Raw genomic sequence first — 57671 nt, 5'->3', positions numbered from 1 at the left:
GCCACAGGTCACCTCATTGCAGCAACACTGGCCGGAAACACTGCAGCGGACCACGATGATTCAGGGTGTGCCGTTCTATCCGCAGAGCGATTATCAGTGCGGACCGGCAGCCCTTGCCATGGCGGCCGGTGCCGCGGGCGTAGCCGTGAGCCCGGAACAGCTTGTCGATCAGGTCTACCTGCCCGGCAGGCAGGGAACGCTGCAGCTGGAGATGCTCGCCGCCACCAGACGCATGGGACTGGTAGCGCATCAAATCAGTCCTGACATGTCGGCTTTGCTGAAAGAAGTGGGGGCCGGCAATCCTGTCATCGTCCTGCAAAACCTGTCATTCGAATTTGCGCCGGTGTGGCACTATGCCGTGGTGATTGGTTTCGATCGTGAGCGAAATACCATCGTATTGCATTCGGGCCGTACCGAGCGGATGGAAATGTCGCTCTACACCTTTGAGAGGACCTGGGGTCGCGCGGACCGATGGGCTATGCTCGCGATGCGTCCGGATCGCTTGCCGGCAACGGCAAGCGCCACCACGTATGCGGCATCCATTGCGGTCCTCGAACGCAGTTCAGCGAAAGCTGCCCGCACAGCGTATATGACCGCGCTCAAGCAATGGCCTACGGAGCCGATACTTCAGCTCGGCGCAGGCAATACGGCTTACATAATGAAAGACCTGAACGGTGCCACCAGTGCTTACCGAAACCTGGTGAAGACTCATCCCGATAACGCGGATGGGTGGAATAATCTTGCCCAAGTGTTGCTTGATCAAGGCCGGCATCGCGATGCATGGACTGCGATTAATCGCGCGGTCTCGCTGGGTGGTCCGCGTCTTTCGAGTTACCAGAAGCTGCGGCAGGAGATACAGTCAAAGTTGTAGTGACACCGGCATCGTGAGCGTAAGCCGGCAGAATGAATGACTGAATTAACGTCAGATGTAAGACTAATTCCACGCTGTAACGTGACAAATGAGATTGATGGATTCTTTTGACTGCCAAGGCGCAGGAGGAGTCAATAGCGAGCTATTGACGACGAGTGCAACGCAGGCAGACGGCTCGGCGCCCCCGGAAAAAGACGCGATCTCATGTTGCGTTATGGTCGGGATTGGCACAAGTCGTTCAACACACCGATCCACGTCTATACGGTTCAGACCGGATACTTACGGTAGCCGAACGAACCGTGCCATAAGACTCTCGACCACCGTATCAATCTGCCGGCTGAATCCTGAATGAACCGGTGATACCTGCAAAACAGCGCTTCTTGTCGCAACGAGAAAGTCGAACACATTCCTAAGGGATCGGCTATTGCTGTTATCACCTTTTACGCAGGCTGACCGGAACGCATTCAGGGAGTTGTCCAGCATATCCATGTCCAGTTGCGGATCCAGTGCCCGCAACCGATCGCGGTTGTATTCGAAGGAACATGCAAGGAAATTTGCCGGCCCGCACAATACGATCACACCGACGTTCATAAACTCGCCGCGTTCGACGCGCGGCACCACCCGAACGATCGCGTAGTCGTAGCGCAATGAAGATTCAGGCAAGGCGGTCATAGGCTTCTACGGCTTCCAGGACAAAAGGACGGGGGAATGGTAAGCGATCACAAAAATAACGGATGTACTCGTCCCGCAATCGCTTCGCTTCCTCTGGTAGTTCGCTTAGCCAACTTTCCGGTATGTCGGCGACCGTGTTTTCAATAAATTGCCTGTCGATACGTTCACTTAGCTTCGTATCGATGTCCGACAAGGCACTCGCATTGGCAAGAAGTACATGGTCTTTAATCTGCGGAAAACGGTCCCGGGCCCGGGATGGAATCGGGGATGACGCATGATGAAAATACAGCGCCGCTCCATGGTCGATCAGGTAGAGCTTGCGATGCCACATCAGCAGATTAGTATTACGCCGCGTACGATCCATGTTGCACACGAGTGCGTCAAACCAGACGATCTCCGAGGCGAGTGTGCTATCGACAGAAAAGGCAGCCGGGTCGAATGCAAAGGACCCCGGTAAATAATCCAGCGCCAGATTGATTCCTGCGCTGGCACGGATGAGATCCTGTATTTCAGGATCCGGCTCGGTATCGGCCAGCGCCGGATCCAGCTCCATCAATACAATGTCCGGAATCGGCAAGCCAAGCTTGCGCGCAATTTCGCCGGCGATCAATTCAGCAATCAGTGCTTTCGTGCCCTGCCCTGCGCCCCGAAATTTCAGCACATACATGCCGTCGTCACTGCCTTCCACAATCGCGGGCATCGAGCCGCCTTCGCGAAGCGGCGTGATATACCGGGTGACCTGCACTGTTTTCATGGATTTTGCCGACGAGTGATGGACGATGATTCCGCAGACTCTACACCCTCACCCGACGTGATGGTCAAGACGCACACGCTACAACATCAAGTTGTTATTACATTGTTGTCACGCGATTCAACGGAGCGTTCTCCGGAGCGCATCGAAAAACAAAGTGGATTGCAGGCGCTCACCTTGTACTTGCTCCGCCACGCGGGACGATATCGCATCATCGACGGGCATCAGCTTGCTGCCGGTAGAATGCGCAATTACCTGCGCCGCACAGGCGCGCTCAAGGTAGTAGAGATCGTCATACGCGTAGTCGATGCGGTCACCGCAAACAATAACGCCATGGTTAGCCAGAAATACGATATCACCACCGTTCATCGCATGCGCGATACGTTCGCCTTCGGAGGCATCCAGTGCAAGGCCGTTGTAGTGGGCATCGATCGCAACCCGTCCATAAAACCGCATCGCGTTTTGCGATAGCCTGGTATCCAGACCACGCTGCTCTGTCAGCGTCAGCGCGGTCGCGTACGGCATATGCGTGTGCAGCACGCAGTTTTTACGTGCAATACGATGAATCGCCGCATGAATGAACATGGCGGTAGGCTCCACCTCGTGGCGACCGGCCAGCTTGTTGCCGGTGTCGTCAATCAGAATGATGTCGTCCGCCTGGACTTCGCTCCAGAGAAGTCCGCGCGGATTCAGCAGGAAATGCGAGTCGCTGCCCGGCAGCGCAACGCTGAAATGATTGCACACCCCCTCGGCCAGTCCATGTTGTGCAGCTGCCCGCAAGGCCAGTGCGAGATCGGCGCGCAACCCCGCAACCGCCGGTGAGTAAAAAATTTCTTGCGCAGAAAAATTTGTGGTCATCACTGTTCCATTGGTCTGGCATCGAGCCGGACGTTGTTTCTTAACGAAATCGAGGGCAAAACGGTCAAAACGGTCAAACCATCAGACCAGACGCAACCCGGGCCGTGACAGGTTCCAATCTACCTTATCTTTCAAAAACCATCCAATTGCCGCGTAAGTCTGAAATGCGTCGCGATCGGACACGGTGTCAAGCATCGTAATGGAAGTCGCGCGCCGGTGCCGCTCGTTCAGCCAAACCGTTTCGGATTCAATCAGTTCCGTTGCCAATGCCAGCCAGTCATCGCTGAAGCGAAACGCCGATTTCCAGTTAGCCTGGTGAAGGTAACCGTTTTCCACGCCAGCGGTGAATGCATCCAGAAACAAGCGCCACAACGGTATGAACAAAAACCGTTTGTCGTCGTAGTCGAATTTGTTCAAGGCCTGGTAATTACGGACGGCTTCGAACACCTTCGTCTCTACGTTCCAGCCCCCATTGTCAGGCGGCGTCATCTGCTCATCTTCAGTACGCGAACCGATATAGGCCCGCTCATGGGTCAGGGGCGTCACTTGCGGCGTGTAGCCTTTTCCAATGCGGTCCATAACGGCGGTCGGCAGTGCGGGTTTCAATTGTCATGTCTTGCGTGCAGGTGCTGCACTTCGCACGCGGAACATAAAATCTCACGACGGCGGTACGCCATCAAAGAAATCAACGATACCGGATTCAAGTGAATATTCCGCGCCAACGACCGCCAGTTTATTTTGCTGTATCAGGCGTTCAAGGATTTCCGATCCATGCCGCAGGTGGCTGGCCGCGATGCGCACGTTTGCACGAACCGCTTGTTTTGCCAGTTCTTCGGGGTGGTGCCTGAGGTCGGTGGCCAGCAGCGGCTCTACTGCAGGAAGGATGCGCTCGACGATCGAATGCAAATGCTTGGATTGAAGGCCCACAGGCCGGATCGCTTCCTGCAGCGTGGCGGCAACGGCGCCGCACTGAGAATGGCCGAGCACCACGACGAGTGGCGTGCCAAATTGTTCGGCGGCAAATTCAACGCTGCCGATCTGGGATGGTGCGACGATGTTACCGGCAATCCGGATAACAAATAAATCGCCGAGTCCCTGATCAAATACGATTTCTGCCGGGACCCGCGAATCGGAGCAGCCGAGGATGATCGCAAAAGGCTTTTGTCCCTTTAGCAGTTCGCTGCGACGATCTCTATCGGTGGGAGTCTGTCGGTTTCCCATATCGAGAACAAAGCGCCGGTTCCCCTCGCGCAGGCGCTCCAGCGCTTCTAATGCTGTAGTCATGCATCATCCTTTTTTATTGCAGGACCTCCATTATCGCTTCTATGGTCGCGTCGTGTCGGCATCCGGCGTGAGTTATTGCGAAAGCTCCGGGGCCGGTGGCAGTCCGGTCACGTCAAGGATTTCCTGCTCATCCAGGGTTTCCCTTGCGAGGAGCGCGCCCACCAGCGCATCAAGTTCTTTGCGGTGTGCCTGTAGCAAGCGCGTGGCTTCCGCATGGCTGTCGTGAATGATCTGCTGCACTTCCAGATCGATGAGCCGCGCGGTTTCCTCACTGAATGGCTTTTCTCCGCCGAAGCCTGCGGAACTGCCGAGGAAGGCATTCTGGTGCGGCGCAAGCGCCACCATACCGAGTTTGTCGCTCATGCCCCAGCGGGTCACCATGTTGCGGGCAAGGTTGGTCGCCTGTTCGATATCGTTCTCTGCACCGGTTGTTCTGGTTCCGTAAATAACCTCCTCCGCTACGCGCCCGCCAAGCATGCCGATGATCCTGGCGCGCAGATAGGCTTCCGGATAATTGTAGCGATCGGTTTGCGGGCGCTGATATGTCACGCCAAGCGCCTGCCCTCGCGGAACGATCGTGACGCGATGTACCGGATCGGCGCCGGGCACCAGCAAGCCGAGAATCGCGTGGCCGCTCTCGTGGTAGGCAATGCGTTCGCGGTCTGCCTGGCTCAGGAGGATCGGGCGTTCCGGACCGAGCACGATTTTTTCCAGCGCATCCAGAAAATCTTTATGGCGCACATCGCTCTGATCGCGTCGCGCAGCCAGCAGCGCCGCTTCGTTGACCAGGTTCTTCAGATCTGCCCCGGATAACCCGGGCGTGGCGCCGGCCATTTCCGTCAAGTTGACATCCTTGGCCAGTGGCACCTTGCGTGTATGTACCTTCAGAATCGCCTCACGTCCGGTCCGGTCCGGAAGATTGACGACAACCCTGCGGTCAAACCGGCCTGGCCTGAGCAGCGCCTTGTCCAGGACGTCCGGCTGATTGGTCGCGGCGAGCACGATGATCCCCTCGCGACTGGAAAATCCATCCATTTCCGTGAGAATCTGGTTGAGTGTCTGTTCCTGTTCGCTTGAACCTCCAATCACAGTCTGACCGCGCGCACGGCCGATTGAGTCGAGTTCGTCGATAAAGATGATTGCGGGGGCATGTTCGCGCGCCTGCTTGAACAGATCGCGGACCCGTGCCGCGCCAACGCCGACGATCATTTCCACGAACTCGGCCGCGCTCATCGAAAAGAATGGCACGCCCGCCTCGCCTGCAACCGCCCTCGCAAGCAGCGTCTTGCCGGTTCCTGGCGAGCCGATGAGCAATACCCCCTTTGGGGCCGCGCCGCCAAGACGAGTGTACTTTTCGGGATCCTTCAGAAAATCCACGACTTCAATCAGTTCGTTCTCCGCTTCGTCAATACCGGCCACATCATTAAAAGTCACGCGATTGTCCTGCTCCTGGTCATAGCGGCGCGCCTTGCTTTTGCCTATGCCGAACATCGACCCGCCTATGCCACCACCTTGCTGCGCGGCACGGCGATAAAGCCATACATAAAATCCAATCAACAGCAGTGCAGGTCCGAACCCATAGAGCAAGGTCGCCAGCGCACTGCCGCTATTGATGGGAACCGCGCTGATTTCGACCTTGTTTTGTATCAGGAATTGTTCCAGTCCTTCGTCGACGAAGGCCGGCAAGGTCGTCGTAAAGGTTGAGGAAGTGCGGCTCGGAACTTCCGGCAGCAACCTCGGACGCTCCTTCGACTCCTTGGCATCCGTGGTGCCTTTGTCGTCCTTATTGTCGGGCGGCCAGGTCACCGGCGCACCAAAGCGTCCTTCGATGCTGGCACCCTGGCTGTAAATGGACTTCACGTTGCCGTTGGCCACTTGCTGCTTGAAGACCGTGTACGGGACGGTTACCGGAGCGTCGGCATCCGAGAAGAACGTTTTCGTCACCAGATAATTGGCGAAAAGGATAATGAGGAATAACAGCCACGCCTTGCGGGGCGGCATCCTTGGTTTTCCCCCGAGCGTGGGATCTTTCTGCCCTTTATTGACAGGCGGAACAGGCTGCTTTCTCAGACCAGGATTATCATCGCGTTTCATATAACGATTCGGCCAGAACAACGAGGCGTAAGTTTCTCAAGCTTCCATAATCAGCGTTGTTTTACCTCAAGCTACCATGCAACTGATGCCTGCGAACCGGCATTTATCTTGACATCCTCCTTCTACCCCCAGACGTTTGCAATCTGTAATCTTTTAGACATTTTGCTGCACCGCAGAACAATGCGTGCTATGTCGCGGTGCCAACTTACAACAATTTTATGCAGTACGAATTGCACAACGCCAGATTTTCAATTAATTGTTGCAAGGAAATGTCAAAATACAGTAATGCCGCGGTAGACAGGTCGCAGCGGTCACAAACTGTCGTTTCCTGAGGCTCAACATATCCTGACAGCTTCTTACCCAATCACTATGCTCAAAAATTTCACCATCAAAACCCGGCTTATTGCCGTGATCGCCTTCCTGTCCATACAGTTGATCGTTGGCGGCGTTATCGGCATCGTCAGCCTTAGCCAGGCAAATGGATCCATGCAGACCATCTACGACGATCGGCTCGTGACCCTTGGCCAGCTCGATCGGATTATCCGCATGATCAATGAGAATGAGATCGTGATTTCCAAGGCGCTCACCGGTGAGCAGAACGCCGTCGAAGAATCCCTGAAACACGTGAATGAGCGTTCGCAACTGGTTGACAAGGAGTGGGCTGCCTACATGGCGACTTACCTGACGCCGGAAGAGAAAAAGCTTGCCGCAGAATTTACCGAGGTACGCAAAAAATATCTGGCAGAGGGATTGAAGCCGGCTGTTGAAGCGCTGAAAGTGCTCGATACCCAATCCGGTATCGCAGCCGTCCATGGGCCGATGACCATGTTATTCAAGCCGGTGCGAGAAAAGCTCGATGCCCTGATCCAGTTGCAGCTGGACGTTGCAAAGGCTGAATTCACAAAATCCCAGACGGTGTATATGTGGGTCCGAAACGCATGTACGGCAGGCATCCTGTTCGGCGTGATCCTTGCAGCGGTAGTCGGCGCATGGCTGGTGCAGGCAATCACCAGGCCGCTGAACGCGGCGGTCAAAGTCGCGACCGCTGTTGCGGCAGGTGACCTGACGCAACAGATTCGGGTGATGTCAAACGATGAAACCGGTCAGCTGATGAAAGCGCTGAAGAATATGAACGACAGCCTTCTGCAGATTGTCAGCCAGGTTCGGACCAGCACCGATACCATTGCCACCGGTTCGACCCAGATAGCGACGGGCAACCAGGACCTGTCGTCGCGCACTGAACAGCAGGCAAGCTCGCTGGAAGAAACAGCATCCTCGCTGGAAGAACTGACCTCGACAGTCAAGCAGAATGCCGACAATGCACGTCAGGCCAATCAGCTGGCACAGTCGGCGGCGAGTGTCGCGCATCAGGGTGGCGCGGTCGTCTCGGAAGTGGTTGAGACGATGAACGCCATCAATGAATCTTCCAGGAAGATCTCGGACATCATCAGTGTCATCGACGGCATCGCATTCCAGACCAATATCCTTGCGCTGAACGCGGCTGTGGAAGCAGCTCGTGCCGGCGAACAAGGGCGTGGTTTTGCCGTGGTGGCTTCCGAGGTACGCACCCTGGCGCAACGTTCCGCGGCAGCGGCCAAGGAAATCAAAGGTCTGATCAACGAGTCGGTGGAAAAAGTCGGAGCAGGTACCAAGCTTGTCGACAATGCCGGCGCAACGATGCAGCAGATCGTAGAAAGCATCCAGCGTGTCACGGATGTGATGGGAGAAATTACGTCCGCCAGCGAGGAACAGACCGCAGGCATCGAGCAGATCAACCAGGCGGTCAGCCATATGGACCAGGCAACCCAGCAAAACGCCGCACTGGTTGAAGAAGCTGCAGCCGCGGCAGACGCGATGCGCGACCAGGCCGGGGCGCTTTCGCAGGCGGTGGGCGTATTTAAAATCGCCTGAACATGGAAGAGGCGCCGCACAAAGCTTGCGCTGCTACCTGGGGATCGAGGGATATCCGAGCAGCAAGAGAACCACGAGCATCAAAATGAACGATACGCCTTTCCAGAAAACGACAGGATTACGTTCGATGAGTGGCGGACGAGTCTTGTTGAGGAAGGCCTTGTTAGGATGATGCAGATCGAACATAAACTCGGATAAGTCATCGTAACGTTTATGCGGTTTCGGATGCACTGCTTTGCGGACTGCTTCATCCACCCAGAGTGGAATGTCGCGGCGATGTTCGAGCACGGATTGATAGACCAGTTTGTTTTGCGATGAATGGGTTCTGGCCTTTGCCACCTGCGTCCCATAAGGCAAGCCTCCCGTCAGCATGTGATAAGCAATCACCCCCAATGAAAACTGGTCCGAACGCGATGAGCCGTCTTCCTCCAGAAAATATTCCGGCGCGGTATAGGGCGCCGTTCCGAGCAACTCAGGCGGCCCGGAACTGGCAGTCATTTCCGTTATTCCTGCCACCTTGGTCGAACCAAAATCAATAATTTTGACTGTGCCGGTCGTATCGATCATGATATTGGCAGGCCGCAAATCCTGGTGCAGCATTTCCAGCCGATGAAAGGCACGCAATCCTTTAGCAATCTGCTCAATAATGCGGCGCACCGTATCGAGGTCAGGCTTTGGGTTATCAATCATCCACTGGGACAGCGTCTGGCCGTTAATGAATTCCGTCACAACGTACAGGTAATTGCGCTTACGATTGGGTAAGCATGGCTTCAGCACATGGGCGCTATTGATGCGTCGCGCAATCCACTCTTCCATCAGGAATCGTTCCAGATATGCCGGATCGCCGCTCAGATCGACCGATGGCGTCTTGATACTGACTTCAGTACCGGTCTCATCGTCGATGGCCAGGTATACATGGCTGCGGCTGCTGGCATGCATTTCCCGGACGATTCTAAAACCATCGAACGCCATCCTCGGCTCCAGCAGTGGAGGCAAAGGCAATTCAGCTAGCTGCTGATACATCTCGTAGGCGTCAGGCGCTGGTAAGGCATCAATCCTGGCAATCTGGATGGTCAGATTGTCCTTGCTGCCGCGTCGGTATGCTTCCTGGACGATCACCTTTGCGGCCTGGTCCAGGTTATCCCGATTGTCATTGACCGTTGCCATGATAAAGCCGGCGTCAACATGTTCATAGACGCCGTCTGTCGCGAGCAGAAAAAGATCGTCTTGTTCAACCTGCAGCGTGCGGTAATCGATTTCGATTTGTTGATGAACGCCCAGTGCACGACCAAGATAACTTTGCTCTGCTGACATCCATATCCGGTGATCGTTCGTCAACAAGTCCGTCGCATTGCCACGCACATGGTAGATCCGCGAATCGCCGATATGGAAGATATGGGCCGTCGTCGACTTGATAACCAGCGCGCTCAGGGTGCACACATAGCCTCGGTCCTTATCGTACCGGTACTGACTTTGCTGGGTCTGTGCATGAAGCCAGGAATTCGTCGCAACCAGTACGCGTTCTATCGACGTCTTGACCGACCAGGCATCGGAGGTGCAGTAGTAATCCTCAAGAAAGCCGGTGACGGCCGACTGGCTGGCGACCTGGCTCACATCGCTGCTGCTGATACCGTCAGCGATAGCCAGCGCCACCCCCTTGGTCATCAACAGCGGTTCGTTGGGGACATACGCACCGTGGAAATCCTGGTTGATTTCCTTTCGCCCCTTATCGGAATGCTGTCCGATCGATATGTTTAATTGACTGATCATGTATATGAAAGCGCCTCAGGGCCTGGTGGCACTGAGGCGCTTCTCTCACAGTTTTCCCTGCGGATTAACGAAAGGAACGCTTGGGAGCGGTTTTCACGTGAGTTGTGTACAGAGTCAGACCGGTGAATGCCAGTCCTCCCACCAGGTTGCCCAGTACGGTTGGGATTTCATTCCAGATCAGATAGTCCATGAGCGAGAAATTACCTCCCATGAGCAGACCAGACGGAAACAGGAACATGTTGACCACCGAATGCTCGAAGGCCATGCCGAAGAACAGCATAATCGGCATCCACATTGCAATGACTTTCCCGCCCACCGTCGTCGAGATCATTGCACCGACCACCCCGAGGGAGACCATCCAGTTACAGAGCATGCCTCTGACAAACAAAGTCAGCATTCCGGCAGCGCCATATTGTGCGTAGCCCAGTGTGCGTGATTCGCCAATGACACCGATGGCATGACCCACCTTGCTGGGCTCGGTCGAGAAGCCATTCGTGAAGACGATGGCCATCAAGACGGCAACCGTGAAGGCGCCCAAAAAGTTACCTACAAAGACGATACCCCAGTGCTTCAGAACGGCACCGATCGTGACACCCGGACGCTTGTCGATCAGCGCAAGCGGCGTCAATACAAATACGCCGGTCAACAGATCGAAGCCGAGAAGATAGAGCATGCAAAAGCCGACCGGAAACAAGATTGCTCCGATGATTGGATATCCGGTCTGTACCGAGACAGTGACCGCGAATACGGCTGACAGCGCGAGGATCGCTCCGGCCATGTAAGCCCGGATCAATGCATCCCTGGTGGCCATGTAAATCTTTGATTCGCCGGCGTCGACCATTTTTGTGACGAATTCCGAGGGCGCTAAATAGGCCATGATGTTTCCTTTTAAGTCGCAAGAATGAGGGTTGATAAACGAAAATCTTGTGCGTCAGACCGCGACCCAGACCGTGCGGTTTTCAATTCGAACCGGATAAGTACTTACTGAGTTCTGGGGAGCTTCAATACATTCGCCATTGCGAAGATCGAAGTGATGCTTATAAATCGGGGACGCCACCACCACCCGCTCGCCGAGATTACCGATCAGGCCGCGCGACAGCACGCTGGCATGTGCATTCGGGTCGTAGTTGTCGATTGCAAACAGACGTTCGGTATCGTCCTTGACATGAAATACCGCCACATGCCTGTCCTTGACCAGCGCGCAGATACCGGTATTGGGAACGATGTCGTCCACCGAACATACTGCACTCCAGGTTGTCATTTCAGCTTCTTTATTCATGATGGTTAACCTCAGGCTGCTTTTGCGATGATGGGAATGGTGACTTTGCGTTCATCCGGCGTGGCAGGACGAATCTGACCGCGCTCTTCCACGAACACGACGTTCTGGTCCGGCTGGTCACTGTTGACGAACTGGCGGAAACGCTTGCGGGTTTCCGGATCGGTGACAGCGTTCTTCCATTCACACTCGTAGGTGTCGACCACATGCTGCATGTGCGCCTCAAGTTCGGCCGCCATGCCGAGCTTGTCCTGGATTACGACTTCCTTCAGATAATCGAGGCCGCCTTCCAGGTTGTCGCGCCAGACGCTGGTGCGCTGCAGGCGGTCCGCGGTACGGATATAGAACATCAAGAAGCGGTCAATGTAGCGGACGAGGTCTTCCTTCGACAGGTCCGATGCCAGCAATTCGGCATGGCGCGGCTTCATGCCGCCATTGCCGCAGACATAGAGGTTCCAGCCCTTTTCGGTTGCGATCACGCCGACATCCTTGCCCTGTGCCTCGGCGCATTCGCGTGTGCAGCCGGACACGCCGAACTTGATCTTGTGCGGCGCGCGCAATCCCTTGTAGCGGTTCTCGAGTTCGATCGCGAGACCGACGCTGTCGTCGACACCATAGCGGCACCAGGTCGATCCCACGCAGGATTTGACCGTACGCAGCGATTTGCCGTAAGCGTGGCCGGATTCGAAGCCGGCATCGATCAACTCTTCCCAGATGGCCGGTAATTGGTCGACACGGGCGCCGAACAGGTCGACCCGCTGTCCGCCAGTGATCTTGGTGTACAAGCCGTATTTCTTGGCGACCTGTCCTACTGCAATCAATCCGTCGGGCGTTACTTCGCCACCCTGCATCCGCGGCACAACGGAATAGGTGCCGTCCTTTTGAATATTTCCGAGGAAATAATCATTCGAATCCTGCAAACTGGCATGCTCTTTCTTGAGGACGAAATCATTCCAGCAAGATGCAAAGATGCTTGCCACAACGGGCTTGCAAATATCGCAACCCAAGCCTTTGCCATGTGTTTCCAGTAGCGTATCGAAAGTCTTGATTTCGCCGACGCGAATCAGATGGAACAACTCCTGGCGCGAGTACGCAAAGTGTTCACATAAGTGATTGTTTACCGCAAGGCCCTGCTTTTTCATTTCCGCTTTCATGACCTGCGTCACCAGCGGAACGCATCCGCCGCAGGCGGTACCGGCTTTGGTGCAGGACTTGAGTTCGCCAATCGTCGTGATCCCGCCCGCAACCGCTTCGCACAACTGCCCCTTCGACACATTGTTGCAGGAGCAGATCTGCGCGGAAGCCGGTAGCGCGTCCACACCCAGGCCGGGTTTAGCCTTGCCATCGCTTTGCGGCAGAATCAGGAACTCGGGATCAGTTGGCAGTTCAATCCGGTTCAGCATCATCTGTTGCAGCGTGCCGTATTCGGTGGCGTCGCCAATCAGCACTGCGCCGAGGAGATGCTTGCCGCAATCGGACACGACAATTTTCTTGTAGACCTGCTTGCGTTCGTCGGCAAACTGATATGCACGGCTGCCGGCACTGGTGCCCATGGCGTCGCCGATACTGGCGACATCAACGCCCATCAGCTTGAGCTTGGTACTCATGTCGGCACCGGCAAACTCAGCCGCCTCGCCGGCGAGATGTTTGGCCGCGACACGCGCCATGTCGTAGCCTGGTGCAACCAGGCCAAAGATCTGGCCGTTCCACAATGCGCATTCGCCGATCGCATAGACATCCGGATCGGACGTACGACAAAAGTTATCGATGACAATGCCTCCACGTGGTCCGACGGAGAGAGCGCTTTCGCGTGCCAGTTCGTCACGCGGGCGAATGCCGGCGGAAAAGACGATCATGTCTGTCTCAAGGTGCGTACCGTCGGCAAACACCATGCGATGCCGTGCGCTTTCGCCATCCACGATCTCGACGGTATTCTTCTGGATATGTACCTGCACACCGAGGTCTTCGATTTTCTTGCGCAGCATGCGACCGCCGGCGTCATCCACCTGAACTGCCATCAGGCGCGGCGAAAATTCGACAACGTGGGTGAGCAGATTCATGTCACGCAGTGCCTTCGCGCATTCGAGGCCAAGCAAGCCGCCGCCGATAACAACGCCGCTTGTTGAACGACTGCCGCATTCGAGCATGGCTTCGAGGTCTTCAATCGTGCGGTAGACAAAGCAGTCCTGACGGTCCTTGCCGGGAACAGGCGGCACAAAGGGATACGATCCGGTGGCAATGATCAGTTTGTCGTAAGACAGGGTTTCGCCCGTGCTTACCGTGACTGTCTTGTTGTGACGGTCAATGGCGGTGGCACGTGTGTTCAGTTTGAGCAGCAGGTTGTCACGATTGAAGAAGTCCGCGGATACGAGCGACAGATCGGCTGCCGATTTTCCCGCAAAGAATTCGGACAGATGAACCCGGTCGTAGGCGGCGCGCGGCTCTTCGCAGAGTACGGTCACTTCCGCATCACGGATGTTGGCTTCGTCCAGACTTTCCAGAAATTTGTGACCTACCATGCCGTGGCCAATGACGAGGACTTTCATAGCGTTTCCTTGGACGTGAATATTGGTGACGTCAGCAGAGCTGCATCATTTTTGAACTTTGGGCGAGGGGCGAATTGGGCCGGCGGCAGAAAACATGCCCGGCAGGTGTAGCGGCGGATATACCAGCCACCGTGTCGGTGGAGGTATCAATGATCCTGCTGAGGAGACGGGACGAAAACAGGTTCCAAACAATGTGAGTGGCTTGCATCAAAGCCGCCAATACGCGGAAGCTGCCTATGCAATTCGCTTTAATTAACATCCGTTATCCATAGCTGTACGCGCATCCTGGCACCAGCCGGCAGGCTGCTGCTTCAATGCACGGGACACCCTTGTCCAATGCTCGCCCGACGTTGGGCGTAGTACTACTAAGCGCTATTGCTTTGAACTGACTTTAGCAATCGGCATGCCATACCACTTGTGCCGGTTTTCAGCATGGAATGACGGATTTTTTGCATCACCTTGGGGTGTTGTGCCTCAACACAGCGCATGACGATGGCGTCTTCGCACTGCGACAGTGCGAACGGCGCACGTACTTGCACCACCATCTCCATTGGTCCACATGCCGGCGATTCTTTGTTTTTGCTCAGCCTGCCGTTTGATGTTTTCGATATCAGATTTTGCAGCACGGCCTAATCTGACGGTATGGCGTATTCCCTTGTAGTAGTCCGGGGTTGTGCCTGATGCAGCATGAAATAATTCAGAAGGAACCCTATGCAAAACGATTTTGACAAAGCGCGCCGTGAGATGACGGGCAACATGCCAACCGGTGAATACCGTATGGACAAGATGAAATTTCGCGTGACACGCCGTTCGCCAGAGGATGAATCGGCGACGGAAGACCGGAAAAACTGGAAGCGGGAACCCGATAACGAAGCGGACTATACGTGGTTCCTGATTTAAGCAAGCAGCGTAATAAAAACGCGCCTGAATGTAAGGAGCATGTCAAAAATGTAAGCAGACGTATCCGGATTGACGCAAGCCAAGACATCTCTCGAAACCGGGTTTAATCTATAGATGCATTAAGAATCCCTGTAATGAAGCATTTTCAGCCCGCTACCTGAATTGGCCAGCGGGCTTTTTTTATGCGTCCGGCTCGGTCCGTCCCGAAAGGTCTTTATTGACCAATCAAGGTAAGCAGCGATGATATCGCGGGCACTTTCTGTTCCGCGCTGAAAAGGCGTGCATGAAGAAACCCCGCAATCCGCTGCTGTGTGTCGGCAAGATAGGGAATATTGAAGTGATCCGATCCTGGCACGGTCTGGTCGACCTGCACGCTGGCGAGCTTCGATACCAGCAGATCCGTGTGCGAGCGCGGTATGACGCTGTCATTCTCGGCGCGCAGGACCAGGACCGGCCCTACGACCTGCGACGCGTGCTTGATCGACTCAAACCGATGCCTGAGCACCAGCGAAACCGGGATCGTCTTGAAGCGACGCTTGGCAATCGCCAGGATAGAGTCGTAGGGCGTAATCAGCACAGCGGCAGCGGCAGGACGCTGCGCCGCCACCTGCAAAGCGACGCCTGAACCGAGGCTGCGACCAATGACAGCAATTCTCCCGGGATCAACACGCCTGTGTTCGGCCAGCCAGTCGAACAGCATCTGCCCATCTTCGACCAGGTGCCGCTCGGCCGGAATGCCATCGGAATCGCCATAGCCCCGATAGTTCATCACCAGAACCGTCATGTCCGGGCACATGGTTCCAGCGTCTCGCGCCACCCAGGAGACCTCTTCCGAGCGTCCGCCAAAATAGATCGCCGCTGGATGCGGGCCTGGTGCCTTCGGCGTCAAAAGCCAGCCACATAGCCTTGTCCCATCCTTGCTGCGCAAGACAATCGAGCGAGTACGATGACTGGCACTTCTTGGACGCTCGACTTCTTTGACACGAATTGGGTTGAATATCAATCTATGTTGTCTGGCGGAGAGCGTCGCAAACAGACCCAGCCATACCGTGCCTGCCATTCCGGCCATTCCGGCCAAGCCGGAGAGAATGTGTTTGCTTCTTTGCTTCATGCGGCGCCTCACATTGATGTCCCTTACTCTCAGCTTAGTTGCCGTCTGGACGAATGTTTTGCGATCCCGCAGAGATGACGGGAACATGGTGCGGTGCTGACCTGTTTGCAACACCACCTCATTGATTTGCACACGCCAGCGTCCCATGACAACAGCACAAGGCCAGGCATGAATCAATGCGCCAATGTGCCAACCTGCGGTGGCTGGTTTATCATCGCTCTGAATTATTGCCGGGTTCAGGTATGTGCTTGAGGGACGCGTCGAAACGCGTTATGGAGAGGGTCTTGCAGAGTCCGTCATCAGCGAGCCAGGAGACTTTCTTTTCATACCGCCGTCAGTACCGCATGAAGCGATCAACCTGAGCGCGACTGAAGCCGTGCGCGCAATTGTCGCGCGCAACGATCCGGCAGAATAGGACCGCGTTGTTCCCTATCGAAAAGGAACGGTTTAAAGTTTCCTCAGTCATCATGGCGGCGCGATCAGTCCACGGCCAACGCTTCCAGAATCATCTCTTTCTGTTCCTTGCTCGACATGCGGTCCCATGTCTCGGCGGGGATGCTCAGTACAGATTGGGTCCGTTCTCCTGCGTTGTTCCATGCATCCTGTATCGCTTCGCTTTCGCTCGAAAAGTGTTCCATCGACTCATTCAGCTGCGCAGACCAAGTCCAGCCAGACTTTTTGGAAATGCTGTCGAAGACGTAGCCGATCGCCTCCAGGGTCTCCTTCTTTAACTGCAGATCGGAGGAGATCTTTCCTTTATTAAACATTGAGACTCCGGGGGAGTTGGTAAAGCAGACATCCTAGCCGGTTTCGATGATGCACGGGTTATAACGAAGCAGCCGGACTCAAGAAATGAGAATGGCAAAACAGCAAACCAATTTTCAGCGATGCCGTCTAAATGATATTGCTGAAATAAAATCGGTCTCATGAAACGCTTACCCGGTTCAAAGCGATGCCCATCGGGGCTTGAGTGGACGCTACTCAGAAAACTGCCGACTATCCTGATAGTAGGTCTGGTTTGTATTGCGAGCTTCATGCTGCTGGCGAAATCGGGCGTACTCGGTCTTGGTCTCAAGCAAATGGAGCAAGCCTACTACGTAGGCATCGGCCTTATATTCTTGCATTGCCAGATTGTTCTGACCGGCGGCCTGGTGTGCTTTATCGTCATGGTCATGAAGGGACATGCCTATGTTGCCGATGCTTATCCCTTGCCTGACGAGAATCCGCCGAGATAAAAACTTTTTGAGCATCCGGTACCGAGTCGTCAATAGTCGGTTGTCAATCGGAGGATACCGATTGCGCCGCAGGCATGTCGGCTTAGCAACGGCCATAGCCGACCGTTTTGCCAAATGACTGTCGTCTCATGCCGTTGCTCTGAAGTCGCGAAAAACACTATGATCAGGTATTGCGCCCGCCGCCACTGGAAATACCGGTGCCAGTGCGAGTATCGTCCGCCGAGGCAGCTGAGCCTAAACCGGGTCCGCCTTTGCTGCCAGACATCTTTTCCCCTGCCGCCGCGCCGACGATAGCAGAGTTGCCTGGGTTGTCTACAGCGTCCCGGGCGCTATCGCCGGATGAGGCTTCCTGATGAGTTTTCCGCGCTGCCCCTGCGCCGGTTGCTGTCACCGGTGTGGGATTTTCGACCTGCAACCTGCTGTCGGAATCGTCTGTCGAATCAGGCATAGGGTTACCCCCGCTTTGCTGGGGGCCGGCGCTCGTGCTTGTTGATTGATTGCTGTTCATGACTGTCATACTCCACTTTGCCTGAAGAAGATCGTTAGAGGCTGTATCTCTACCAAAGTTGCCGGTATCGCCCCGTCTCCTGGCGTTTGCATTGTATGGAAGCTGACATAGCGATACACCGTCGTCGCATGACTCTCGACTGGCAAGGACACCTGGTTGCCTTTCCTGGTCGCGATAGAACTAAGAAGCCTAGCTTGCTTATACGATTTTTTGCCTGTCTTCGATCACGGCCTGGTACGTCAACGTGTGGAAGATGAGCTGATGCGTGGGATCGAGATCCAAGAATTCGACACCGCAGTAAAAGCGGCTCGAATCGCCCGACTCATCTTCCTGGCGCATACTGCTATTCCTGATGATGGCTTGCGCGGTAATTGCTGTGTCGAGACCATCCACTTCGACCATGCCTTGTGTGTCGAACGAGATGCTGAGTGTTGTGCCTTCGTTGCCTAACTCTGTCACGGATTCGATGAGCGCGCCCGATACGCTTAGATTTCTCAGTATGGCGGGCGTATCCGACAACGCGTTCGATCCAGACGTGCTCACGGTGGCGGGAAGATTCATCTGAACGCGCATTGCTGTGCGCAGATTGCTTGCCAGGATCGTGTCAGGAAACGAGACATGAATATAGTGAAGCGGAGCGCCGAAGATACGCTGGATCGTGACATCAAAAGTGCAGACGCTTACACCTGAAAACACACGAATGCTTAACTTCCCACCTTCCCGAAAAGTCACGGATCCCTTGTCACCGAATGGCGTTTTCAGAATAAGGTAGTCATTCTTCACGTATCCGATCAAGGTGGAAAAAGTTTGAACTGGCTTGATGTCCAGCACGGTAAGGACTTGCAAGCGGGTTCCCACTTGCAAGCGCATTGACTCAAACTCGATCCGATGCCGGCTTCGCGTGTTTTGTTTTTCTTCCATTCAGGGATATACCTAGATTTAATAAGGACGATCGACCAGTCTTATGTTTGAGTACTTTAAGACCGCCACGGGAACAGACTTAACGTAAGCGTCCGGTCTGACTTTCAATTACCCACGCTTTTTGACATTGCGGTTGACGCGGTCTAGCCTGAAGGAAGAATAGTTGGCAGGAGGCCGTGATGGAAGCGTGGCAACAGGTTGGTCGTACCCACGTGCCGGGGTGGCTGGCGAATGAATTAGATGGCTTTCACTTTTTCGATGTGCGCCTGGCAAGGCGCTTGCAGGAGTTAGCGGGCCAACTCTGGAGCCATCTGGGCCAGAGCATTCCGATGGCATGTCAGGACTGGGCCAATACCAAGGCAGCCTATCGATTTCTAGGCAATGCTCATGTTCATGAAGACATCATTCTAGAAGGACATTTTCGTGCGACGGGCGAACGCTTCAACGCGACAACTGGCCCTGTCTTGATTTTGCATGACACCACAACCTTTACGTTTCAGCGCGACGACCAACAGCCCATTGGCATCACGTACAAAAACTATGTCGGCAAGGATAAAAACGGACGACACCGGACATGTGCGCTATGCGGCATTCTGATGCATTTCAGCCTCGCTGTGACGCCAGAAGGATTGCCATTGGGGCTAACTGCAGTCAAGTTCTGGAGTCGTACGGAATTTAACGGCTGCACGGCGCTCAAGCGCAAGATCAATCCGACACGGGTGCCAATTGAGACCAAGAAAAGCTTTCGCTGGCTCGATAATCTTCGCCGTTCGACTGTCTTGTGCGGTACTGCCAGTCGCTGCGTGCATATTGGTGATCGAGAGAGCGATATCTATGAACTCTTCTGCCTCGCACATCAACTCGGCACCCATTTCCTGGTACGCACGTGTGTTGATCGCCTTGCTGGCGACGCTCGCCATACCGTTGCTGACGAGATGGAAGAGGTGCAGGTCCACGGCTTACACCGCATCGACGTTTGTGATCGCCATGGCAACGTATCGAAGGCGGTACTCGAATTGCGCTTCAAGCGGATCCATTTGCTGCCCCCCATTGGCAAGCAGGCGAAGTATCCTGCACTGACGTTAACGGTACTGCAGGCGACAGAACCCAGCAAACCAGTCGGCCGAGACCGTATCGATTGGAAGCTTCTCACCGATTTGCCGGTCACATCGCGTGCGCAAGCAATCGAGAAGCTGCAGTGGTATGCAATGCGCTGGAAGATCGAGACGTTCCACAAGATCATGAAATCAGGCTGCAAGGTAGAGCAGTCGAAGCTACGTACTTCGGAACGTTTGGTCAACCTGATTGGACTCTACTGCATCCTGGGGTGGCGGATCTTCTGGACGACTATGGTGCAGCGTGCAGGTAGTCCTCTACCGGCCACACTAGCATTCACCACACAAGAAGTAAAACTGCTTGATCGACTTGTACGAGGACCTGCCGAGACAACACCGGACCTGTCAGTCTACCTGCGCAAACTCGCCTGTCTTGGCGGCTACTTGGGGCGCACCCATGATCCACCACCTGGCAACATGGTGATCTGGCGTGGACTGTCACGTCTGACTGAAATCGAGCTTGGATATGAGCTAGCGGTAGAAACCATGGGTAATTGAAAGCAAGACCTTACGCTTACGACTTAACCGCAATTGTTCTTTTCCCTAAGCTTTTTTGAAGAACAGTGATCTGCGACACCTGTTTATCGACTCAAGATATGCATTGTATTTTTGATACTCCAAAGCAGCGGTCTGGTTTGATCAAGATTGCCATGCAAGATGCCGCTTGCATGTTGAGTTATCCTGCCACATAGATGGTCTATCCTGGTTGGCGAATGATGTCTGCTCGCCTGCAATCCAGTACTGCGGGGTGTAGCTGCAATCGAATGCGGCGACATATCTCCACACTTTGGGCGAACCTTGGTCAGACCGAACGCTTACTTTTTTTCGTAAAATATGAATAACGAACGGGTCTTATTGCATAATTGTTACTTATTACAAGAGATTCCACCCGCGAAGTTCTTTAAAGAATTGCCATATGAAACTACAAGATGTTCTCATCACGGGCGAGCTTAAGTCGCGCAAAAGCAGAAGGCCTGATGTTTTTGGCGAACGCAGAGGCTTCACGACGATCGCGCGACGTACGACATATGGGCGCGCCGCCATCCTGCAAACCATATGCGAGCAGGCTTTGGTACTCTGTAATGCAGATTCCACAGGCGTGAGCCTGTTGTGCGAGTCCGACGGCGAAGAAGCTTTTTCGTGGGATGCTCTGGCAGGACGTTTTGCGCCGTTTGTCGGCGGAAAAGCGCCGCGTCACGAAAGTCCCTGCGGCGTGTGTCTGGAACTCGGCGCTACTCAGCTTTTTTCTCATCCCGAGCGGTATTTTGCCTGGCTGCGCGAAACCGATGTTCCCATCACGGAAGGACTTGTCGTACCAATGTATCAGGAAGACAAGATACCACTGGGCACCATCTGGATCGTCCTGCATGATGAACGCCGTGTATTCGATGCAGAGGATGCGCGCATCATGACTGCATTGGCAGGTCATACCTCTGCAGCATTGCGCATGGCAATACACGATTGAATCAATGCGTTACTCCGCTTAATCGGTGGGGGGAGAAGGAGTTGAACCTTCACCCTGTCCAGCAGACTCCGGGATTACAGCCCGGGGCGACTTAACCGATATTCGCCTCCCCCCCAAACGCATGATCAAGATAGTCGGGCCGGGCCGGATACCGTTTGATATAAGGTAAACTTGCCGGAGCACGAAGCGTGAAATTTTCGATGAATTTAATAAGGCGGGCAACCGTAGGACGTGTGCCCGCATGATTCAATTTCCAGAAAAGCGCTCATGCAGTGAAACGGCAATTCAGCGTATCCTTGCACTGTCGGACGACAATGCGTACGTCACTATCTGCCGGTCTTTATGGATCGAAGCATCAATTTGCAAAGTCTGGCAATTACACCCCCCTTAAGGAGCAATTTAAATTGAATATGAGAAAACGAAAGAAGGCCCTTTATTCGCGTCTCTACGTAGGCCTTCTTGCGGCAGCATTATTGGCAGAGCTGGAAGAGGCTGCCGAAGCTTTGCGCGCTGCCCTGGAATCCTGATTCCTGATGATGTAAACCGACGAAGCACAACGATCCGTTAATTCAATCTTAGCGGATACGTCGCTGAGTTGAGCCGATGGCAGTAAGCCATTGATGATTTCCGGATATTGAACGGGGCGTGGCAAATTTGCCCGCCCTTTTTTGTTTTATGCCAATCCCAAGTCATGTCAGGGGATGACTCGGGATTGGTATTAGGTATCGCTACATAATGCATCGCCATACCTGCCACAACCGCGGCAAGAATGCCGGAAACATGGAAATGTTCGGCTGCCATGTAAGCGGTAAAAGGCATCAGCAGGCTAATCATGATCTGCACCGCCGGGTCTTCGCCGGTATGGCGGACCAGAACGCGGTTGAGTGAGCCGATGATCCAGGTCACGGCGCCCCCAATGACTGCGCCGCCGCCAGCCATCGAGGAAGAGCAGCGGCGGGATGAACAGCAGCAGGAAGAGATGGGAGTCGAACGGCACCAGGAAACCCGCCATGGCCAAAAGTGCACCAATGCCGATCTGCAGCAGCGGCAATGGTACCTTGATTGGCAGCAGGCGGCCTATCATGGCGCTGACGACCACGGCAAGCAGAAAAATAAGGACCATTGACACGACGTGCATGAAGACTTCGGGAGTAAATAAGGATGTGACGCGAAACAGCGGAGAAATCCATCCCTGATCGGACGGGGAGCGCACTTGCTGCACCGGCGTTCAGCCGGTTATGTCCCGCCAGCAGAAGCCTATACATGGCAGACCGCTGCCAGCCGACGCGGCGATGTGACGAAATAATCAGGCTGAATGATACCGCAGCCACATTACAGCAAACTTAAGGTTCACCGCGGCTGGCAAGGGAGGCGCCCACCGTTGTTTCGTGCAGCCACGCCCGCAACAACTGGCAACAACTGGTGGGCTCTTCCGGCGGACTGCGAAAAGACAAGCCTCTCTCCTCTAGTTGCGTACCGAGCTCAGCAATATATTGGCGTGCCTGAAAAACATGCGAAGGTAAGCGGTTTTGTAATCCGTCATTCATGCGTTTAGCTGGGTAAAGTGCAGCTCTGCTGATCACTGTCTGGCATTCAGTCATTATTTGACGGTGCGTTTAATTTCCTTGCTATGCCGCCGGCTATCCAGGGCGCCGGACGCCGCCGCTTTCAGCAAGCGCCGAAAGGTCGGGCACTCTGCATGACTGGGGGCCGGGCACGCGACGGCATGTCGCAATCCTCGGCTCACCGCTCGCAGCTGACTAATCGTTTTGTCGATCTCATCAGCCTTGGCTGCAAGCAGTTGCCTGTCGATCACTGGCCCACCATTTGGCGACAACATGGCGCTGATTTCATCCAGGGATAATCCGGCAGCTTGACCAAGTGCAATAAGCGCCAGCTGGTCCAGCACGGCGGGTGCAAAACGACGTCGCATGCCTTGTCGACCAACCGACGCAATAAGTCCTCTTTTCTCGTAGAAGCGCAGTGTCGAAGCAGGAACACCCGCGCGCTTGGCGACTTCAGCGATATCCATTAATAAGCCCTTGACTTGAAGTTGACTTCAACTTCTATAGTGAGGTCAAGACTTTCCCCTGTCAACGAAAAAGGAGCCCTCATGAACATAGTCGAAGTCCTTACACGCGTCATATTCGTCGGTATCGGAGCCACCGTCGTCATGGATGTCTGGCTCACGATGTTGAGATACATGGGCGTCCAGACACTCAACTTTGCATTCATCGGACGATGGACGGGGCACCTGTTTCGAGGCAGGTTTGCACACCGTTCCATCGGGCAGGCACAGGCCATTTCAGGTGAAGTGACATGGGGCTGGCTGACTCACTATGCAGTTGGTATTGCCTTTGCGGGATTACTTGTTGCTGTGCAAGGCGCTGCCTGGATACAGAGCCCGTCCATCTTGCCAGCCGTCGCAATCGGCTTTTCTACGGTGGTCATTCCCTTATTTGTCATGCAGCCGGCCATGGGACTGGGTTTTGCTGCCTCCAGGACACCCGCTCCCTTGAAGAGCTGCCTGCGTAGCATGGCCAATCACACCGTCTTTGGCTTGGGCCTCTATCTGTCTGCGGTCGTCATCGAATGGATTTCACGATAACGATGCCGTTTCATCTAATGCAATCTCAACCCTGTCTGGAACCACAGAAATGAAAAAACTCGCTGTCATTTACCATAGCGCGCATGGGCATACCGAACACATTGCAACCCATGTCGCTCACGGCGCAAAAAGCGTCTCAAACACCGAAGTACATTTGCTGAAGGCGGAGCACTTCGTGAACAGTCCCGATGAACTGGTTAAGTTCGACGGATACCTATTGGGATCACCGACCTACCTTGGCGGCGTATCAAGCCAATTCAAGGCATTCATGGACGCTACCGGGCGCCTGTGGCGTACGCAGCAACTCAAAGGCAAGCTTGCCGCCGGGTTCACGGTATCTTCACTACCTGCCGGAGATAAACAATCAACGCTGATGTCGATGTTCGTGTTTTGCATGCAGCATGGAATGCTCTGGGCGGGCAACCCGTTCCTGCCAGAACAGCACACCGGCGTGCCCTACGAAGAGGCCGTTAATCGACTCGGATCGTGGTCGGGCCTGATGGCTCAGGCCGGGCATTCCACTTCAGCTGAATCATTCGCATCAGGCGATATCAAGACTGCCAGGATGTTCGGCAAGAATTTTGCCGAAACGCTGCATCGCATTTCCTGCCGGACGGCTGAAACGCATCTGGAGACTTTGCATGATTCCTAAGAAATTTGGACCGATCCTGTTCGCGGTCATTCTGTCGGGACTGATGTCACTCCTGGTCTCAGGCATTTCGACGTATCGCGTTACCGGCCCAGTACCGGACTTTGCCAGCTTGTGGACCAGTGCATGGATGACCGCATGGCTCTTTGCGCTTCCGGTCGTCATGCTGGTCGCCCCACTCACCCAGAAGGCGGTTCGGCTTCTGGTCGCGAAGAACTGATCCATCCGGCGTCCCGGTGGTCGACGCACCGCCGGGTCTCAGTCGTCACATGATCAAAACGACGCGAAAGGCGTTCACAGTGGTCCCTGTCGGTTCAGTAACGAGCAGATCTTTCGGCGCATGGAATTGGGATTACAATCACCGAATACCGCACGTAAATAAGATGAAAAATGAAACCAATTAATGAAGCGCTGAACACCGTCACTATGCCTTGGCGAGCTTTACCTTAAAACCGGCATCCAGACTATGCGCTTCGAAGGAAAACTCACATCCTGGAATGACGAACGAGGCTTCGGCTTTATCGAGCCGACGCTTGGTGGCCAACAAATCTTCGTCCATATCAAATCGTTTGACAACCGTTCACGCAGACCCGAGATTGGCTTGCCGGTCTCGTTCGAAGTAGAGTCGGATGCAGAGGGAAAGAAGCGCGCCAGGCGCGTGCAGGCTCTGCGCGCATCTCGCTCGACAAGACCCAATCGGGATAAATCTCCCGCTCAATGGGGTACTGCAAGCTATTTTGCTATCCTGCTGTTTCTTGTTGTGTTTGCAGTTGCCGCAATTGTATGGCGCGTCCCAGGCTGGGTTGGGTTGGCATATCTGATAGTAAGCGTTATCTGCTTTATCGCCTATGCAATCGACAAGTCTGCCGCCGTGGCAGGACGCAGGCGAATTTCGGAAAGTACGCTTATCTTTCTTGGTTTCGCTGGAGGATGGCCGGGTGCCATCATCGCCCAGCAGCTACTTCGACACAAATCGATCAAGGCGGAATTTCGCTCGGCGTTTTGGGGAAGCGTGCTGCTCAACGTTATCTTCTTTGTCGGGATCAGCTCACCACTCTTTTCCAAACTAAGCACATGAGTTCTTGCTGCGGCGGTTTGCCTTAACATTCAGGATCGTCTGCATAAGGCGTATAAGACACACTCGGGCAACAGCATGGAATGCTTGGTTACGCAGCGGGATTTGTTATCAAAGGTGGGGCCTTGGTGCAATTGATGCAGGGTTTTCTTCTGACCCGACACTGGCGCGATACGGCTACCGGTACGGAAGTCGAATTCTGGCTGGCGACCGATGATGGTCCACGCCATGTCCGCCTTGCGCCGCAATCGTCGGTCGCGTTTATCCCGGCGGAGCAACGCGAGCAAGCGGAAGCGGTCTTAAGCGGCGAACGCGCTGTCGAATTGCGCTCTCTCGCGATGCGAGACTTTCGGCAAAGGCCGGTTCTTGGCTTGTATTGTCGGCACTATCGCAAGTTATTGGCGCTGGAGAAACGCTTGCGGGAGAACGGTATCGACATATACGAAACAGACGTGCGTCCTCCCGAACGCTACCTCATGGAACGATTCATCACCGGACCAGTATGGTTTGGCGGCCAGGCTGGATCAGGCGGAAACGGCAAGCTGATCGATAGCCAGATGAAGCCTGCGGGCGGTTACCGTCCCAGCCTGAAACTCGTATCACTGGATATTGAAACCAGCGCAGAGGGGGAGCTGTATTCGATCGCCCTGGAAGGCTGCGGTCAGCGCCAGGTGTACATGCTTGGGCCTTCGAACGGCGACAGCGATCAACTCGATTTCCGCCTCGAATACTGCAATAGCCATGCGCAGATGCTCGAACAATTAAATCGGTGGATCGAGCAGCATGATCCCGATGCCATTATCGGCTGGAACGTGGTGCAGTTTGACTTGCGAGTGCTGCAACGGCATGCGGAGCGCTACCATGTGCCGTTGCGCTTTGGACGTGACCGTAGCGTACTGGAATGGCGCGAGCATGGCGGCAAGGCGCAGCATTTTTTCGCCGCGGCGGCCGGACGCCTGATCATCGACGGCATTGAGGCACTCAAGTCCGCGACCTGGAATTTTCCGTCATTCAGCCTGGAACATGTGGCGCAAACACTGCTGGGCGAAGGCAAGTCCATCGACAATCCTTACCAGCGAATGGCGGAAATCGACCGCCGCTTCCGCGAGGATAAACCTGCCCTGGCGCGTTACAACCTCAAAGACTGCGAACTGGTGACGCGCATTTTTGCCAAGACGGAACTGATGTCGTTTCTGCTGGAACGCGCGAGCGTCACCGGACTGGCAATTGACCGTAGCGGCGGCTCGGTTGCGGCCTTTGAGCATCTGTACATGCCGAAGATGCATCGAAAGGGTTATGTGGCGCCCAATCTCGGTGACGTAGCCGGCGAAAACAGTCCTGGCGGCTTTGTCATGGATTCCCGGGCCGGCTTATACGATTCCGTGCTGGTGCTCGATTACAAAAGCCTCTACCCTTCCATCATCCGCACCTTCCTGATCGATCCGGTAGGTCTGGCCGAGGGCAGTCTCCATGCCGAGGAGGCCGCAACGGTGCCCGGTTTTCGCGGCGCACGCTTTTCACGCGACAGGCATTGCCTGCCGGAGATCGTCAGGCAAATCTGGCAAGGGCGCGAAGCGGCTAAACGCGAACGCAATCATCCGCTGTCGCAGGCGCTGAAAATCATTATGAATGCGCTCTATGGCGTCTTGGGATCAAGCGGTTGCCGCTTCTTTGATCCCCGGCTTGCTTCCTCGATCACATTACGCGGGCACGAGATCATGCACCGCACCCGGAAACTGATCGAAGAGCAGGGTTATCAGGTGATCTACGGTGATACGGATTCCACGTTTGTCTGGCTCAAGCATGCCCATACGGAGGAACAGGCCGCCGCAATTGGCGACTCATTGGTCCGCTATGTCAACCAATGGTGGGATCAGCATCTGCGGCTTGAATTCGGACTCGATAGCGCGCTCGAACTTGAAGTCGATACCCATTACAAGCGCTTCCTGATGCCGACCGTTCGCGGTTCGGACCTGGGCAGCAAGAAGCGCTATGCAGGTTTAATGGTGAAACCTGACGGCAGCGAAGAAACCGTGTTCAGGGGACTGGAAACGGTACGCACCGATTGGACGCCCCTGGCGCAGCAGTTTCAGCAAGCGCTCTATCTGCGCATTTTCAAAGGTGAAGCGTATCGGGACTATGTAATCGACTATGTAAACCGCACTATCAGCGGCGAGTTCGATTCCTTGCTGGTGTATCGAAAACGGCTACGTCGACCGCTGGGTGAGTATCAGCGCAACGTGCCGCCACATGTGCGCGCAGCCAGAATCGCCGACGAATACAATCAGCATCAGGGGCGGCCGCTGCAATATCAAAATGGTGGCTGGATCCGGTATGTCATGACGTCGTCTGGTCCCGAACCACTGGAAACACAGCGCTCGCCCATCGATTACGAACACTATCTGACGCGTCAGCTGCAACCTGTGGCGGACGCCATATTGCCATTTCTCGACGACGATTTTGCCAAGCTCATCAGCCGCCAGCAAATCTTGTTTTGAAGTACGCGTAACGGATCCCATTGTGCAGAGGCTGCAGCCGCGCCACTGTAATACCAGTCTGGCGATATTGCCGAGACGGCATCAATTTCAGGTCACGGTACGCCTCTAAACGTTTAGTCCATGCTCGATAAGGCGTTGCCGTTTACATAAGGTCTGCCTGCAATGGATGGACCTCAGGTCATCGCAACGAAACCAGTCATCGTAATTTGCTGTATTGGCACGCGGGCGTATTGAATAAAATGCGAAAAAATGTCTGTAATTCCATGTTCTCTTGGGAACTCGCAAATCATGTTGTAATCGAACCACGAAAGACGCAAGCCTTTTGCGATTGTTCAAACTGGATGGAATGGAGCTATGGTGAAGAATTGGCAACAAACGAAGAGTGCAGCATATTCCCGTCAGAACACTGGTGACAGGATGCTCGGGTTGGGCTGCATCATGGCTTCGGCAAGCGTAAGTTTCGGCATGTTGGCATGGATGATTCAATTGCTCATTAATAAGGGCTTGCCGTTCTAAGGTAATTGATTCAGTCAACTTACCTGCCCCATTATTTCTTAACGTATCTTGGCAAGGCTCTCAGCGTTCACCTCCGAACCTGGGAGTCTTGCTTTTTCTACTCTGCACTCGTCATTTGCCAAGGCGCAATTAAACGGCAACGGTAACGGCAGTGGCCACCGTCCTGGCCAACCTCTCTTGAATTCCTCCTCGGACTACATCCTTGTTTTGTTGAGCATTGCCCGGACCGGCAAAGCCGGCAGCATTGCATATCGATATCGGTAGGGGATAAATAATCCTATGGACGAACGGCCTGGTGCAAAGCCCTGGCAACCAAAGCCATTTTCAGTCGCTGTGCTGGACAGCGACGAATATCTCGCCGATACGCTATGCGGACTACTTCGCGACAGCGGATTGGTTGCATCGGCGTTCTACGATATTGCTTCATTATTGCAGGCGCACCAGACCACAAGATTCGATGCGTACGTGCTGGATTATCTGGCTGACTGGTTACCGCAATCGCGTGCACTCGAACATGTTATCGGCTCCATCCGGGCAAGCACCGACGGCGACGTGCCGATTTTCGTTTTGGGCAATCAGACGGCGCCTGAACGGATCGAGCGCCTGGAAAACATCATCATGCGATATAAAGTCCGCTATCTACTAAAGCCGCTTCGCGCAAGCTATCTTGCCAAACGGATCGGCGAAGCGCTTGCCAGACATGCCGGGCTTTGAAACCAACGAGGATCACTACCTGAGCGTGCGCCCTGTCGCAGCCCTTGCTCATTTTCATTGAGCCAGAAATCTTTCCAATACAGTTAGTGTCCAAACCGGCAATGCGCAAGTATGGCGAACAGATTGCCACCAGCCAAGTTGCGGCGATATGCCTGAATATCTGCTGACGTCCGGCACACAGCGCAGCTCAAATCAAAAATAAGAGGCCAACAATGAAAAGAAAACTTAATTTTCTTCTCACTATATTTCCCGCAGCCCTCAATGAGCCGACCGCAATAGGCGAAACGGCCACCGTAGCTCCGCCAGCTGTGCTTCCTCCTGCTCCGGTTGTGGCCGCACCTGCTGTGCGTCTTCAGGACAGCCTCGTATATACACTCGATACACTCGATCAGTCCAAGCTGCCGTTTGGCCCGCTGGCAGATACTAACGCACAGACCGATCGCTGGTTCGGGGTACTGATCAGCTTGCAGCCCAATATCTCGCCGGTGTCCCGGCGACCACCTTTCCGGTCACTGACTTTGCGGCAAGGAAAAATGAAATCAAAGAAAAGCTGTGGCGCATATTGCCAATCCGCGGCGCACCGATGGCCTGCGCTGGGTACCGAAGGTAAACGGACAATTTGATGTCCCGGTGGTGACTCTGCACACGTTGGGAGATCCCTTCGCGCCCTTCAGCATGCAGCAGATTTATAAGCGCCGCGCCACCACGAACGGCAGCGATCAATAGCTTGTACAACGCGCAATCCGCTCTCCTGGCCATTGTGATTTCACGATCACGGAACAGGTTGAGGCATTCGAAGCAATGGTCAACTGGGAGCAGCTCGGCATTCGGCCTGCCGGCGACGAAGTGCTGAACCCGGGAATCGTGGCGAGTCCAAACTATGGTTGTACATTTACGCGCAACGCAACAGGCGCGGATGACCTGGTTGAGCTGGGTGTCTTGAGAAGGGTCTTGCCGTCCTGTTCCTGAGCGCTGCGGAATCTGACTTACCTGAATCCTGCGCTGCTCATTGGCGTGCCCCTGTGTTTCTGTTATGCCATGCATAACAGAAACACAGGGATGAACGCCTGGAAAATTATGGGCTGGGCGGGGTTGCGTTAGCTGGTGTTTTTGAAGCTGCGTCGACGACGCTGCCGGATTGCTTGGAATCCTTTTCGCTACGGGGCTTTCCAGGCGGAGTCCGCTTGGTATTCCTGAATTCGCTGTACTTCGTTCCGGTCTTGTCCGCGGGATACTTGTTTTTCACGTTTTTAGCCATTGGGCTTCCTTTCATCAGTAATACCAATCCCAACCTGTAAAGGAGGAGTCAATAGCGGGCTATTGACGACGAGTGCAACGCAGGCAGGCGGAAAAAGACGCGATCTCATGGTGCGTTATGGGTTGGGATTGGTATAAGACATTGTGCTGAGCGATGTGGTGAACACAAGATGGTTAGTACGCTGTGTTGCCAATAAGGTTTCATGTAATTTCGCACAAAGTTGACGATCAATCGGTCCATCGCTAAACGGTGGATTTGCCGGACTCAAAGCTGCAGAAAAGCAATGTTGCTGATCAAGATCATATTGCCTGTCCGTCATTTTGCTATTTTTATCAAGAGTTACAAATTTTGCCCTATTGGATAGTTGTAGCCAGAGTGTGAGTAGCGCATTCAGATGATGTCATGACGCTTGCGGCGCATGGCTGATCGGTTGCTTTCCGCTTGTATGGAAGGTGGCCCAAGTTTGTCCGATGCCTGCTTAGGCAACGAAAACGCGCCGACAATATAACGACGTAAAGAGCAAGTCATGCCGTCTTCACGTCACTGTCCCACGTAGTCGCTCCCTCGGCCGCGACCACTCTTTTTTAATAATTTGATTGAAAGGTAAGTGATGACTGGAGTGTGTTGGACTCAGCTGTCAAATGACAGAACGCGTTCTATTCTGGCTCGGGTAGTACGCACAATTCAAGTAGCCGCGTTTGCGTCGGCATCATTGGTGTGCCTGGGCAACGTACATGCCGCCAATGTGCCCGTCGGGTTTGCCGATCGCCTGATTGCCACCGGATTAAACAGTCCCACGTCAATGACCATACTTCCGGATGGCCGCGTTCTGGTCGTGCAACAGAACGGCATCATAAGAACGATCAAGAATGACGCGCTTCTTCCGGGAAATTTTTATGCCGTTCCTAATGTCGACTCGTTTTCTGAACGTGGGTGCCTGGGCATCACTGCCGATCCCGGATTTGCGACTAACCATTACCTCTACATATATTGCACCGTGAAAGAAGGCGCAACGAGCCACAATCGCATCTTTCGCGTTACCGAATCCAATGACGTCGCCGTCCCCGGCAGCGAACAGTTGATCCTGCGCTTACCGAATGTACCGGCAGGTGTGCAATGGCACATGGGCGGCGCGTTGCGTTTTGGACCTGACGGCAAATTGTATGTCGCGGTAGGCGGGCAAGAGGATTTACGCGAGCCGGTCGAAACTTCCAATTCTCAAAATCTTGCCAACCCCTTCGGCAAGATTCTGCGGTTGAATCCGGACGGCACGGTGCCGCCAGATAACCCCTATATCAATACCGCCGGCGCCTATTCCTACAACTATAATCTCGGGTTGCGGAATCCGTTTGCATTTGATATCCAGCCCGGCACCGGCCTCATGTACATCAACGATGTCGGGGCAGGAACCTGGGAAGAGATCAATCGCGGGCAACCAGCGGTGAACTATGGCTGGCCAGCTTATGAAGGAGATAACAACGATCCGCGCTATACCAATGCGGTGTTTTCTTATTCGCATACCACTGGATGCGCAATCACGGGCGGCGCTTTCTACAACCCGCTGAACACGCAGTTTCCCGCATCGTTCACGGGTAAGTATCTGTTTGCCGATTTTTGCAATGGAACAATCCGTACGCTTGATCCCGCAAATCCCACGGTTGCGGCAGATTTTGTCAGCGACATCGCGAATCCGGTCAACCTGGCCGTTGCGGCTGACGGAAGCGTCTATTACCTCGCGAGAAATCAGAACGTCGGGGACTCCGCAGATGTCGGGTCTGTCAGCAAGATTGTCTTCACCAATTCGCAGGTTCCGCGCATCACACAGAGCCCGCAGTCGCGCACAGTATTTCTTGGGGACCCGATTACCTTCACGGTCGCAGCTACTGACGCCACAAGCATCCAGTGGCAGCGAAACGGCGTTGCCATACCTGGCGCGACATCAACTTCGTACACGATTCCCCAGACCACCGCTGCAGACAACCAGGCAATCTACACAGCAGTGACGACTAATTCGTTCGGGACAGCAACATCCGCTCCTGCGGTTCTGACGATCACCAGCAACAGATTTCCGGTACCTTCCATTACCACTCCTGCCGCCGGCGCGGGTTTTAACGCCGGGGATACGGTAACGTACAGCGGCACCGCCACCGACGCGGAAGATGGTACCCTGCCAGCGAGTGCCTTTACCTGGCGTATCGACTTCATGCACGATACCCATTCGCATCCATTTATGGCCGAGACGACTGGACAGTCGAGTGGTTCCGTTATCGTCCCGGGGTTTGAGGCCGATGCGCCGAATACCTGGTTCAGGCTTTATCTCACGGTCAAGGATGCGGCTGGCCAGGCTGAAACAGTGTTCCGGGATGTGTATCCCTTTGGTCAGCTTAGTGAGCTCAATCCAGTCGGGACTCCGCGCAACGGCGAGGGTCCGATTGAACTCAACATGAATAACGGCGAAGCCGCCGCAGGCGATGGCAGCACCATCTCCCTCGGACGCATTCCCTATGCAAAAGGCATAGGCGTGCACGCCCCGTCGGATATCCGTTACGACCTTGGTGGCACCTGTACCGGGCACTTTCTGGCAGACGTAGGCATCGACGACATTGCACAGGGTGCTGGCAGCGTCGCGTTCCAAGTCCTGCTCGATGGCCAAGTCGCGTTCGACAGCGGTGTAATGCGTGGCACCGACTTGCGAAAAACAGTGAAGCTCAGCATTGCCGGCGTAAAGGAATTGCGACTGCTCGTCAATGACGGTGGCGACGGTAATACCCTGGACATTGCAAACTGGGCCGGTGCCCGAGTCAGCGGCTGCCCAGTGCCCACACCGGCACCGCCGCCTTCTACCACGCCTCCAACCACGCCTTCAACTGAAACCCCGAATCCATCGCCGCTTGGCGCGGGTGGCGGCGGGTGTTCAATGCGGCCGGATGGCACTTTCGATCCGACACTGCCAGGCTTGATTTTGGCTGCGTTGGCTTCGGTGGTCTGGCGGCGTCGCAAGAGCGTCAGGTAGACCCTGTTAACGATGTAGATTACCCAGCGCGTTCTTGCTCCGGTATCTTCCACCCTGGAGAAAGGACTGCGCCGGGAACATGGGCGCATCTCCTTCCCTCCGACTGATCCATGCACACCGCCACCGCCCTTGCTATCAAAGAATTCGGTCTGCAATTCCGGACCGGCTTCTTAAAGGATCGTTTATTTCATGCGGCATTCCTGGCCGGGCCCTTATTTCTTTGGGCAGTTCATTTAGCCTGGCCGACATGGCGGCATGGGCTCCCACTGTCTTTCTCGTTGCTTGCGTCGATGATTTTCATTCAGCCTCTGGCTGAAGAACTCTTTTTCCGTGGCTTTTTGCAAGGTCATCTTGGCCGGATTTTTCACCATCGATATGTGCTCCGCGGAGTGTCGCTGGCCAACATGGTGACGACCCTCGCATTCTGCATTGCCCATCTGGTGCATCAACCTGTCCCATGGGCGCTTGCCGTCATGGCACCATCGTTAGCGTTTGGCTTTTTCCGTGAACGGCATCAGCATATTTATTCCGCAACCGTGCTCCACTGCTTTTATAACGCCGTGTTCATTTATGCCGGCACAACCGGCCCATAACTTCATGGTTTTAACTGCACCCGGATTTCCCCGGCGGGATGCGCCGTGCTATGCACGTTCACATATAAGTTACCGGCCTTGTAGTCAGCGTATTGCGCATCCGTCAATCTGGTATTGGCCGGGACGGAAAACACCTTGTCCGAGGTTTTTGACAAAGGGATCATGACCGGGCCGTTTTGCCCGGACGCGCCACGGTGAATATGCGCGGCCGTTGCCACCATGTCGTCGATGATGACGGACCCGCTGACGGTTCTGTCATCGGCCACGGTAATCGTGCTTTTTCCAGATGCCTTCGTTGTCACTGCAGGAACTTCATTGGCACCGCTCAAGGTGGTGGTTGTCGGCTTAGACCCTCCAAGACCTACCTTCTCCATCATTCCGCAGCCTGTCATCAGGATAGCCAGGCTGGCGACGGCGATAAGGCGGGCACTATTCTTGAAAGCACTATTCTTCAGATTGTTCATGCTTGTCTCCTTGCAGTAAGGGTTGTTATTTCAAGCCATTCTGCAGACAAATGACGACCTGTCCGCACATGTTTTGAGCACACTTCTTCGTTGTTTAGATGCGAATTGCCTGCACTCGGGATGCTCGTTTTCCACTCAGAGGTTTCTCTCCACCAGTGAGATGTGCAGTCATCACCACCCGATGCTACGCCAAGCGAACCGCAATAGCGCAAAAGGGCGATATCGGCGCTTGCGCAAGCTCAAAATTATGGTTGCCTACTTCTCTCTGCATCCTTCACAAACCTTCCTGCCTTGCAACATGCAGAGAAATTCTGCCGTCATGTGCAGGATGAACTTGTCCGTATTCTTGCCTACCGTCCGGATTGAGCAAGATTAAAAAACATACACTTTAACTTGTAGTGTCGGAATGATTACTCGCCGAACGACATCGTAAGTTTGAAACTTAGAGAACTCCGCTCACCGTTCACCACACCTCTTCAGGAGATCAACATGCGTATGCCCTTCGTTGTCACCACCGCGCTGACAACTTTACTGGTGTCCTGCGCGCTCGCCGACCAGCAAGCACTGCCTCCCGAAGCGGGCATGGGACCAACCCCCAAGTTACCGGCGCCCGAAAAAAGCCTTGTTCCCACCGTCAATATCGCACCGGCAAAAGGATGGCCGAGCGGCGTAAAACCTACTGCGCCGGACGGGTTCAGCGTGTCCGCATTTGCGGTCGATCTCGATCATCCGCGCTGGCTATATGTATTGCCGAACAACGACATACTGGTGGCGGAATCGGATGCTCCGCCCAAGCCTGAAGATGGCAAAGGTATCAAGGGCCTGATCATGAAAGGCGTGATGAAGAAAGCAGGCTCCGGCAGGGCACCGAGTGCCAACAGGATTACTTTGCTGCGGGATACCAATGGCGACGGCGTAGCCGATACCCGTACCGTCATGCTTAAAGACTTGAACTCACCTTTCGGCATGGCGCTGGTCGGCGACAATTTGTACGTCGCAAATACCGATGCGATCATGCGCTTTCCTTACAAACAGGGCTCAACCGAGATTACTGCCAAGGGTAGCAAGGTGGCGGATTTGCCGGCCGGACCGATCAATCACCACTGGACCAAGAACATCATTCCCAGCCTGGACGGCAAGCATTTATATGCGACAGTCGGGTCCAATAGCAACGTAGGTGAGAACGGCCTCGATAAGGAAGAGAACAGAGCGGCCATTCTGGAAGTCGATCTGGCAACCGGCAAGTCGCGCGTGTTTGCCTCAGGATTACGTAATCCGAACGGCCTGGCCTGGGAGCCAAAAAGCAAACTCTTATGGACGACCGTCAATGAACGCGATGAGCTCGGCAATGACCTTGTTCCCGACTACATGACGTCCGTGAAGGACGGTGGCTTCTATGGCTGGCCGTACAGTTATTATGGCCAGCATGTCGATGCCCGGGTGAAGGACACAAAGCCCGATATGGTTGCAAAGGCGATTGTGCCGGAATACGCGCTCGGCTCCCACACTGCGTCGCTTGGCCTTGCCTTCTATGAAGGCAGGCTTTTTCCCAGGGAATATCGGGGCGGAGCGTTCATCGGGCAACACGGTTCATGGAACCGCGAGCCACGCAGCGGATATAAGGTCGTCTTTGTTCCATTCACCGACGGTAAGCCATCGGGCATGCCCAGCGATTTCCTGACCGGATTTCTAAGCAAGGACGGCGATGCGCTAGGACGACCGGTGGGTGTCGTGGTCGACAAAGAAGGCGCTGTTCTGGTCGCCGATGATGTGGGCAACGCGGTGTGGCGCGTTGCGCCATCTACGGCTAAATAATCATTGGAACGCGACTTCCGCAAAGCTACGCAGCTTCCTGCTGTGCAATCGACCCAGTGCCTGCCTGCGCAGCAGTTCCAACGCTCGTATGCCTATCCGCAGATGCTGGTCGACCCGTTCGCGGTAGAAATGATTTGCCATGCCGGGAAGCTTGATTTCTCCGTGCAACGGCTTATCGCTGACACAAAGCAGTGTGCCGTACGGCACACGGAAGCGAAAACCATTCGCGGCAATGGTTGCACTTTCCATGTCCAGTGCAATCGCCCTGCTCTGGCTGAAGCGACGGACCGGCGTGTTGTGCGGCAGCAGCTCCCAGTTACGATTATCGGTACTGGCGACTGTGCCGGTTCGTAAGATGCGCTTGAGCTCGTAACCCGAGAGTTGCGTCACTTCTTCGACCGCCGCTTCGATCGCCACCTGGACTTCCGCGAGCGGCGGAATGGGTACCCACAATGGCAAGTCCTCATCAAGTACGTGATCCTCGCGGACATAACCATGCGCCAGCACATAGTCTCCCAGCTGCTGACTATTTCGGAGCCCTGCGCAATGGCCCAGCATCAGCCATGCATGTGAGCGGAGAACCGCAATGTGATCAGTAATCGTCTTGGCATTTGCCGGACCTACGCCGATATTGACCATCGTAATGCCGCTGCCATCCGGACGAACCAGATGATACCCCGGCATCTGCGGCAAGCGTGGCGGTGCGACGCCAAGGTCATCACCCGGCTGGACACTCTGGCCGACACGGCGTGTTACTACATTGCCCGGCTCAACAAAGGCGACGTAGTGATCTTCATTGTCAGCCGTCTCCGGATCCGGCTCGCGGTTCATGATCTCATGTCCCAGCCGGATGAACTCGTCGATGTAAAACTGATAGTTGGTGAAGAGCACAAAATTCTGGAAGTGCTCCGGCGCCGTACCTGTGTAATGGCGCAGTCTGTGCAGTGAGTAGTCGACTCGTGGTGCGGTAAACAAGGCCAGGGGCTTCGCCTCACCTGGCAGCGGCTCATAGGTGCCGTTGGCGATCCCGTCATCCATTGCGGCCAGATCCGGCAAGTCAAACAGATCACGCATCGCGAGGCGTCGCTCAACACTCATGCTGCCTTCGATGTGGTCATTCTCTGCGAAGGAAAAGTGTACCGGTATCGGCTGGCTGCTCGCGCCTATCTCAAGCTGGACATGCTGATTACGACCGTGATTCTTGAGCAGCAGCTTGAACTGCTCGATGTAATAATTTTCGAATAGATCGGGGCGCGTGATCGTCGTTTGGTACGTACCCGGTCCTGCAACGAAACCATAGGAAAGCCGGGAATCGGCACGCGCGACCGTGTCCGTATGAATGCGGACAAATGGATAATAGGCCCGCACCCGGCTCGCCAGATGCTCACCGCCGATAAATCTTTGCAGGTAATCCCTTAAATGGCTGATGTTCTGCTCATAGATAACGCGTGCCTGGGCAAACGCGGCGGCAGGATCGTCAAACAGCATCGAAGAAGTAACTGGAGGCGTGATCAAGAGGACACTCCTGTGCGTAAGAAACGGATGGGTTGTAATAAGCCGACAGGTATATTGTAAGGCGCATTTCATCACCGCAGTTCGCTAATGCGAATGGGTGCGCCATCCTGTGAACCGGCACACGGTGGTGTGCCAGGCTCTTTCCCACACATCAAGACGTACTCAAGGAATACTCAGGCCATCAAGCAGGTCGGCCAGTTTGGCCGTACAAGTTGTTAATCATAAAACTTGAAGCTTGAAGTCAGGCAATTTGTGAGCTTCTATTCCAATCGTGCTCCCGATTGCTTAACGAGCTTTGTGTGCTTATCGAGTTCGGTTTTGAAGAATTGTGCGGCGACATCCGGCGCGCTCCCAATGACCATGATCCCCTGTGAAGCGAGACTCTCCTGGACCTCTTGAGTGGCAAGTGCCGTCCTGGTGTCTTGGTAAAGCTTACTGATCGTTGCCGCCGGCAGTCCTGCGGGCCCGACCAAGGCAATCCAGGCATCGAAGCTATAGTTCGGCAAGCCCTGTTCGGCGACCGTTGGCACGTCCGGCATAATGCTGGCGCGCTTGGAGGTCGATACCGCGAGAGCGCGTAACTTGCCTGCCTTGATATGTGGTGCCGCAGCCGTAACCGAAACGAAACCGAACTGCACCTGACCACCAAGCAAGTCATTGGTAAGCGGTCCGGTGCCACGATAAGGCACATGACGGATGTCGATGCCCGCCTCACTCTTGAACATTTCCGTGGCGAGATGAAGCGAACTGCCGTTGCCCGCCGAACCGTAGTTCAATTCACCCGGTTTGGCTTTGGCGAGCGCTATCAGTTCTTTTAAACTTGTCGCCGGGACGGAGGGATGTGTTACCAGGACCAGCGGGACAGTGCCAATGATGGAAATCGGGGCGATGTCCTTGATGGAGTCGAAGGGTATCGATTTGTAGATGCTTGGATTGATCACATGATTGGAAGACACCATACCGATGGTCATCCCATCCTTCGGCGCGCGTACCAGTTGCGCAGTGCCTGTGATGCCGCCCGCGCCAACGAGGTTTTCCACCACTACCGGGTGCCCCATGGCTTTTGCATACTGGTTAGCCATGACGCGGGCAATCGCGTCGACCGTTGAGCCTGCAGCCAATGGCACGATCAGCCGGACCGTCTTTTCACCAAACCCTTGTGCAGACGCATTAAAAATCGGCGCGGCAAGTGCGGCTGCCATCATCGCGCCAATCAGGCGGCGCTTGCTGGAAAAGCTGTGCATGTTGTCTCCTTCACTTTCTTGGTAGATGAATCGTTATCTTGAAAAGCGCTCACGCAATTCGGCGTACGATAAAAGTTCGCCAGCGATGGCGCTGGCCGCCACGGTCGGCGGACTGGCGAGCCAGACCTGGCCAGGTCCCGACCTGCCGGGAAAATTCCGGTTGATGGCACTGATGGTGACTTGCCCGGCATCGGTCGACGATCCGGGGCCACAGTTGGCGCAGGCGCCGCAAGCCGGTTGCAGCAATTCCGCACCGACCTGTTCAAAAGCCGCCAGGTAACCTTTGCTGATGCAATAGTCACGGACATCGGCCGTGCCGAACTGCAGATACAGTTTTACACCGGGCGATACACGCAAGCCCTGCTTCGCGGCCCAGGCCAGCACTTCATGGTAATGGTCGAAATCTTCGCGCTTGCCGGCGGTACAGGAACCACCGTAGGCGATGTCGAGCTTTACGCGTTCCTTCAGCGTCCCCAATGCAAGGCCGTTTCCGGGATCACCTGGCGCGGCCACCATGGGCGTCACCGTGGTGCAATCAATGCGTATCGTGTCGGCATATTGCGCGCCCACGTCGCTGCACATCCATGGCTCAATCTGAAATTCGATACCGCGCCGTTCCTTCAAATAGCGAACAGTTTCTTTATCGGGAGCGACAATGCCGGTGAAACCGCCAAGTTCCGCTGTCATGTTAGTGAGCGTCGTCCGTTCGTCCGTGGACAACTGCGAGATGGCGGTGCCGCTGAATTCGAATACTTTACCTACGCCCGCGCCAGCCTTGATTTTCGGTTCTGCCAACAGAGTCAGAATCAGATCTTTCGCTGTCACGCCAGGAGGGATCTCGCCATCCAGATCGATGCGCAATGTTTCGGGAACCGTCATGCGCACTGCGCCCGTCACCATGCTGTTCGCCATATCGGTGGTACCGACTCCGAAAGCGACGCATCCAAGCGCACCGCTATGCGGCGTATGCGAATCGGTCCCGACGACAACATCACCGGGCAACGCATACCGTTCCGCCATCATCGCGTGGGATATGCCTTGCGATCCCCCTTCGCGTCCTTCGATGCCATCAAGGTATCCATGGCTGCGCACACCGTAATCGGCAACGAAGGCTCGATGGGCGTCGGACAGGTTGCGCACGTCGTTCATCAAGCCATGTGCAATATGCACCGGACTGCGATGCGAATACGACAAATGATCCTCGAATGCGATGATGGACTGCGGCTCGTGCAGCGTTACAGGCTTGCCGAAAGTGGCATGCAGCATATGCGTGCACATGCCGGTATAGTATTCGTGGATGAAGCGCCAGTTGGCGCGGACAAATGCGCCGACACCTGGTTGCAGGTCAGCGTCCACATCATCGGTTTTGACCAGATGACGTTCAAGAATTTTCTCGGCAAGCGTGCGTGGCGCGACGTTCCGCTGCACGGCGCCGACCGATATCGCCCGCATGCGCTTCTGACCATAGCGAAGTAGTCCGCCGTGGCGCAGGATCGCTGCGGCAAGCTTGTCACGGGAGGCAATAATTTCTTCGATGTCGATGGGATCGCCACGCTGGAGACGTTCGATCAGGCCGAAATCCGTAGAGGTGAACAAGCCGACGTTGTCCGCATTCTGGCGGTAGATGCGTTCGAAGCTTTCCGCAATGACAAGGCGGATACCCGCAGTGCGCTCGGCAACCGGGCTATGCTCGCGCGAGGAACCCTTGCCGAAGCGCTTGCCCGCTACGGTCACGCTAAAGCCTCCGTTCTTGACGGCGTCCTTGCCGATCGGGAGGTGCGCACCTGCCTTGAATCCGACATAGGGATAACGGCCGAGGCGCTCGTCGTAATAGGCAAGCACCGGGATCGGCGTGATTTCGTCCGTCGATACGTCATCGCGCAGCGGTCCCGCCTGCGTCAATGACAGGTCATTTCCTTCAAGCTGTGCAGTAACTTTGTCAGGATCGGCGCTGAGGAAAAGAATACGCCCGGTCAGGTTCAGTGTAGTCATTGAAATCTCCTGTGAAGAAATCTACACGCCGGACCGGACAATAAGAAGTGCTGAATAACCACGGCAGGCATCGCAGTTTGTGATGCCTGTGCTGTGTTTAGCCTATATACAGGTATCGACTGGATTAAACCGTAATGCGTCGCGCGACCACGACAATCCCATCCTCATCGGCATACAGCCATTGACCGGGGAGAAAGCGCACACCTTGAAAGGCTAAGGCGATATCGTGCATGGCCTGGATGTGTGCCGGCCATCTGGGCCGGGAAGAAATGCTTCCCAGCGCATGAATCCCAAGCGGAATGTTCCGCAGCGTCGCCACATCGCGGACATAACCATTGAGGACCACGCCTGACCATCCGTTATCAAGAGCAAGCTGACTCAACTTGTCACCGAGCAAAGCCCATTCCGCGGCATGACCACCTCCCTCCACCACGAGTACGCGCTGCTGCCCCGGTTCGGACAGTTGATCGCGCAGGCGCAGCGGTGCGCCGTTGCTGGCGGCTACAGTCGTGATTTCGCCGTTGTAGACTGGCTTTGCGCCAAAAGACTTCAAACCGGGCCTGGCAACCTGCAACTGGCATTCGGGATTATTCATGCATGCGTCATGCAGGTCGGAAGTCGAAGCTTGGTTCATTGTTTAATGCACGCTGGAAAAGGGCAGACTGCCGATGATGGCGTGCCGCAGGCAGGAATGCAAAGCTGATTCGGCATAGCAGGCATCGCAAAAGGAGATGTTCGTCGTGCCCTTTCCGGTCGAAGTGTCAGGACTCAGGACTGCTGCGCCAAAAAATTGACTAACGTGGCCGCTGTAGCGTTCAACTGGTCCCTTGCCCGGAACACGATGATGAGCTGGCGAGTGGCCCATACATCACTTAATGGCACAAGACTGACATTCAGCGTGTTGATGTACAACTCACCGACCTGGTGGGGAACAACGGCAATACCCAATCCGGCATGCACCATACGGCACAGCGCATCCAGGCTGCCGACGCGGATCTTTACTTCCAGTTTGGCGCCAAGGGCGGCGGCCTCCTGCGCCAAAAGAATGGTAAGCGCACTATCGCCGCGAAGGCCGACAAAACTTTCCCGCAGCACGTCGGAAAATGGTAGCTTGATAGCACTGCTCAGGCGGTGCGACTGTGGAAACATGACGGACAGCCGGTCGGTGCGGTAATGTACATGCTCGAACTCTTCGATGCCTGGAATCGCATTGCATATGCCGAAGTCAGCCGCCCGCTCAGCAAGCAAGCGCACGACATCGACACTGTTATGTTCCTCGATATCGATATTGACTTCAGGGAAGATACGCTGGTAGGCGGCGACATCTTCAGGCAGGAACTGAACGATGGATGACAGATTCGCCACAATCCGCACATTTCCTTTTGCGCCGGAAACATATTGGGACAGTTCCGCGCCCAGCGATTCCAGGTTGCTGAAAATGGCAAGTGCATGGCGCAGCACGGTTTCACCAACCGGCGTCACGGTAATGCCTCGCGATTGCCTCTGGATAACAGGAAGGCCGATGACACTCTCGATATCTGCGATGCGACGGCTCACGGCCGAGGGCGCGATGAGTTCGCGCTCCGCCGCTCGGGCGATGTTTTTTTCCTGGCAAACTGCGACGAACAGCCGCAGGGATGTCAGGTCTAGCTTGCGAAGAAGGTTATCCATGGGTCCAAAGCGGGTGACAGGCTGGACGCCAGTTTACTCTATGTCTATTTCGTGAATACAAGATCAGGGACATCCAGACTGGGAAAGTGGCATTACCCGAATTCCTGAACTGAACACTTAGTCAATAACTTCGACAAGATAAGAATTATCAACGCAGTGATCCACACGGACCAGAGCGTATGCGTGAGAAAGTGCGCGCCACGTATTTGTTGGGCCAATCCCAGTGCAAGCCCGGGAAGCAGACCTAGTACAAAAGCGATCAATGCTTTCTGAGGTGACCTGGGCAGCCAAAAAACCGCAACTGATGCAATCCATAGTCCGCTGGAGGCATGACCAGCAGGAAAACAGTGGCCGTTCGATACTGTTGGCGGAGCATCCGCAAGAATGCGTAGGTAAGGAGCAAAGCCGCCATACCGTTGCAAGCTCCAAGGGCAATGGTGCACCGACATCCCCTTCATGGTACTGATCGTCAGCGGAATCAAAATTGCGGAAGCGACGACAATCAGTAATCGTCTACGGAGCTCCTCGTCAAATAAGGTGTTACCAAGTACGCTATCGGCGATCAATGACACGACCGGCACCATGCCGACACCCATGCACATGGCCTTCATCTCATGATGCATGAAGCTGGCGAAAAACCAGTTTTCCCGCCAGGGGAAATCGTTCGCGCCAACGTCGAACACGGCGTCAGCAAGGCGCAGGTCAATATCAGTGAACCTGCCAATATAAAGGAGCGCGCAAGCACTCAGCAGAAGTGCCAGTACGCACCATAGAAAACTGCGGCGAGTCATAGCCAATCCCGTCTCAGAGCCGACATGTGGAGGTAAGGTCAAATGCGGCGTCATACACTGCCGTACTCACTCCCATCATGCCAAGCAGCGAATGGAACAGGTTGTCGTGGCTTGCAGGCTGCGATGCACGCTTTCTCATGCAATCCACATCAATGCGGCTTGCGGCTGCAAAATCCTGCGATAGCCACATCACCATTGGTACCTCTGTTTGCTCACGAGGAGCGATTGCATAAGGAAGTCCATGCAGGTAGATGCCCTTCTCTCCCAGGGATTCACCATGGTCGGACACATAGATCATTGCCGCATTGTGAGTCTGTTGCGACTGCAGTTGGCGGATCGTTTCCGCGAGAAAGTGGTCCGTGTATAAGATTGCATTATCGTAGCTGTTGACGATCTCTTCCCGCAGGCATTTTCCAAGATCGGCATTCTCGCAAGTTGGCGTGAAGCGCCGGTATGAACCCGGATACCGATGGGAATAGGACGGGCCGTGATTGCCCAGCTGGTGCAGGACGATCACGATATCCCGCCGACGCGTCTGGAGTTCCGATGCAAGATCTTTCAGCAGAACTTCGTCGAAGCAATGTTCACCCTTGCAAAGGAGCGGATCATGCGTGTCTTCCGGTCGCTGTGTTTCCAGGCCGTCGCAAACACCCTTGCAGCCTGACTGATTGTCGCGCCAAAGTGTCTTGATACCGCCGTGTTCGAGAACGTGCAGGACTGACTCGTGTCGGCGTATCTTCTTCTCGTCATAGGATTTTCTGCCGAACGGCGAAAACATGCAGGGAACCGAGACTTCGGTATTGGTGCCACAGGACGTTACATGAGAAAAGTTGATAACCCCTGTCGCAGCCAGTTGTGGGGTAGTCTGGCGTACGTATCCATTGAGACCCCAGTTTGCGGCACGGGCTGTCTCGCCAACGACGACGACCAGCAAACGCGGTTTGCCGTTTGACGAAACGTTTGCCGATCTGGCATCCAAGCCCACTGGAACGCGGGCGGTATGTCCTTCGTCTCGTTCCGCCAGTGCCACCTTTAATGTTGAAACGATAAAATCGGCGGGAGTGATCAAATACCGCAGTTCCTTTTGATTGCGCATGAGCGCAGACAGATCCTGGAACGCAATCATGATAGCAATGCTACCGACGGCGACCGTGCCCAGAAGAAACACAAGACGTGCGGTCACGGCACGAAACAGACTTCTTTGCGTGAATTGCGCACGCCACAAGACCAGGGAAGGAAGAACGCCGTATGTCAGGACCGCACCGAGCATCCCCATTGAGAGAAGCTCATGAGCCTCTTTGAAGTCAGTATGAAACACGTTGCGCACCATACTCGCATCAAAGAAGACGGTGTAATGGTTCATGTAATAGGCAGCAAGCGCAGTGACGGCAAAGACTGCAGAAAGCAGCGGCTTTGCGGTTCGGCGCGTAACGACGAGACCAAGAAGCAGGGAATGCACAGCCGTCAGCAGCACCGCCATGACTGCGGCCAACAACCATGTCTCGGCTGCGGCCCAGTCATGTCCCGCTGACCAGGCCTGCCAGAAGCGGTTGTTGGAAAACACTGTGAAAAATAGGCTGCACAGGACGACGCACCGTTCGGTACTCATCGAACAGAAGCGCACCCGGCCGGCCGGCATTTCTTTCGCACCCTGTATGGATGTATACAGTGCGCCATTCCGCCGGAAGAAAAGAGCTTTGGACACCAACCACCCTCACATGAACCTGAAGGCGATAAGATATTGAACGGACTGTTAAGACCGCGTTAAGACGGAGCGGTACTGATTCCAAGATGCACGGATGCGTCTCCTGCAAATGTAATGATGAAACATGTCCCGGTACGTCCACGTTGTTCCAGCCGTACTTCCCACCCCAAATGCTCTGCTACCCGCTTCACAATCGACAGGCCCAGGCCGGTTCCTTCCGACGAGTCTTTTTGCCCTTGGACAAAACGCTCGAACAAACGTTTTCGTACCGAATCCGGTATGCCCGGGCCTGTATCGGTGATAGTGAATTGTGTCGGTTCAAGCTTGAGGATGATTTCGCCTTCTTCGGTATGCTGGCATGCGTTGCGAATCAAGTTCCCAATCGCCATGCCGACAAGCTCGTGGCGAGCGTTGACATAGACCTGTTCATTTTCTTCGAAGCAGTACCGGACTGGCTTGTGTGCCAGCAGAGGCTCATAGCGCTCCATCTCCAGCTTGATTATCGGATTGACGGCGACGCTGGATACACCGAGCTTTTCCGGTGCGCGTGCCAACCATAAAAGCGCACTGACACGTTCGGCAGTCTCAGCCGTGACACGTCGTAGCCGTTCAGCTACGGCTTGCTGCGCAGGCCGGTCAGCAAGTTGCGAATGAAGCAACTCGGCCGCGCCCAGCATGATAGTGAGTGGCGTGCGCAATTCATGACTGACATCTCCAGTGAATTCCCTTTCACGCATGAGAAATTGCTGCAACTCATTGGTATGCCGGGCAAATGCTCTGGCAAGAATACCGATTTCGTCGCTTGCATCAAGCGACGGCAGAGCAGACGGGGCTGCATTGGCACTGACGGCGTCAGCCAGGGCGGTTACTGGCGCCACAATGCGCCGTCCTGTCGCAAAGCCAAGGATGACTGCTAGCAATACGCTGGAGAGGAAGCCCGCCGCCAGCGAGGAAAAGATAATAAATTCGGTATGTTCAAATTCCGTCATTTCCTGAACGATTGCATAGCGGTTTCCGTCCTCCACGCGGATCGCAGCCACCACCTCGCGGCCATCGAGCAGCAGTTCGTGCAGACCTTCCTCTCTGTCATGCAATTCCGGCGGGATCGATGTGTTGACAAAAAATGTAACCTCTGGAGGAAGGTCAAACGCCTCATGTTTCAGGTGATGAGAAATCAGCGTGTCGGCCACTTTTTCCAGTCTTGCATCGATAACCTGCTCTTCAATGACTTCCACGGCGATGTACGAGACGAGGCAAAAGAAGCCGGCCAATATAGTGGTCAACACTATAAATGCGCGCGTTATTCGCTGCTTCAGCGAGTTATGCGTCTTCATCGGAGTCCGCCAAACGATAACCTGTGCCAGGCAGTGTAATGAGCATCGCCCTGCTGAACGGTTTGTCCAGAGACTGGCGCAACGCGTGAATATGCGTACGCAATGCGTCGCTTTCGGGAGGGTTGTCGCCCCATACCTCACGTTCCAGTGCTTCACGAGTAAGAAGCCTGGGAGCTTGCCGCACCAACGCGCGCAGAATTTTATAACCTGTCGGCGTCAGTGTGAGTGGCTTGCCGGCTCGCATTACCTGGCCGGTGCCCGTGTCCAGATGGAGATCTCCGAAGCGCAACAGGGATTTAACTTGCTCGTTGCGGGAACGGCGTAACAATGCCTTGAGCCGGGCATCGAGTTCAAGTAACGAGTAAGGCTTCACCAGATAGTCGTCGGCACCAACGTCGAACCCAGCGAGCTTATCGCATTCCGTATCCCGGGCGGTCAGCATGAGAATCGGCGCAGCGATTTGATGATCTTCACGAAGGCGGCGACATACCTCAATCCCGTCAATCCCGGGCAGCGATAAATCGAGCACGATGACATCGTATCCGCCAACAATGGCTCGCTCAAGCCCGATAGGGCCATTTCGGGCTATATCCAGTATGTATCCCAATGGTTCAAGAAATCCGAACAGGTTAGCAATGATGTCGGGATTGTCTTCAATTATCAGTACATTCATTGCAGTTTTTCAACGAAAAAGCGTAAGCGCTTGAAAATGCCGTTATTGACTGTCTTTCATCTTCAAGAATCGACGGGTCGCAACGACATGCGTCAGCTGGAATTTTACTCGCCCGGGATGCTTCTCGTGGTTCTGCCACACGCAGCGCCTGTTAAACGCATGAAATGAAGTCTTTCGCGCTTGCGTGTTCGACTTCGGCTTCATGCATAAGGTCCTGATCGTCGATCGCCTTGCGAGGTGTTGGATTAACACAAGGACGCGCTCACTTCGCCAAGCGTCCGTTGCAGCTGTTTCAGATTAAACGGCTTTGGCAATACGCTGAACGGATGTTCGAAGTCGTGTAGCGGAACTGTCCCATATCCTGACGAGAAGATGATCTTAAGGCTCAGTTCTTGGTTAACTACATGACGTGCGAGAGCAAGTCCGGACATACCGGGCAAATTGATGTCTGTCAGGAGAACGTGATAGGTGGCTGTCTCAAGCATATCAAGGGCTTCTTCTGCACTGGATGCCACGCTTACCTGGTGACCGAGGATTTCCAGCAATTCGCTCAGCAGCGTTCGCGCATCCGCGTCATCTTCAACCACGAGGATAAGTAACGGGATGTTTTTAGTTAGACCAGCAATGGCGTTACCAGCAACGTTCCCGGTGTCCGTGATGGCTGCGCCGGGCTTCTTACGCGCGAACATCTGCCGCACCTTTCGTGCCAGTTCTTCACGGCGGTAGGGCTTGCTGATCAGTTCGACGCCGGGGTCCAGGCGGCCGCCATGCACAATGGCGTTTTGCGTATACCCTGATGTAAACAAAACTTCAATCCCGGGGAAAAGTTGCTTCGCCTGTCTTGCCACGTCGACGCTGCGAACCGGGCCGGGCATCACCACGTCGGTGAACAGCAAGTCTACCGGGATACCGCTTTGAAGGATGTTCAGGGCACTCTGGCCATCATTTGCTTTCAGCACGCGATAGCCCAAGCCGGACAGCATGTCTATCACCGTGGTCTGCACAATGGTGTCGTCTTCAACGACGAGAATGGTTTCCGCCCCTCCGACAACCGGTTCGCTGCGCACATTATTGATCTCGACTTCCGGCTGCATCGAACGTGGCAGGTAGATCTTGATGGTCGTGCCGCTTCCTAGCTCGCTATACATCCGGATATGGCCATGACTTTGTTTGACAAAGCCGTACGCCATACTTAAGCCGAGACCGGTTCCTTCGCCTTCGCGCTTGGTCGTAAAGAATGGCTCGAACGCACGGGCCATGACTTCGGGCGGCATGCCTGATCCAGTATCAGAAATGGCCAGCATCACATACTGCCCGGCGGTGACTCCCGGTTCCGACGCCACGTAATTATCGTCCAGCATCGCGTTCCCCAATTCCAGCGTCAGCTTCCCTTCCCCCTTCATTGCATCACGGGCGTTGATAGCCAGGTTGAGTATGACGTTTTCGAGCTGGTGGGGATCGACCAGGGTGGTCCAGAGGCCTCCTGCCACGACGGTTTCTACCTGCACGGATTCACCCAGCGCACGACGGAGCAAATCATCCATTCCGCGCAAGATGCGGGTAAGATTGGTGGCGACCGGCTGCAGAGGCTGGCGACGGGCAAAGGCCAGCAACTGGGAGGAAAGCTTGGCCCCGCGGTCCGCCGCGAATGCCGCGCTTTCAAGCCGCCGTTGCGCTTCCGGATTTCCCGCAAAGCTCATCTGCATCAACTGAAGGTTGCCGGTAATGACCTGCAACACGTTGTTGAAGTCGTGTGCGACGCCGCCAGTGAGCTGACCGACCGCTTCCAGTTTCTGTGACTGGCGCAGCTGCTCATGGGCCTTTTCCAATTCCGCTGTACGCTCGACAATGCGTTCTTCCAAGGTATTGTTCAGTAGCCGCAAGGCGTCTTCTGCACCTTGACGCTCGCTCATCGCATGCTGGAGTGCTTTATTGGAGGCCTCAAGGGCCTGTGAGCGGTCACCTACCTCGGCGAGCATGCTGTTGAAGGCATCGACCAGAACGCCGATTTCATCCTCTGTCGTCTTGCGCACGCGCTTGGAGAAGTCGCGCTTGGCGATGACTTGGTTCACTGCATCGGTCACCGCCAGAATCGGCTTGGTGATAGCCATTTGCAGCCACGTGGACACCAGCAGCGCAACAAACAGGCTGCCTGCAATGACGACTGCCAATACCTTCACGTAGCGCTTGATCTGTGCCTCCAGAGGATACTCCGTGCCAATGTACACAGCGCCTACGGCTTCACCATTGCGCTCGATGGTTTTGAAGACTTCGAGCTTGCTCTTGTCAATGACATACCCACTGCCGCCAGGCGTCCTCGGGAAACGCATATCAATGGCAGGACTCTTTACGTAGGTCGCAAATAAGGTCCCATCCGTCTGGTACACCGCGGCGGCGTAAATCCTGGGGCGGGCCTTGAGCTGTTCAAGGTTTTCCTTCGCTGCCTTGGGATCATTGAATTCCAGGGTGGGAAGGCTAACCTGCGCAAGAATGTCGGCTTGCGCGGTCAGGTCGGCAACCCAGGTGGTCTGGTAGTTTCTTATGTCGAGCGCGAGCATGGCTGCGGCAGTAACGAAAAGCGCCGCACACGTGGTCATCAACACGGCCAGCATGTATTTCCGTGAAATCGATCGCTTTATTGCATCTCTGATCATTTCTGACTTCCCTTGGTCACCGACAATGCAAGTGCCAGCAACCTGGCGCTTAGTTTAAGTTCTGCCTTTTCGCTGGAATCCAGTGACACTTCGAACCGTACGCGGTCGTCCGCAATGCGGAAATTGATCATACTGCCCTGGGCGAGCGCGCCGTCCGTTTCGGTCACAATCAGTATCGGCTTTCCATTTGCTTGTCTGACTAGTTGCGGTAATCGCGAGCGCTCGGATCTTCCAATGAACAACAGATGAATATCCGCTGCCAATTCGCTCCCTTGTAGCCTTTTTATAGACACGGGGCGGCTATTGATCATGCGGCCAGCTGAAATGCGGTTCAGCTCATCGACAATATTGTCATCGCCCAGGACGGCGATGACATAAGGTGACTCAGGCTTTGCAAACGCAGAGGCAGGCCATTCAACGTAGTTGGGGAATCTGTACAAATATGCGGCCTTCACGCGCTCTTCGCTTGCATCGCCGCCAATACCAGTGCCCGTAGCCTGGGCCATAGAGTCAGAGGGAAGGAAACAAAGGCCGATGGCAAACACCAGGGCGTACAGAAAGCCCTGCCCGCAAGTTGCCATCGACCGGTAAGACGATCGCCAGCGCGAAGCGAAAAAATGGTGCTGCATGTGTCTCATGATGAAGACCGTCGCTCGTTTGCGCTGGCTTATTGTTTCCAAAGCAATTTGATAAAGAACGCGCGCTCATATTCGCTGCGTCCGGGCGCTGAACCATATTCAGCATGCGAACGATCGATCAGGTTCTGGCCTGTGACCGACAGTTCAAGGTCGCGCTGGATTTTCCAGCCATAACGCAGATCGATTGCGGTGTACGATGGTACGGCAGGTGTCGGCAAGCCGCCAACGTGCCGCAGCGTCAGATCTAATTCCTGCCCCTGTACGATGTCGTACGATGACCTCAGCATCCAATAGTGCGTCGGATCGCTCGTCGCCAAACCGGTTGCGCCTGATGCATCCCTGCTGCGAGGTAAGAGCGTCGTATCGACTTTTTGGGCAACAAGGCCGGCCGACAACCGCCAGTCCGCTCTTGCCTGCCACGTGCCCCACATTTCGATTCCTCTTGCGCTCCCCTCAGCCATGTTCATAAAGACCGATCCGAAACCATTTGGGTTCGGCTCCAGGGTACGAAGCTTGTCGTAGCGGCTATAGAACGCCGTGGCCGAATAGGTGATGGTTGGAACCGGTTGCACCCGGTATCCCACTTCCAGCACGTTGGCGACTTCGGACTCGAACTCCGGCCCGCCTGCCACTGCAAAGCGCGGCACGCCATTCACTATTGTTGGCGTCGCCGGACTGAAAAAGTCGCGATCAATGCGGGACGGTGTGCGTACTGAACGCGATGCGGAACTCCACAACAGATTGTTGGCGGCAGGCTTCCAGGCAAGGCGGAGCGTCGGGAGGGTTTCGACGCCGGTGTAGTTGTTGTTTTCAATTTTCAGGCCGGCGGTCAAGCGCAGGTCGTCACGCAGTGCAATTTCATCCTGAATGAAGATATTGCCCCAATACATGTTGAGCGAGGCAGGCAGAAAGGCAAATGACCTCTCATTCACAATACGATCCAGCGCAAGACGGTAGCCGGCGCCCCAGACCACGTTGTGCGACTCGCCGAACGTACGCGCTTGCTGAAGTTGCACGTCAAAGGTGTGCAGATGCTCGACGAAGGCGTTCGGCTGGTTTCGCTCCGTGTAATCCCAATACGTTTGCAGGGTGACGGTGGAACCGTCATCCATTTTCGTACTCACGCGCCCGAGCAGGTTGGCGCCGGCAATCTTGATGTCCTGTGTTCCCTGCTGATGCAGGTAGCCGTCATACGTGTCACCTTGCACCGTGAAGTTCTGTGCCGAATTTCCCCAGTCACTGCGAAAGCCCGCCTGTTTGCGCCGCCAGCCGGTGAGAATCGGCGTTCCACTGGCGCGTTGCGTATCGTCGTTATCGGCATACTTGCCGTAGACGCGATAGTGGCCGCCATTTGCAAGAACACCACCGTACCTAAAAGCGCCATTCTTCTCGTTTTTACTGAGGCCGGCTCCCGCCAGCCCGCCTTGCGTGTCTGCCGCAGACTTTGTGATCACATTGATCACACCGTTGACGGCATTGGCTCCCCATAGCGTGCCGCCAGGTCCGCTAATGACTTCGATGCGATCGACATCTTCAAGAACGACATCCTGAGCATCCCAGTACACCCCGGAAAACAATGGCGAATACACGGTACGACCATCGATCAGCACCAGCAGTTTGTTTTCAAACGGGCTGTTAAAACCACGCGCTGTCACCGCATAGTTGCGCGCGTCGACTCGCGCAACCTGCAGATTGGGAGCCAAACGCAGCGCTTCAGGTAGCGTCGTGGACCCGGAGCGACGAATGTCGTTACCGGTGATGACGAAAACGGAAGAAGGCGCCTCAGCCAGTGATTCTGGTCGTTTTGACACCGAAGTAACCCGGACTGTTGCCAGTTCCTCCAGGCTTAGGTCGGCAATATCCCTTGCGTCCAGTCCGGCCGCGTACGCAGGACGGAGCGTGCATACAATTAAGCCGCTGAGCAATGCCAGGCTGAGCGTTGCGCGCGCGCCTTGGGACCGCTGGCGATAGGCGCATGTCATCGTAGCAAGGGGTCGGGCAGGAGGCGACTTAGGGACGGGCATCGGTTCGGCTGAAATCTTGACTGTTGAGCAATCAACCATTTGACTAGTTGCGTAATTGCAAGGGAGCCTGATGCTACATGAAGTGTACAGGCGACAGCAAGCAAATGCCTGTCTTATAGGGACATGTTGTTGCTGCTTGAGCTTGAGTGCCCGATCGGCAGTAGCGGGATGACAACTGGCATGCAAACCGGCATGCAATATTGGGGCGTGACTGGTGTTGAATTACCTACTTACATACCGAGTCTCTCGGGGTTTCCAGCGGCCCAGTCGAGGCCAAAGTCACAATTACTTGCACCTTCATCACACACCGCACCTATGCCGTCTGCCTTGTATAAGGTTCTGCAGACATCTTTTTTGAGGACGACACTGTATTCACAAACCATGTCGCGCTCGATGCGCCAAGTGCTCTTCATTTCTTCTCCCCTGATCCTCACGTATCTGCTCCCGTCTGGAAGATACAGAAGTGGAACCCGGAAGCCGTTCTTCGGGACGACATGGTAGAGAGTATTGTTGGTCAGGAGGGTTTTCAATTCGTCAGCGGATAACGGCTTCACCCCCTTGGCCTCCAGTTCCTGACGTGATGGCACTACGATACTTTGCGCGAGTGAAGGCACGTGCGGCAGGCAAGCGGTCGCTCCTGCCAGAAGAATGGTTCTCCAAAAAGCCATTTTCTCCTCCTTGTCGGTTTAATATAACGCGATATTAAAGGGAAATATTCCTTTTGGGTTAAGTTCAGATATTGAGTGAACGGCTGCTGTTGTTAGAGCAGATTTCATATTGACGTGCAGGGCACGGCGGGCGACCTGCCGTGTGGCGCACCACCCAATCGACAACGTGCGGATTGCGCCGCGGCGAACAGGCGCGGGCCACGAAAGTCATCCATTGCACCGCCAGGTTAACCGCGTCCAGTTGAAAAGAATGTTATGCCATTCTTTTCATTCGAAGACCGGCCTAAAAAAACTTCTTTCGTAACTCAAAATGCATTTAGTCTCTTCTGCATACCTGAAAGCCGCCAAGCACTCCATATCAGCAAGCGACCTGGTTCGATACTGTTCGTATGCTGCAAGGCTCGGGAATGTGAACAACGCCAAGGCAATATTGTTTGCTCCTTCCGAAGGCAAGAAATAGCCGTGGTGTTTCCCGCCAAACTTTTCTACCAAAGGAATCCATAACTTCCCGTAGTGCTCAAATTCCTTTAGTTTGGAGGGATCGACTACATAGCGTAAATAACAGGTGACCATTTCATTTTCTCAGTGCGGTATCCGGGAATAACGTTTGACATAAGAGAACCTGTAACGTGACAAATGAGATCGATGGATTTTTTTGACTGGCAAGGCGCAGGAGGAGTCAATAGCGGGCTATTGACGACGAGTGCAACGCAGGCAGTCGAAAAAAGACGCGATCTCATGGTGCGTTATGGGTTGGGATTGGTATTAGCCCTGTCGATGGAAGCATTAGGCCTCATCGCGCGTTACCGCGGACTCTGGAAGGCCAAACACGCGATCAAAAGTCCATGTGAATGCAATGGCATAGACGAAGAAGAATGCCAAGAGGCCGAGATTCGCCAGAAATGCATTGAGGGGTGAAATATCGAGCCCGACGGCCATGACCGGAACCAGTATGATAACGAGGCCGCCTTCGAAGCCAGTGCCATGTGCCAACCGTCGTAAGAATGAGCGGCCTCGCACGGACTGGCGTGACTCCCAGCGCTCAAAGATCGCATTGAATACATAGTTCCATGCCAGTGCAATGCTCGATAGAACAAAGGCCAGCCCCAAGGTTGAGGTAGATGGCTTGTCGAAGGCGACGCTTAGTATTGGACCAACAAAGGCAATAGCGAAGACTTCATACAGGACGGCTTGAAGCACTCGTCGGGTTTTAGGGTTCATGACAAAATTGTGGTGGAAGCGCTTGGCCTAAGCGAGGTCTAACAGGTAATACCAATCCCAAGCTGTAACGTGACAAATGAAATCAATTGAAGCCATCACATTTTTGGCGCCGAATTCCCTCGCGATTACTTTTCCGGATGTGGTGTTGAAAGTGCCGCTATCGTAATCCCTATGGGCCGCGAGTGCAATGCCCGAAGGACTGGCTGGCAGCGCTCAGTTGTCCAAAAAAAGCGCGCCGTAATTCTGCCGACTTCCGCGGCACATGGTGGCTTTGTTGGCCATGTGCGGCGCTATACTGACATTGGAGTGATAGGCTGCACGCCTTGGTCGCGGAACGAATCGCGCCGGATCACCGCCTTTAGTCAGCGCTGTAACCGTCTGCAATTGGCTGGAAAAATGGTGACATTGACGGAGTCCGACAAAGACATTAGTCTCATCCGACAGACCAAACTTCCGCGATGTGGACGATTGGAGTTATTTGGACGGTAACGGACACCGGTGTTCAACTTTTCAGGAGACACGAATTGACCAGCAAGAACACAATTTGTCTGTGGTACGACGGTGATGCCGTTGAGGCCGCAAAATTCTATGCCGAAACCTTTCCCGACAGTGCCGTCGGCGCCATCCACCGCGCACCGGGTGACTATCCCGACGGCAAGCAGGGCGATGTCCTCACGGTCGAGTTCACCGTCGTCGGCATCCCCTGCCTCGGGCTGAACGGCGGCCCGCATTTCAAGCACAACGAAGCATTCTCCTTCCAGATCGCAACCGACGACCAGGCTGAAACCGACCGCTTGTGGAACGCCGTCGTCGGCAATGGCGGCCAGGAAAGCGCCTGCGGCTGGTGCAAGGACCGGTGGGGATTGTCATGGCAGATCACCCCTCGTGCCCTCATCGCGGCGATCGCCGACCCTGATCGCGCTGCGGCCAAACGCGCATTCGACGCGATGATGACAATGAAGAAGATCGACATCGCCACGATAGAAGCGGCACGGCTGGGCTGAAGTCCATCCACAAATTAACGTGGCATGTCCGCGAGCGTTCTCTTCTGTCCCGATCTGCGGGGATGGCTCACGCCGTCCCTGACAATTCCCGACACCGGACATTCGTTAGCCCCTCGTTAGCCGCCCACCGGCACGGCATTAGCGCACCGGCGTTTAACAAGGCGGAAGGTACACCGATGCATCGAACCTAAGTTATCGCGTTGTTTATTGCTCGCTGCCGTCGCAACGTATGCGCAGTCGTATAGAATGGTTCGCTTAAGAAACATATTTTGTGATTATGTCCGTAAAAAGTATCTGCACTTCCCTCATTGTTATTTCGTCTTTATCTTTCCCTCTCGCCCCGGCAAAAGCTGAGTCTGACAAATCAGCGGTCGCCTTGGCCCGCGCTGCGGAACTGGCTGCAATACGCGCCAGGCATGATCAGGTCGAGCGCGAAGTGGCCGCGACGCTGAAATTGCGGCAGGACGAATTACGCAAGGAAAAGGGTTTGCGCTCTGTGGACCGCACGCAAAAGGGAAAATCCGCAGGCGATGTGCAAGCGGAACAGGACGGCGCCGGACGGCATGATCACTGGGACTACGATGGCGAAGCGGGTCCCGCCCGCTGGGGCAAGCTGAATCCCGCCTGGACCAAGTGCGAGGTCGGCACGCGGCAATCGCCTATCGATATCCGTGATGGCATTCAGGTCGACCTGGAGACGCCCGTATTTGAATATAAACCATCGGCATTCAACGTCGTTGACAATGGGCATACGGTCCAGGTCAATGTCGGACCAGGCAACCGGGTAACGCTGACCGGCCGCAGCTATGAACTTGTGCAGTTTCATTTTCACCGCCCATCCGAAGAAAAAATCGCTGGCCGAGGGTTTGATATGGTCGCGCACCTTGTCCACAAGGACAATGATGGCCGCCTGCTGATCGTGGCTGTATTGATGGAAAGCGGCAAACCCCATTCGCTGGTTCAAACGGTATGGAATAATCTGCCGCTCGAAAAGAATGATCCACTCGTTCCCACCATCACGATAGACCTGAACCAACTACTGCCGTCGCGCACCGATTACTACACCTATATGGGCTCGCTCACGACGCCACCCTGCACCGAGGGCGTATTATGGGTAGTGATGAAAGAACCGATTCAGGTTTCGGCACAGCAGATCGGCATATTTGGAAGACTGTATCCAATGAATGCGCGCCCTGCCCAGGCGAATTCCGGGCGGTTGATCAAAGAGTCGAATTAAAGCCGAGTCGACAGTCGTATTGCATCACGCTTGAATGCAGTCCGGCACCGGGCATCCCTGTTCACAATTGCCGGAGACCTTCAGGCGTGTTGATGTGCGCCACCAGGCGTGGCGCCGCGCCGTTTTCCGTTTTGCGTATGGACACCGGTCCGTCAAGACCGATTGCCGCCAGAAGTCTTTCCATGCGTGCGGGTTCCGGATGTAAGACTTCCAGTCGCGCAAGGCTAAGGCCGACATCTTCAAGCCTGGAAGCCGGATGCGTCTCGGCTTGCCACTGGATCAATGCCGGCGCAGCCCCGTCACAGGGAACAGAGCCATCGGCCGGGATGGTGATCAGCCAGTTCAGCGCCCCGCGCGTCATCGGCTCGATCGCCCCGAGCGCTTCGGTACACGCTGCCTGGGACGCATAAATGTCCCCGGTGCGCACCACCCAGGTGGTCAACGCCGGAACAGCATTCGCCGATAAGCGGTCCAGATTGAACCAGCGCGGCCGGGCAGGTGATGGCGCTGCGGGATTGGGTGAAATCACTTCAAGGAACAGCGCGTCGCCAAGTCGAAGCAGGAGATTGTGCGTTCCCATGCGCGGATGCTCGCCACCTGCCTGTGGCGCAACACCGAGCGTCTTTAACACATACTCTTCGCCGGCCTTGAGCGTCGGTGAGGTAATCGTAATGTGATCAATACTGCACGGCTTCACTCTGCCTCCCTGCATTGATGGGATGGACTCCCTCCGTCTTTTTGCGCCAAAGTAGACGTACTGGTTCGCATGGGCATGGGGATCAACCAACAAAAGGAGTCCGTCATGAATA

The 57671-nt window shown here is 54.9% G+C and carries 53 protein-coding genes, 1 tRNA gene and 1 pseudogene (1 of these 55 running past the window's edge); 19 read left to right on the top strand and 36 right to left on the bottom strand.

The features are described from left to right. Positions 1 to 871: the 3' portion of a PA2778 family cysteine peptidase gene (locus tag ASE07_RS25120; RefSeq protein ID WP_082584477.1), read on the top strand. 86 nt of this gene lie to the left of the window's left edge; 871 of the gene's 957 nt are visible here — the last part of the coding sequence; its start codon lies off the left edge, out of view; its stop codon occupies positions 869 to 871. Between the two features lie 279 nt (positions 872 to 1150). Here the strand turns inward: ASE07_RS25120 and ASE07_RS25115 are convergent, their stop codons facing one another. From ASE07_RS25115 to ftsH, 6 genes are all read right to left on the bottom strand, one after another. Further along, a complete protein-coding gene (locus ASE07_RS25115) occupies positions 1151 to 1543 on the bottom strand; it encodes a DUF3037 domain-containing protein (protein ID WP_057293552.1) in 393 nt (130 codons plus the stop codon). Next, positions 1527 to 2297: a HipA family kinase gene (locus ASE07_RS25110; RefSeq protein WP_057293551.1), complete on the bottom strand. Its 771-nt coding sequence runs from the start codon at positions 2295 to 2297 to the stop codon at positions 1527 to 1529. The genes ASE07_RS25115 and ASE07_RS25110 overlap by 17 nt, the downstream gene beginning before the upstream one ends. Before the next feature lie 117 nt (positions 2298 to 2414). Next, complete coding sequence (locus tag ASE07_RS25105) at positions 2415 to 3152, bottom strand: aldolase (RefSeq protein WP_057293550.1); 738 nt, start codon at positions 3150 to 3152, stop codon at positions 2415 to 2417. Between the two features lie 81 nt (positions 3153 to 3233). Beyond that, positions 3234 to 3758, bottom strand: coding sequence for a hypothetical protein (locus ASE07_RS25100; RefSeq protein ID WP_156397012.1), 525 nt, complete (start codon positions 3756 to 3758; stop codon positions 3234 to 3236). A 51-nt stretch (positions 3759 to 3809) separates the two neighbouring features. Further along, entirely contained in the window at positions 3810 to 4436 is a 627-nt protein-coding gene (locus ASE07_RS25095; protein WP_057293548.1) for a carbonic anhydrase, read from the bottom strand. Between the two features lie 72 nt (positions 4437 to 4508). Then, a complete protein-coding gene (gene ftsH / locus ASE07_RS25090) occupies positions 4509 to 6437 on the bottom strand; it encodes an ATP-dependent zinc metalloprotease FtsH (protein ID WP_235548618.1) in 1929 nt (642 codons plus the stop codon). A gap of 462 nt (positions 6438 to 6899) precedes the next feature. On the opposite strand from ftsH, the gene ASE07_RS25085 reads away from it, so the two are divergent. Continuing rightward, positions 6900 to 8441 (top strand): methyl-accepting chemotaxis protein, encoded by a 1542-nt coding sequence (locus ASE07_RS25085; RefSeq protein ID WP_057293547.1) that lies wholly within the window; start codon positions 6900 to 6902, stop codon positions 8439 to 8441. Positions 8442 to 8474: 33 nt separating this feature from the next. Here the strand turns inward: ASE07_RS25085 and ASE07_RS25080 are convergent, their stop codons facing one another. The 5 genes from ASE07_RS25080 to ASE07_RS25060 all read right to left on the bottom strand — a co-directional run bounded on the left by ASE07_RS25080 (position 8475) and on the right by ASE07_RS25060 (position 14659). Continuing rightward, positions 8475 to 10211 carry a bifunctional protein-serine/threonine kinase/phosphatase gene (locus ASE07_RS25080; protein ID WP_057293546.1) on the bottom strand — a complete coding sequence of 579 codons (1737 nt, stop codon included), beginning with the start codon at positions 10209 to 10211 and terminating at the stop codon, positions 8475 to 8477. 64 nt (positions 10212 to 10275) lie between these two features. Continuing rightward, entirely contained in the window at positions 10276 to 11088 is an 813-nt protein-coding gene (locus ASE07_RS25075; RefSeq protein ID WP_057293545.1) for a formate/nitrite transporter family protein, read from the bottom strand. A gap of 54 nt (positions 11089 to 11142) precedes the next feature. Next, entirely contained in the window at positions 11143 to 11490 is a 348-nt protein-coding gene (gene nirD, locus ASE07_RS25070; protein ID WP_057293544.1) for a nitrite reductase small subunit NirD, read from the bottom strand. Between the two features lie 11 nt (positions 11491 to 11501). After that, complete coding sequence (gene nirB / locus ASE07_RS25065) at positions 11502 to 14033, bottom strand: nitrite reductase large subunit NirB (protein WP_057293543.1); 2532 nt, start codon at positions 14031 to 14033, stop codon at positions 11502 to 11504. A 365-nt stretch (positions 14034 to 14398) separates the two neighbouring features. Then, a complete protein-coding gene (locus tag ASE07_RS25060; protein ID WP_057293542.1) occupies positions 14399 to 14659 on the bottom strand; it encodes a hypothetical protein in 261 nt (86 codons plus the stop codon). An 85-nt stretch (positions 14660 to 14744) separates the two neighbouring features. On the opposite strand from ASE07_RS25060, the gene ASE07_RS25055 reads away from it, so the two are divergent. Next, positions 14745 to 14933 (top strand): hypothetical protein, encoded by a 189-nt coding sequence (locus ASE07_RS25055; protein WP_057293541.1) that lies wholly within the window; start codon positions 14745 to 14747, stop codon positions 14931 to 14933. 214 nt (positions 14934 to 15147) lie between these two features. Here ASE07_RS25055 and ASE07_RS25050 read toward each other — a convergent pair whose 3' ends face one another. Then, a complete protein-coding gene (locus tag ASE07_RS25050; protein WP_057293756.1) occupies positions 15148 to 16044 on the bottom strand; it encodes an alpha/beta hydrolase in 897 nt (298 codons plus the stop codon). Between the two features lie 241 nt (positions 16045 to 16285). On the opposite strand from ASE07_RS25050, the pseudogene ASE07_RS25045 reads away from it, so the two are divergent. Continuing rightward, a pseudogene (locus ASE07_RS25045) lies at positions 16286 to 16459 on the top strand (cupin domain-containing protein); the annotation flags it as partial. A 64-nt stretch (positions 16460 to 16523) separates the two neighbouring features. Here the strand turns inward: ASE07_RS25045 and ASE07_RS25040 are convergent. Then, positions 16524 to 16811, bottom strand: coding sequence for a hypothetical protein (locus ASE07_RS25040; protein WP_057293540.1), 288 nt, complete (start codon positions 16809 to 16811; stop codon positions 16524 to 16526). Between the two features lie 267 nt (positions 16812 to 17078). Here ASE07_RS25040 and ASE07_RS25035 point away from each other — a divergent pair, with 267 nt between their 5' ends. Next, positions 17079 to 17279 carry a hypothetical protein gene (locus tag ASE07_RS25035; protein ID WP_057293539.1) on the top strand — a complete coding sequence of 67 codons (201 nt, stop codon included), beginning with the start codon at positions 17079 to 17081 and terminating at the stop codon, positions 17277 to 17279. A gap of 163 nt (positions 17280 to 17442) precedes the next feature. Here ASE07_RS25035 and ASE07_RS25030 read toward each other — a convergent pair whose 3' ends face one another. Together ASE07_RS25030 and ASE07_RS25025 are read right to left on the bottom strand one after the other, a co-directional pair. After that, complete coding sequence (locus ASE07_RS25030) at positions 17443 to 17727, bottom strand: hypothetical protein (RefSeq protein ID WP_057293538.1); 285 nt, start codon at positions 17725 to 17727, stop codon at positions 17443 to 17445. 258 nt (positions 17728 to 17985) lie between these two features. Further along, positions 17986 to 18708 carry a flagellar brake domain-containing protein gene (locus ASE07_RS25025; RefSeq protein ID WP_082584475.1) on the bottom strand — a complete coding sequence of 241 codons (723 nt, stop codon included), beginning with the start codon at positions 18706 to 18708 and terminating at the stop codon, positions 17986 to 17988. A 179-nt stretch (positions 18709 to 18887) separates the two neighbouring features. Here ASE07_RS25025 and ASE07_RS25020 point away from each other — a divergent pair, with 179 nt between their 5' ends. Next, positions 18888 to 20321, top strand: coding sequence for an IS4 family transposase (locus ASE07_RS25020; RefSeq protein WP_057293536.1), 1434 nt, complete (start codon positions 18888 to 18890; stop codon positions 20319 to 20321). Positions 20322 to 20739: 418 nt separating this feature from the next. Next, positions 20740 to 21288: a GAF domain-containing protein gene (locus ASE07_RS25015; protein ID WP_057293535.1), complete on the top strand. Its 549-nt coding sequence runs from the start codon at positions 20740 to 20742 to the stop codon at positions 21286 to 21288. A gap of 26 nt (positions 21289 to 21314) precedes the next feature. On the opposite strand, the gene ASE07_RS29170 is transcribed toward ASE07_RS25015, so the two are convergent. Continuing rightward, a tRNA-Tyr gene (locus ASE07_RS29170) sits at positions 21315 to 21403 on the bottom strand. A 449-nt stretch (positions 21404 to 21852) separates the two neighbouring features. After that, a complete protein-coding gene (locus tag ASE07_RS30175; protein WP_057293534.1) occupies positions 21853 to 22194 on the bottom strand; it encodes a cation:proton antiporter domain-containing protein in 342 nt (113 codons plus the stop codon). Positions 22195 to 22204: 10 nt separating this feature from the next. Here ASE07_RS30175 and ASE07_RS30170 point away from each other — a divergent pair, with 10 nt between their 5' ends. After that, positions 22205 to 22414, top strand: a complete 210-nt coding sequence (locus ASE07_RS30170) for a hypothetical protein (RefSeq protein ID WP_057293533.1) — start codon at positions 22205 to 22207, stop codon at positions 22412 to 22414. Positions 22415 to 22888: 474 nt separating this feature from the next. On the opposite strand, the gene ASE07_RS25000 is transcribed toward ASE07_RS30170, so the two are convergent. Then, positions 22889 to 23320, bottom strand: a complete 432-nt coding sequence (locus ASE07_RS25000) for a helix-turn-helix domain-containing protein (protein ID WP_057293532.1) — start codon at positions 23318 to 23320, stop codon at positions 22889 to 22891. A gap of 81 nt (positions 23321 to 23401) precedes the next feature. Here ASE07_RS25000 and ASE07_RS24995 point away from each other — a divergent pair, with 81 nt between their 5' ends. The 6 genes from ASE07_RS24995 to ASE07_RS24970 all read left to right on the top strand — a co-directional run bounded on the left by ASE07_RS24995 (position 23402) and on the right by ASE07_RS24970 (position 29348). After that, on the top strand, positions 23402 to 23896 hold the full coding sequence (locus ASE07_RS24995; RefSeq protein ID WP_057293531.1) for a DUF2938 domain-containing protein: 495 nt from the start codon (positions 23402 to 23404) through the stop codon (positions 23894 to 23896). 49 nt (positions 23897 to 23945) lie between these two features. Next, positions 23946 to 24548: a flavodoxin family protein gene (locus ASE07_RS24990; protein ID WP_057293530.1), complete on the top strand. Its 603-nt coding sequence runs from the start codon at positions 23946 to 23948 to the stop codon at positions 24546 to 24548. Next, entirely contained in the window at positions 24538 to 24765 is a 228-nt protein-coding gene (locus ASE07_RS24985; RefSeq protein WP_057293529.1) for a DUF2798 domain-containing protein, read from the top strand. The genes ASE07_RS24990 and ASE07_RS24985 overlap by 11 nt, the downstream gene beginning before the upstream one ends. A gap of 246 nt (positions 24766 to 25011) precedes the next feature. Further along, on the top strand, positions 25012 to 25623 hold the full coding sequence (locus ASE07_RS24980; RefSeq protein ID WP_057293528.1) for a DUF1294 domain-containing protein: 612 nt from the start codon (positions 25012 to 25014) through the stop codon (positions 25621 to 25623). A 134-nt stretch (positions 25624 to 25757) separates the two neighbouring features. Next, positions 25758 to 28118: a DNA polymerase II gene (locus tag ASE07_RS24975; protein WP_235548617.1), complete on the top strand. Its 2361-nt coding sequence runs from the start codon at positions 25758 to 25760 to the stop codon at positions 28116 to 28118. Positions 28119 to 28913: 795 nt separating this feature from the next. Further along, positions 28914 to 29348, top strand: coding sequence for a response regulator transcription factor (locus ASE07_RS24970; protein ID WP_057293527.1), 435 nt, complete (start codon positions 28914 to 28916; stop codon positions 29346 to 29348). 459 nt (positions 29349 to 29807) lie between these two features. On the opposite strand, the gene ASE07_RS30540 is transcribed toward ASE07_RS24970, so the two are convergent. Next, positions 29808 to 30392, bottom strand: a complete 585-nt coding sequence (locus ASE07_RS30540) for a hypothetical protein (protein WP_327196073.1) — start codon at positions 30390 to 30392, stop codon at positions 29808 to 29810. A 929-nt stretch (positions 30393 to 31321) separates the two neighbouring features. On the opposite strand from ASE07_RS30540, the gene ASE07_RS24960 reads away from it, so the two are divergent. Together ASE07_RS24960 and mrtJ are read left to right on the top strand one after the other, a co-directional pair. Continuing rightward, complete coding sequence (locus tag ASE07_RS24960; RefSeq protein ID WP_057293525.1) at positions 31322 to 33619, top strand: PQQ-dependent sugar dehydrogenase; 2298 nt, start codon at positions 31322 to 31324, stop codon at positions 33617 to 33619. 110 nt (positions 33620 to 33729) lie between these two features. After that, positions 33730 to 34212 carry a JDVT-CTERM system glutamic-type intramembrane protease MrtJ gene (mrtJ, locus tag ASE07_RS24955; protein ID WP_057293524.1) on the top strand — a complete coding sequence of 161 codons (483 nt, stop codon included), beginning with the start codon at positions 33730 to 33732 and terminating at the stop codon, positions 34210 to 34212. A 2-nt stretch (positions 34213 to 34214) separates the two neighbouring features. Here mrtJ and ASE07_RS24950 read toward each other — a convergent pair whose 3' ends face one another. Continuing rightward, a complete protein-coding gene (locus ASE07_RS24950; RefSeq protein WP_082584473.1) occupies positions 34215 to 34676 on the bottom strand; it encodes a CHRD domain-containing protein in 462 nt (153 codons plus the stop codon). 489 nt (positions 34677 to 35165) lie between these two features. On the opposite strand from ASE07_RS24950, the gene ASE07_RS24945 reads away from it, so the two are divergent. Next, on the top strand, positions 35166 to 36491 hold the full coding sequence (locus tag ASE07_RS24945; RefSeq protein ID WP_057293523.1) for a PQQ-dependent sugar dehydrogenase: 1326 nt from the start codon (positions 35166 to 35168) through the stop codon (positions 36489 to 36491). Here ASE07_RS24945 and ASE07_RS24940 read toward each other — a convergent pair whose 3' ends face one another. From ASE07_RS24940 to ASE07_RS24870, 15 genes are all read right to left on the bottom strand, one after another. Beyond that, positions 36492 to 37979, bottom strand: coding sequence for an AMP nucleosidase (locus ASE07_RS24940; protein WP_082584472.1), 1488 nt, complete (start codon positions 37977 to 37979; stop codon positions 36492 to 36494). A 287-nt stretch (positions 37980 to 38266) separates the two neighbouring features. Continuing rightward, positions 38267 to 39250, bottom strand: a complete 984-nt coding sequence (locus ASE07_RS24935) for a tripartite tricarboxylate transporter substrate binding protein (RefSeq protein ID WP_057293521.1) — start codon at positions 39248 to 39250, stop codon at positions 38267 to 38269. Positions 39251 to 39283: 33 nt separating this feature from the next. After that, positions 39284 to 41242, bottom strand: a complete 1959-nt coding sequence (locus ASE07_RS24930; RefSeq protein ID WP_057293520.1) for an aconitase family protein — start codon at positions 41240 to 41242, stop codon at positions 39284 to 39286. 124 nt (positions 41243 to 41366) lie between these two features. Further along, positions 41367 to 41876: a ribonuclease E activity regulator RraA gene (rraA, locus tag ASE07_RS24925; protein WP_057293519.1), complete on the bottom strand. Its 510-nt coding sequence runs from the start codon at positions 41874 to 41876 to the stop codon at positions 41367 to 41369. Positions 41877 to 42010: 134 nt separating this feature from the next. Further along, on the bottom strand, positions 42011 to 42913 hold the full coding sequence (locus tag ASE07_RS24920) for a LysR substrate-binding domain-containing protein (RefSeq protein WP_057293518.1): 903 nt from the start codon (positions 42911 to 42913) through the stop codon (positions 42011 to 42013). 92 nt (positions 42914 to 43005) lie between these two features. After that, positions 43006 to 43704 carry a phosphatase PAP2 family protein gene (locus ASE07_RS24915; RefSeq protein ID WP_057293517.1) on the bottom strand — a complete coding sequence of 233 codons (699 nt, stop codon included), beginning with the start codon at positions 43702 to 43704 and terminating at the stop codon, positions 43006 to 43008. A gap of 13 nt (positions 43705 to 43717) precedes the next feature. Continuing rightward, entirely contained in the window at positions 43718 to 45409 is a 1692-nt protein-coding gene (locus tag ASE07_RS24910; protein WP_235548616.1) for a phosphoethanolamine transferase, read from the bottom strand. 59 nt (positions 45410 to 45468) lie between these two features. After that, positions 45469 to 46743, bottom strand: a complete 1275-nt coding sequence (locus ASE07_RS24905) for a sensor histidine kinase (protein WP_057293515.1) — start codon at positions 46741 to 46743, stop codon at positions 45469 to 45471. After that, entirely contained in the window at positions 46730 to 47416 is a 687-nt protein-coding gene (locus tag ASE07_RS24900; RefSeq protein WP_057293514.1) for a response regulator transcription factor, read from the bottom strand. Before ASE07_RS24900 ends, ASE07_RS24905 begins: the two co-directional genes overlap by 14 nt. A 245-nt stretch (positions 47417 to 47661) precedes the next feature. Beyond that, positions 47662 to 50028 carry a response regulator gene (locus tag ASE07_RS24895; RefSeq protein ID WP_057293513.1) on the bottom strand — a complete coding sequence of 789 codons (2367 nt, stop codon included), beginning with the start codon at positions 50026 to 50028 and terminating at the stop codon, positions 47662 to 47664. A 38-nt stretch (positions 50029 to 50066) separates the two neighbouring features. After that, a complete protein-coding gene (locus tag ASE07_RS24890) occupies positions 50067 to 50699 on the bottom strand; it encodes a YfiR family protein (RefSeq protein WP_057293512.1) in 633 nt (210 codons plus the stop codon). A gap of 38 nt (positions 50700 to 50737) precedes the next feature. Continuing rightward, positions 50738 to 52732: a TonB-dependent receptor plug domain-containing protein gene (locus tag ASE07_RS24885; protein WP_235548615.1), complete on the bottom strand. Its 1995-nt coding sequence runs from the start codon at positions 52730 to 52732 to the stop codon at positions 50738 to 50740. 230 nt (positions 52733 to 52962) lie between these two features. Continuing rightward, positions 52963 to 53400 (bottom strand): hypothetical protein, encoded by a 438-nt coding sequence (locus tag ASE07_RS24880; RefSeq protein WP_057293510.1) that lies wholly within the window; start codon positions 53398 to 53400, stop codon positions 52963 to 52965. Positions 53401 to 53667: 267 nt separating this feature from the next. After that, a complete protein-coding gene (locus tag ASE07_RS24875; protein WP_057293509.1) occupies positions 53668 to 53973 on the bottom strand; it encodes an NIPSNAP family protein in 306 nt (101 codons plus the stop codon). Positions 53974 to 54186: 213 nt separating this feature from the next. Further along, the gene (locus tag ASE07_RS24870; RefSeq protein WP_057293508.1) at positions 54187 to 54621 is read right to left on the bottom strand and encodes a PACE efflux transporter; all 435 of its coding nucleotides are present in this window, start codon (positions 54619 to 54621) and stop codon (positions 54187 to 54189) included. A gap of 524 nt (positions 54622 to 55145) precedes the next feature. On the opposite strand from ASE07_RS24870, the gene ASE07_RS24865 reads away from it, so the two are divergent. Then, entirely contained in the window at positions 55146 to 55625 is a 480-nt protein-coding gene (locus ASE07_RS24865; protein WP_057293507.1) for a VOC family protein, read from the top strand. Between the two features lie 376 nt (positions 55626 to 56001). Beyond that, positions 56002 to 56862 (top strand): carbonic anhydrase, encoded by an 861-nt coding sequence (locus ASE07_RS24860; RefSeq protein WP_057293506.1) that lies wholly within the window; start codon positions 56002 to 56004, stop codon positions 56860 to 56862. A gap of 61 nt (positions 56863 to 56923) precedes the next feature. On the opposite strand, the gene ASE07_RS24855 is transcribed toward ASE07_RS24860, so the two are convergent. Continuing rightward, positions 56924 to 57671: VOC family protein (locus ASE07_RS24855; RefSeq protein WP_327196072.1), on the bottom strand; the 748-nt coding region annotated here is incomplete at its 5' end.

The organism is Noviherbaspirillum sp. Root189, from assembly GCF_001428545.1.
GTDB lineage: Bacteria > Pseudomonadota > Gammaproteobacteria > Burkholderiales > Burkholderiaceae_D > Noviherbaspirillum.
Note: the sequence above shows the minus strand (reverse complement) of the source record. Positions and strands in the feature narration are given on the sequence as shown.

What these genes read in the sequence shown, in the direction of transcription:
- ASE07_RS25115 (WP_057293552.1), bottom strand. Translation starts at nt 1,543, where the DNA reads ATGACCGCCTTGCCTGAATCTTCATTGCGCTACGACTACGCGATCGTT.
- ASE07_RS25110 (WP_057293551.1), bottom strand. Translation starts at nt 2,297, where the DNA reads ATGAAAACAGTGCAGGTCACCCGGTATATCACGCCGCTTCGCGAAGGC.
- ASE07_RS25105 (WP_057293550.1), bottom strand. Translation starts at nt 3,152, where the DNA reads ATGACCACAAATTTTTCTGCGCAAGAAATTTTTTACTCACCGGCGGTT.
- ASE07_RS25095 (WP_057293548.1), bottom strand. Translation starts at nt 4,436, where the DNA reads ATGACTACAGCATTAGAAGCGCTGGAGCGCCTGCGCGAGGGGAACCGG.
- ftsH (WP_235548618.1), bottom strand. Translation starts at nt 6,437, where the DNA reads ATGCCGCCCCGCAAGGCGTGGCTGTTATTCCTCATTATCCTTTTCGCC.
- ASE07_RS25085 (WP_057293547.1), top strand. Translation starts at nt 6,900, where the DNA reads ATGCTCAAAAATTTCACCATCAAAACCCGGCTTATTGCCGTGATCGCC.
- ASE07_RS25080 (WP_057293546.1), bottom strand. Translation starts at nt 10,211, where the DNA reads ATGATCAGTCAATTAAACATATCGATCGGACAGCATTCCGATAAGGGG.
- ASE07_RS25075 (WP_057293545.1), bottom strand. Translation starts at nt 11,088, where the DNA reads ATGGCCTATTTAGCGCCCTCGGAATTCGTCACAAAAATGGTCGACGCC.
- nirD (WP_057293544.1), bottom strand. Translation starts at nt 11,490, where the DNA reads ATGAATAAAGAAGCTGAAATGACAACCTGGAGTGCAGTATGTTCGGTG.
- nirB (WP_057293543.1), bottom strand. Translation starts at nt 14,033, where the DNA reads ATGAAAGTCCTCGTCATTGGCCACGGCATGGTAGGTCACAAATTTCTG.
- ASE07_RS25055 (WP_057293541.1), top strand. Translation starts at nt 14,745, where the DNA reads ATGCAAAACGATTTTGACAAAGCGCGCCGTGAGATGACGGGCAACATG.
- ASE07_RS25050 (WP_057293756.1), bottom strand. Translation starts at nt 16,044, where the DNA reads ATGAAGCAAAGAAGCAAACACATTCTCTCCGGCTTGGCCGGAATGGCC.
- ASE07_RS25040 (WP_057293540.1), bottom strand. Translation starts at nt 16,811, where the DNA reads ATGTTTAATAAAGGAAAGATCTCCTCCGATCTGCAGTTAAAGAAGGAG.
- ASE07_RS25035 (WP_057293539.1), top strand. Translation starts at nt 17,079, where the DNA reads ATGCTGCTGGCGAAATCGGGCGTACTCGGTCTTGGTCTCAAGCAAATG.
- ASE07_RS25030 (WP_057293538.1), bottom strand. Translation starts at nt 17,727, where the DNA reads ATGCCTGATTCGACAGACGATTCCGACAGCAGGTTGCAGGTCGAAAAT.
- ASE07_RS25025 (WP_082584475.1), bottom strand. Translation starts at nt 18,708, where the DNA reads ATGGAAGAAAAACAAAACACGCGAAGCCGGCATCGGATCGAGTTTGAG.
- ASE07_RS25020 (WP_057293536.1), top strand. Translation starts at nt 18,888, where the DNA reads ATGGAAGCGTGGCAACAGGTTGGTCGTACCCACGTGCCGGGGTGGCTG.
- ASE07_RS25015 (WP_057293535.1), top strand. Translation starts at nt 20,740, where the DNA reads ATGAAACTACAAGATGTTCTCATCACGGGCGAGCTTAAGTCGCGCAAA.
- ASE07_RS30170 (WP_057293533.1), top strand. Translation starts at nt 22,205, where the DNA reads ATGACTGCGCCGCCGCCAGCCATCGAGGAAGAGCAGCGGCGGGATGAA.
- ASE07_RS25000 (WP_057293532.1), bottom strand. Translation starts at nt 23,320, where the DNA reads ATGGATATCGCTGAAGTCGCCAAGCGCGCGGGTGTTCCTGCTTCGACA.
- ASE07_RS24995 (WP_057293531.1), top strand. Translation starts at nt 23,402, where the DNA reads ATGAACATAGTCGAAGTCCTTACACGCGTCATATTCGTCGGTATCGGA.
- ASE07_RS24990 (WP_057293530.1), top strand. Translation starts at nt 23,946, where the DNA reads ATGAAAAAACTCGCTGTCATTTACCATAGCGCGCATGGGCATACCGAA.
- ASE07_RS24985 (WP_057293529.1), top strand. Translation starts at nt 24,538, where the DNA reads ATGATTCCTAAGAAATTTGGACCGATCCTGTTCGCGGTCATTCTGTCG.
- ASE07_RS24980 (WP_057293528.1), top strand. Translation starts at nt 25,012, where the DNA reads ATGCGCTTCGAAGGAAAACTCACATCCTGGAATGACGAACGAGGCTTC.
- ASE07_RS24975 (WP_235548617.1), top strand. Translation starts at nt 25,758, where the DNA reads ATGCAGGGTTTTCTTCTGACCCGACACTGGCGCGATACGGCTACCGGT.
- ASE07_RS24970 (WP_057293527.1), top strand. Translation starts at nt 28,914, where the DNA reads ATGGACGAACGGCCTGGTGCAAAGCCCTGGCAACCAAAGCCATTTTCA.
- ASE07_RS30540 (WP_327196073.1), bottom strand. Translation starts at nt 30,392, where the DNA reads ATGCATGGCATAACAGAAACACAGGGGCACGCCAATGAGCAGCGCAGG.
- mrtJ (WP_057293524.1), top strand. Translation starts at nt 33,730, where the DNA reads ATGCACACCGCCACCGCCCTTGCTATCAAAGAATTCGGTCTGCAATTC.
- ASE07_RS24950 (WP_082584473.1), bottom strand. Translation starts at nt 34,676, where the DNA reads ATGAACAATCTGAAGAATAGTGCTTTCAAGAATAGTGCCCGCCTTATC.
- ASE07_RS24945 (WP_057293523.1), top strand. Translation starts at nt 35,166, where the DNA reads ATGCGTATGCCCTTCGTTGTCACCACCGCGCTGACAACTTTACTGGTG.
- ASE07_RS24940 (WP_082584472.1), bottom strand. Translation starts at nt 37,979, where the DNA reads ATGCTGTTTGACGATCCTGCCGCCGCGTTTGCCCAGGCACGCGTTATC.
- ASE07_RS24935 (WP_057293521.1), bottom strand. Translation starts at nt 39,250, where the DNA reads ATGCACAGCTTTTCCAGCAAGCGCCGCCTGATTGGCGCGATGATGGCA.
- ASE07_RS24930 (WP_057293520.1), bottom strand. Translation starts at nt 41,242, where the DNA reads ATGACTACACTGAACCTGACCGGGCGTATTCTTTTCCTCAGCGCCGAT.
- rraA (WP_057293519.1), bottom strand. Translation starts at nt 41,876, where the DNA reads ATGAACCAAGCTTCGACTTCCGACCTGCATGACGCATGCATGAATAAT.
- ASE07_RS24920 (WP_057293518.1), bottom strand. Translation starts at nt 42,913, where the DNA reads ATGGATAACCTTCTTCGCAAGCTAGACCTGACATCCCTGCGGCTGTTC.
- ASE07_RS24915 (WP_057293517.1), bottom strand. Translation starts at nt 43,704, where the DNA reads ATGACTCGCCGCAGTTTTCTATGGTGCGTACTGGCACTTCTGCTGAGT.
- ASE07_RS24905 (WP_057293515.1), bottom strand. Translation starts at nt 46,743, where the DNA reads ATGAAGACGCATAACTCGCTGAAGCAGCGAATAACGCGCGCATTTATA.
- ASE07_RS24900 (WP_057293514.1), bottom strand. Translation starts at nt 47,416, where the DNA reads ATGAATGTACTGATAATTGAAGACAATCCCGACATCATTGCTAACCTG.
- ASE07_RS24895 (WP_057293513.1), bottom strand. Translation starts at nt 50,028, where the DNA reads ATGCTGGCCGTGTTGATGACCACGTGTGCGGCGCTTTTCGTTACTGCC.
- ASE07_RS24890 (WP_057293512.1), bottom strand. Translation starts at nt 50,699, where the DNA reads ATGCAGCACCATTTTTTCGCTTCGCGCTGGCGATCGTCTTACCGGTCG.
- ASE07_RS24885 (WP_235548615.1), bottom strand. Translation starts at nt 52,732, where the DNA reads ATGCCCGTCCCTAAGTCGCCTCCTGCCCGACCCCTTGCTACGATGACA.
- ASE07_RS24880 (WP_057293510.1), bottom strand. Translation starts at nt 53,400, where the DNA reads ATGGCTTTTTGGAGAACCATTCTTCTGGCAGGAGCGACCGCTTGCCTG.
- ASE07_RS24875 (WP_057293509.1), bottom strand. Translation starts at nt 53,973, where the DNA reads ATGGTCACCTGTTATTTACGCTATGTAGTCGATCCCTCCAAACTAAAG.
- ASE07_RS24870 (WP_057293508.1), bottom strand. Translation starts at nt 54,621, where the DNA reads ATGAACCCTAAAACCCGACGAGTGCTTCAAGCCGTCCTGTATGAAGTC.